Origin of the sequence: Christiangramia fulva (assembly GCF_003024155.1) — a bacterium.
GTDB lineage: Bacteria > Bacteroidota > Bacteroidia > Flavobacteriales > Flavobacteriaceae > Christiangramia > Christiangramia fulva.
Genome location: NZ_CP028136.1, coordinates 1,555,781 through 1,613,451, shown reverse-complemented (window position 1 = coordinate 1,613,451; position 57,671 = coordinate 1,555,781). Strand labels below are relative to the sequence as shown.

Sequence of the window (57,671 nt, the reverse complement as noted above, 5' to 3'; positions counted from 1 at the left end):
GTTTTGAAAAAAATCATATCGTAGAATTCAAAATTCCGAGAACCGTGGACTACCGGGCCGATTCTAAAGAGATTGCCATTCACCTGTCGAGACTTATGAACAATGAAAATTTGAGAAATGAAATGGGAAAAAACGGTAGAGAACACGTGATAGCTAATTTTGATTACCGCGTAGTTGCGCAAAAGTTTATTCGAATAGTTCAGGATAAGCTTGGAATTACATAAAAAGAAACATGAAATTAGAGAATAAGGAATTAATTGAAGGTGCGAAAAAAGCAGCCCTGGAAGTACTTCTGCATAATGCAGAAGGTCCGTTTAATAATCTTCCAAGAACTGCAGGCTGGGGTTATCCCGAACCTTATACCCGCGATCTTTTAATTTCGGTTTTGGGAATTGCAGCAACAAAAAATCCTGTCTTGATAAACAGTATGCGCAAAGTCCTGGAAACTCTTTCTCTTAACCAATCTAAAAAAGGACATATTCCCTCACTTGTTCACGACAAAGATGATCGGGGAGCCAGCGATACTACCCCATTGTTCTTAATTGCTGTCGCAATTTTCAGAGAAATTATAAATGAACCATATTTTCTTAAAGATGCTGTGAATAAAGCTCTTTTATGGATGGATTATCAGAGCCCGTCAGACCGATACCTGGTGGCTCAACAACCTACGAGTGATTGGCGGGATGAGCAGTGGGTGCCAGGCTATGGCCTTTTTGTAAATACACTTGTTTACACTTATCTTAAATTATTGGGAGTACATGATAAAGCTGAAAACCTCCGTAATAAAATGGAAAGTTTCACTATTACCGCTGCCGAAGCTCATCATCATGTACATGAAGGCCTTGCGGTAAAAAATAAGCCATATTATGCTTTTTGGTCTTATAAGATGTATAGCAGTGAACGATTTGACCTTTTAGGAAACAGTTTAGCGATATTGTCGGGAATCGCCCCCCGTTCCAGAGCAATAGCAATGACTTCATGGATTGAAAAAGAATGTCAGTTCATGGTAAAAAAGGGCGAACTTGCTCCAGGGCTCACTCCTAATTTTTTTCCATATATAAAACCCGGAGAAATAGACTGGCATCCCAGATACGAGAATTTTAATCAACCGGGTGAATATCATAATGGTGGCGTATGGCCTTTTATTTCGGGATTTTATATTGCTGCTTTGGTAGCAGTGGGGAAATTTGCGCTGGCAGAAAGAAAATTACTGGACCTTACAAAAACAATCAAACTTTCCCGTAAGCCTGAGCTTGAGTATGGCTTCAATGAATGGTATAAAGCTCAAAATGGTAAACCCATGGGCCAGGACTGGCAAACCTGGAGCGCCTCCAATTATTTATATGCCGCAAAATGCGTCGAAGATAAAAGCACTCCGTTTTTTGACAAGATCAGGCAATGACTTTCAAACCTATTTTACTGAAAACATGTGAAATATGTAAATTTAGACCGCTTATTTACAGTTTTTTATCAGCATTTTTTGGTAGCTTAACTGATTGCTGTTTAGCAAGTTAATTTAAAATCAAAAAAAATGTCTAAGGGAAAAAAAGTGCACTCTAAGTCTGATAAAACAAAGCCATCATTGAACCTAAAGGAAAAAAGGGCGGCAAAAGAAGCTAAACGCAAAGATAAAGGCGGCAGCCACGGCCTTTTTAATACCCCATAAAAATTCAGAAAATGAAGCTTGCTTACATAGGAACGTATCCTCCCAGAGAATGCGGAATAGGAACTTTTACACAACACCTAACCAAATCTATGTTAGGGTCAATTATAACCGGCCACACTGAGAATGAGATCTTAGTAGTAGCCATGGATGATAATGACCAAAAATATCAGTACCCTCCCGAAGTAAAATTCAGTATTTGCCAGGAACAGCAAACAGATTATGTGGAAGCCGCAAACTTTATTAACCTCAGCGGTTCAGACATTTGTATTCTTCAACATGAGTTCGGCATTTATGGAGGATTAAGCGGGGTTTATATCCTTCCTCTTTTACACAGGCTGGAAATCCCTTTTATCGTGACCCTTCATACTATTTTAAATTCGCCTTCATACAGTGAAAAAGTGATCCTGAAGGAGATTTGCAAGATGGCCGATAAAATAGTGGTCATGAGCCAAAAAGCTATTTTTTTTCTCACTTCAATTTATGAAGTCCCCGCTGAAAAGATCGTTTTGATTGAGCATGGTGTGCCCGACATTCATTTTGATAAACAGCAATCGAAAAAAGAATTCAAACTTGAAAATAAAAAACTCCTTTTAACCTTTGGTTTCATTGGCAGGAATAAAGGTATTGAAACGGTTATAAAAGCGCTGCCCGATGTCATTGAAGAACATCCCGAAGTACTCTATATAGTATTGGGGAAAACCCATCCAAATGTGTTAAGACACGCAGGTGAAGAATACCGCAATTTTCTCCTGCTTTTAATAAAAGACCTGAACCTCCAGGCACATGTATTATTGCTCAATGATTTCATTGGGGAAAAAGATCTTTTTAAATACCTCAGCGCCAGTGATATTTACATTACACCATATCTACATGAAGCACAGATCACCAGCGGAACACTTTCTTACGCCATGGGAGCAGGTTGTGCAGTGGTTTCAACACCCTATTGGCATGCTGCTGAATTACTTACGGAAGAAAGGGGAAGACTTTTCCCATTTAACAATCCGAATGAGCTTGCCGTAGTCCTGAAAGATCTATTGACTCATCCCAAAACTCTCAAAAAAATACAAAAAGCCGCTTACCAATATGGTGAAAAGATAACCTGGCCAAAAACAGGTAAAAAATATCTGCATCTTTGCAATAGTTTACTCGCTTTCCCCAAAGCAAAACCTGAGAAAAAAGAAACTCCCATAGATCTTCTTCTCTTACCACCATTTTCCCTTACTCATATCAAGAGGCTAACCGATGATACCGGGATCATTCAACATGCCAAATTCGGAATTCCAAACCTCAAAGAAGGTTATTGCTTGGATGATAATTCTCGGGCTCTGTTAATGGTCTTAATGGCTTACAAACAGAAAAAAGATATCGTGGCTTTAAAGTTCATGCCTATATATCTGAGCTATATCCATTACATGCAAAATAAAGACGGAACATTTCGGAATTTTTTGAGCTTCAACAGGCAGTTTCTGGATGAGCTAGGTTCTGAAGATTCCTTTGGAAGAACGATATGGGCAATTGGTTATTTGATAGGAAATGCTCCTAACGATGCCTATTATCAAATGGGAAAACTTGTATTTTTTGATGCCGTTCCCAATTTTGAAAAGCTTACTTCCATTCGCGGTATAGCCAATACAATTATAGGGATTTGCTATTACCTTAAAACAAATCCAAATGACGAATCCATCAAGGAGATCTTAAACAATCTTAGCTATAAACTTATAGAGCATTACAATGCCAATTGTTCTATGAACTGGAAATGGTTTGAATCCCTTCTCGCTTACGATAATGGTATTTTACCGCTGGCACTTTTGCATTCGGCACAGGTAAACGCTAATTCGGAGATCACTACGGTAGCTATGGAAACCATGAATTTTTTAACAGAACATACCCTGAAAGACGGAGCCCTCTCAATAATCGGAAATAAAAAATGGTATGTAAAAGAGGGTGAACGCTCTTTCTTTGCCCAGCAACCCGTAGATGCCATGGCGATGGTATTGATGTTTCACCAGGCCTTTCTGTTAACCGGTGAGAAAGAATATCTTCATAAACTCTTTACTTCCTTTATGTGGTTTCTCGGTGAAAATGATCTGAGAATGAGCCTGTATGATTTCGAGACCAAAGGTTGTTGTGACGGGTTTGAAAATTATGGGGTCAACCGTAATCAGGGGGCCGAAAGTTCTTTGGCTTATCTTATTGCATATTTAACTGTTCTGCAGGCTCATGAAGAATTTTATCAAATCAATGAGCCAAAAATACAGGAAAAGGAAACGGTCACCCTGGATGATATCACTAATCAATGAGAATTGCCATTTTAGCACCAATAGCGTGGAGGACTCCACCAGAAGGTTATGGTCCCTGGGAACAGGTGGCTTCAACCATAACCGAGGCTTTAGTTAAAAAAGGATATGAAGTAAGCCTTTTTGCCAGTGGAAATTCAATTACCTCAGCCCGTTTAGAGGCTATTTGCGAGCTACCTTACGAAACCGATAAAAATTCTGATCCCAAGGTTCTGGAATGTCTGCATATCAGTAACTTAATGGAGCAGGCTGAAGATTTTGATATTATTCACAATCATTTCGATTTTCTTCCCCTAACCTATACCCGGCTTATCGAAACGCCCATGATCACCACCATTCATGGCTTTTCCTCTCCTAAAATACTACCGGTTTACAAAAAATATGACTCTTCAGTCGCCTATATTTCCATTTCAAATGCTAACAGGCATAAGGATCTGAACTATTTAGATACCATCTATCATGGTGTGGATCCGGCCCATTTTACCTTCCGAAGAAAAAAAGAAGATTATTTGCTGTATTTTGGAAGGATACATCCGGAGAAAGGTCTGCACGCAGCCATCGAAATTGCAGAAAAGTCGGGTTATGATCTAAAAATAGCCGGTCTCATTCAGGATGAAAATTATTTCAGAAATGAAATTGAACCCAGCATCAATGGCAGAAATATTGAATATCTCGGAAATTTAGGAAAAGACGAGCGCGATAAAATTCTTGGAGGAGCAAAGGCTTTACTTCATCCTATATTTTTTGAAGAACCTTTTGGATTAAGCGTACTTGAGGCCATGATGTGCGGGACACCTGTAATCGCATTTTCCAGGGGCAGCATGCCGGAACTTATTAAAAATGGGGTCACCGGATTTTTAGTTCATACCATCAAAGAAGCGGTAACTGCTGTGAGGAAACTCGGGGAGATCGAACCTGCCAGTTGCAGACTTCACGCAGAAACGAATTTTAGTTTGGAGAAAATGATCACTTCTTATATAAAAGCCTATAAAACGGTAATTAAGCATTATTAAAGGCCATTATTCACCAAGAGCTGTGAAAAGTTCTTCCAGATCTACTACTGCATAGGTTGAAGAATAATCGGAAACTGCATAGGGCAAAATAAGGCTTTTATTATGAATTAAAGATCCGCAGGAGTACACCACATTGGGAACATAGCCATTTCTTTCTTCTTCTAAAGGCATTAGTATTGGTTCCTCCAGCCGGCCAATTTCTTTGGAAGGATCATTGAGATCCATAAGGGACGCTCCAATACTGTAACGCCGCATGGGACCTACCCCGTGAGTAATGATAAGCCATCCCTTTTCAGTCCATAAAGGGGAACCGCAATTACCTATTTGTGTGAATTCCCAGGGATATTTTGGTTCCTGGATCATAATTGGATTATTCCAAAGAGTGGTTCTTTCCGAATACATCAGGTAATTATTTACTCCATCAATTCTGGAAAGCATGGCGTATTTTCCTTTTATTTTTGCAGGAAATAAGGCGAGATTTTTATTGCGCGCTCCATTGCCGTGTAAAGGCATAATTCTAAAGCTGTAAAAATCTTCAGTTAAAACTAATTTTGGCAAAATAGTATGACCATTGTAAGCGGTATAAGTAGCATATACCTTTACCTGTTCATCTTCGGTAAACCGAACGAATCTGGCATCTTCAATCCCGCGGCTCTCAGATTCAGAAATGGGAAAAATCACTCTTTCTGTGAGATCAGAATCCTTATGAAACTGTATATCATAAAAAGAATCTACCAGCCAGGTCATTTCTTCAAGGGCAATTCTTCTGGATGAAGAAATGTCTTTATTATTTAACAACATTCCCACAGAATTTTTAAAAGAATAATATTCAAATTTTTCGGGAAGATTATCCATAATGCTGCTGGTATACTTTTCCGGAATTCGCATTTCTTTTAACTTCTTTACGAACCTGCTTTTATCATATAGGGTTTTATGGGATATTTCGGCCATGTCTACATAGTCGCCCACTTTGGAAAGATGAAGGTCATTATTTGCATCGAGGATGCCTCTTCTAAAAACGATCGATGAAATATGGCCTTCACCGGTTGCCCGGAAGGAAAGGATCACTCTTTTTTCACCTTTTTCAAGATAAGACTGGTCAAAATCTTCAATTATTGACGGATTGAAAAATGCAGCAGATTCCAGAGAATACTCCATCGTACAATAAGAGCCGATGAGCATTTTCCGTTCATCGGAAAGAGCTTCAAAATCGACCTGCATCTTTTCAATAATCCCGCGTATGTTATTGCAATGCTTAAAAAAGATCTTTGAGATATTTCTGTGCCGGCTGGAAAACTCCCTGAGTGTTTGCTCCAGGGCCTGGTTCACCTGCACTTCGGTCATCGGGAGTATTCGCTTTAATAAATTTTGCGTTCGCAGGTCCCCATTCATAAAATAGCGGGCAACAACTCTACTTGAATCAGGAAAAAAATTTACACTTTTACGCTTTACTGCGACCCTCATAGGCTATGGATAAAAAAAGAAGGTACGCATTTTCAATTAATAAGCTGTAGATAAAACAGGGAATAAACGAAGCCAATAATTATTAAATTTTAGGGTAGCCCACCAGGTTGCTTCCAGAATTTTTTTCGTTCATTAAATGGATTTTTTTGAAATAAAATACCTTTCGATTTTCTCCTGTTCCTGATGTCTCAATCGCTGTTGACGATGAAATTTTGATTTGGAAAAATGTAAAAAATGTAGCCGATCTAAAGAATTTCTCCCACTTTTTTAGGAACAGCAATTTTTTAAATCCTGCCGGATTTCTTCCAGATAAGTGATTTTCATAGGTTTTGACAGAAATCCTATAACCATACTGAATTTTTTCGCCTGGGAAGAATAATCTTCAATTGAAGAGGTCAGCATATAAATCCGGTACTGATTTTTAATATTTTCATCGAACTTATCAAATTCCCTCAAGAATTCGAATCCCGACATTGTAGGCATATTAACGTCTAAAAACAACACGGTGAGACCGGCATCAAGTTTTTGATGCCTTATATGATCCAAAGCTTCTTCAGGACTGGTAAAAAGGCTCCTCTCTGCTTCCTTATCAAACCTCTGGATCGTAAAATCGCATATTAAATTACTGGTAGAATCGTCATCAATTACCAGATATCGATAGAGCTGTCTCATTTTCTTCTTCTAATTGAATTAAGCTTTCTTTTAAAATGATTGTAAATGTAGTACCCTCGTTCACCCGGCTGTCTACTGTTATTCTTCCACCCAGCATTTGGACCTGGGTCTTCACCATGAACAATCCCATTCCCTTACCTTCAATATGGTGATGGAATCTTTTGTAAAGAGTAAATAGTTGTTCCTGTTTATTGGCAAGGTCAATACCAAGGCCATTGTCTTTAAAAGCGATGATTATAAAATCCGCTTTTCTCCTGGCACTAATCTCTATCACAGGTGCAACATCGGGTTTTCTGTATTTTATACTATTTATTATCAGATTGTAAAAGATACTGTACAGATAGGATTTTACAGAAACTATTTCATGAATGTCGCCAAAGCTGCATTTGATTTCTGCTTTTTCTTCTTTTATAACATTCTTTATACTGGATTTAATCTCATTTATCAGCAACTTCAGATCAATGCGTTCCTTTTGGGTTTTTACATCAACTTTTGCCTGGAGAATTCCGTTAAGGTCGGTGATTACAGAATCCAGCCTTTCTACATTCGAAAATATTTCCCCGAAAAGTTTTTCTTTTACCCCTTGTGGATATTCAGAATTTTGTAAAAGATCAGCGAGCCCGAGTATGTTAGCTACGGGAGAACGAAGGTTATGAGAAACAATATACGAGAATTGCTCCAGACCCTTATTTGCCGTTACCAGTTCGCGGGTATGGGCCTTAAGGGATTTATTTAGTTCCCGTAGTTTTACATCTGCCGTTTTTCGCCTTGTAATGTCTTTAAAGAAAACCGAAAGACCTTCACTGGAGGGATAGACATTCACCTCATACCAGGCAGCCGTCCCTTCAAAATAAGCTTCGAAATGTCTCCTCTGCCGGTCCTTCAGGGTAGCCTCATAATTTTTTTGAAAGGCAGTTCCCACGGCATCGGGAAAAATTTCCCATAAATTTCGTTTTAAAATAGTTTCTCTTGGACAATCCAGTAGCCTGGCAGCCTGATTGTTCCAATAAGTAACTGTCCAGTCTTCGGCTAAAGCAAAGAAGGCATCGCCAATACTTTCCAGTAAAGTTTCTTTCTCGCGTGCCGCATTCAGCACTTCCAATTCGGCACGTTTTATCTTGTCTATATCCTGAAAACTTCCACTAATTCTAATACATTTCCCGTACTCGGTTACAGGTTCTCCAATTACCCTTACCCATAATTCCCGACCTTTTGCAGTAACTATTTGAAGTTCTTCATCAAAAGCTTCATTTTCATTAATAGCCCTGCTCACTGCGTTTTTAATCCTGTCCCTATTTTTTCCTTCCTTATAAAAATCGATCCCGCTATCAATATGAGGCTTATAATCCTCCCCTACCTCATGAATTTCCCTGGTCATAGCCGACCAGTATAGCTCATTACTCACAAGATCGAAATCGAAGCTTCCAATACGCGAGAGATTGTTGGCCTTTTCAAGAAGATCTTCTAATTTCTTCTTTTCGGTAATATCCTGTATAGATCCCACAGCCCGGTAGGCTTTTCCTTTTTGATCCCTAAGAATAATTCCTTTATCTAAAACATAGGCATAATCACCATTTTTCTTCTTAAAACGGTAGTTGGCTTCCCATTTTCTTTCAGTCCCTTCTATGGCTGCATCAAGGCTTCCTGTTACCCTTGCCCGATCATCGGGATGTAAAAGCTGTTCCCAGGAAGCCAGGGTTTGATGTTCGCCGGGATCATAACCAAAAATTGACTTATAGCTGTTTCCCCAGAACAAGCTCGCGGATTCAATATTCCAGTCCCAGATAGCATCTGAAGTAGCTTCGGTGATAAGTTTATACCTTAATCTACTCTCTTTCAGGTCTTTTTCAGCCTTTACTCGTGCCGAAATATCAACTCCCGCACACTGTATTTCTGACGGATTGCCTTTGGCGTCTAACAAACACACAAAATCCCAAAGCGTAGTACGAATTCCACCCTTTTTCTTTGGCTTATCAATCTCTATCTGGAAAGCAGTTCCCGGAGCTAAAATACAACGCTCTACCAGTTCAATCACCGCCTGGTGATGGTATTCCATTATAGAAGATAAAGAAGGTTTACCAATAATCTCTTCATCGGAATAGAGCCAACCGAAATCTTTAAAGAATTTTTCATTACAATAGGTATAGTTCCCCTCCATATCTGTACGAATAATGTAATTCGTCTGAGACTTTACTATTCCTTTATATCGGGATTCACTGGTAGACAGTTTTTCGATAAAATTCTTTTCATCTGTAATATCGCGGGCTGTTTTTTCGACCTTTTCAGGTTGATTCCCCTGCCAGCTAACTATCCTTCCCTTTTCCTGTATCCATTTAATTTCACCAGATGGAGAAAGCACTCTGTATTCCAGGCTATTTTCTTTGCCTTCGTGTATGAGATCATCCTGCGCGTTCTGGAATGAATTTCTATCTTCAGGATGAATAACATTGATTATTGACTCCCAGGAAGGATTAAATGTTGATTTCTCCACACCCCATAGCTGATACATCATTTCTGAAAGAAAAAAAGTATCGGTAGATTTATCCCATTCCCAATAACCAATTTTAGCGATTTCCTGGGCAGCGGTCAATCTCGCTTCCTTCTCCTTTAATCTGGTAAGAAAATTTTCCTTTTCGGTAACGTCTAAACAAGCAACGAGTCTGCAATTATGGTTTTCATAATCAACTTTATATCCCACAATCTCTACTTTTAACGGAGTTCCATCTTTCTTTTTATGGTTAAATTTTCCGGGGCCTACAATTCCTGTTGACCTGGAAATCATTTCAAGATCCTTTTGTAAATCTGGAATATCTTCTTTTTCACGTAGATCCATTATAGTAAGATCAAGGAATTCGGCACGTGAATAACCATATGCTTTAAGAGCTACATCATTTACATCTACAATTTGAAGACTATCTCTGTCATATATCCAATACGGAATAGGACTTTTATAAAAAAGATTCCTATAGGTCTCGTGAGAAATATTCAACTGTTCCTCTATCTTCTTCCTTTCCGTAATATCGCGGATGATAGCTGTGGTTTTAGAATTTCCCTCTCTGTCTTTATAAACCGAGGAAGTTAATTCTACCGGGAATTTTACCCCACTTTTTTTGACAAATGTCAGTTCCGTATGCGCTTTACCCAGTTTTTCCCTTTGGGAAACAGCATACGCAAGGCGATGATCTTCAGGATCAACTATACCTGACCTGCCGGCCCTGCAAATTTCTTCCTCTGTCATTTCCAGCATACGGCAGGCGGCAGGATTGGCGGCCAGGATAGTCCCGTTAGGTTCAGTCACTAAAATTCCGTCAAGACTGGTTTGGTAAATAGACCGATAGCGTTCCTCAAGCTCACAGCATGGTTTTTTTTCCAATTTAGAAGTTTCCCGGGAATTTAACTGGATTGAAAGAGATTCCAGAAGAGGCAAAACTTCCTTTAAATTACCATTGCGCACGGGAAGAATGGAAAGGATATTTTCTTCGGAAATTTTTAGAGTTGGCAGGACTTCCTGAGGCGAGACCCTGGCATTATTATCCCAAAGCACCACATGTGGAGAAAATGCTTTAAGAGCGTTTTTTATTTCCTGAGGAAAGAAGATCTTACGGATATTGTATTCTTTTTCAAGGATACAGTTCTCCTCATTTTCTTCGGCAGATGAATCCTCTAAATAAAGGATTCGCAGTAGGGTTTTCAAAATTCATATAAATTAGGGCCCTATAAAGATAATAATTCCCTGTTAACTAAGAATATAATTATTAATTATATTCATGTAGGACATTTACCAAAAATACAGGATGTTTTTTGGCCGGAAAATGATTTTTATCATTTATGGCTGATATTATACTGCAGATCAACATATTATAAAACAAAAAAGCCTCTTCCCGAATAAACGGAAAAAAGCTTCTCATTGGCTGGCACTTCTCAGTGCCAACTACACATCACGCCAAAAGCGTGACAAACAACACAACTGCTCTTCAATACCAAAAAATCTATTTTACAGAGATTTTTAAGGTATTTTGCGTACTGATTAAAACTGCAATCAGCCTGCAAATATCTTTTGGGAGTAAGACGCTACTTACTGCAAATTTCAAAATTTAAACCTCCCTCTCCTGCTCAACCGCTAATCTTTCCAGCTGTTTAAATTGTTATAAACAGAAAAAGGGCTTGCAAATATAACCTATCTTTTACTTTTTAAAAAATATAAACATTCAGCTTTTTTATTCCTGGCAACCTTTTCCGAAGATGGATATTGTTTTTTTTGGTCCCGGCGGTAAATCCGTCATTGTATAGAAGAAAATCATTGGGACAAAGCCTGATGTCGATGGTAACCGGTAAAAAGAGATGAGGCGCAGGGTCGCTATTAATAAAAAAACTCCTCATTCCAGGGGGCTTGAGGAGCTTTAATATAAAAATGGAATTCTAGTTATCGTCTCCGATCTCTTCGATCTTATTATCAATCTCCTTATTCACTTCCGCGTCTACTTTTTTGGCTGAACGTTCCAGAATACCTTCCTTGTTTTCTGTTTTGGTTTCCTTTACTACAGTAGTCTCTTTTACTGTGTCTGTACAAGAGGTTAAAACGAAAATTCCAAAAGAAAACACTGCAACTAATATTTTAAATTTCATGATCCTGATTTTAAGGGGTTAAGGGACGAAGGTATAGCTAATAATCTCTCCCTCACTTCTTTTGGCAGGAAATTGTGAGTGTTGCAATAAAGAAAATCCGAAGCCATTGTTCTTTACAGCTGCTTCCACTTTTTATTTCCGGCATTTCAGCGAATACTGAATGAAAATGGTATTCTTAGGGTATAACCTTTTTATGTCAGCAACATTCCTCCATCCACCACATTGGTAGTTCCTGTAATATAAGCGCTATCATCTGAAGCCAGATATAAAACCTGACGGGCGATATCTTCGTTTTCGGCATAACGGTGAAATGGGATTTGTCCTTCAAAACCTTTTTGAACAGCATCTGGATTCTCTGGAGAGATCTTTTCCTCAAGAGATCTCATCATTCGGTTATTTACCGGTCCGGGATGAACACTATTCACCCTGATCTTCCTCTCGGCGCTTTCAAGTGCCACGACTCTCATGATCCCTATGACCGCGTGTTTGGAAAGTACATAAGGCCCAAGTCCTGCAAAACCTTTTAAACCCGCTACAGATGAGGTGATAATTACACTAGCCTTTTCGGACATTTTCGGAATAACATATTTACAACCATACCATACGCCTTTCACATTCACATCCAGAATCTTATCAAACATATCATCGGGATAATCATAAAAGGGACTTGCCACCCCTTCTATTCCCGCATTATTGAAAAAAATATCTATCCCGCCAAAGGCTTTTAGGGCAGCTTCTGCATATTTTTTTACTTCTTCCTTTTTTGAAACATCTGCCACAAAAAACTCAACATCTTCAGAATGAAAATCTGAAGCAATTTTTTTAAGCTCTTCTGCTTTAACATCTACCAGCATAAGTTTAGCGCCTTCTTTTAGAAAAAGTGCAGCTGTGGCTTTTCCAATTCCTCCGGCAGCGCCTGTTATCACAGCTCGTTTGCCCTGTAATTTACCATTCATCTTAAAATGTTTTTAGAATTTATTAAAGTTAGCCCCTCTCTGGGTGATTTATGATGACCGATATCAACAAAATCAAAAGAAATCGGGTTTCCCGGTTGATGAATATCATTCTTTTAGGCCTTCCAAAATCGTAAGTTTAATCAGGATTTATCTTTTTGAATTATGGAAACTCTTATTAGAAAATACAGTGAAATTGGGATGAGCGATTTACCTACTGTTGGCGGTAAAAATGCATCGCTGGGCGAAATGCACAGGGCACTTGCGCCTGAGGGCGTAAATATACCCGAAGGATTTGTTGTCACTGCCACGGCATTTAAAAAATACCTGGAAGAAAATAATTTGATTCAACCCATACAGGATATTTTAAAAAGTCTGGACAGGATCAATTATAAAAATCTGCCGGAAGTGGGAATGAAGATTAGAAATCTTATAAAAGCTGGTGAATTTTCTGCCGCCCTTATCGATCAGATTTCCCGGTTTTATAAAGAGCTGGGCAAAAATAAGGATATACCGGTTGCCGTTAGAAGCAGTGCTACCGCAGAAGACCTTCCCGATGCGAGTTTTGCTGGACAGCACGAGTCATATCTCAATATTACAGGTATCGATTCCCTTTTACAGGCCGTAAAAAATTGTTTCGCGTCGCTTTATACCAACAGGGCCATAAAATACAGGGAAGACAAGGGTTTTGACCATAACCAGGTTTTTATTTCGGTAGGAATTCAGCAAATGATAAGAGCTGATATGGCCTGTTCCGGAATCGCTTTTACCCTGGAACCTGAATCGGGACATCGCAATGTTATTCATATTTCAGGGGTTTGGGGTTTGGGAGAATCTATCGTGCAGGGGAATATAGATCCCGATGAATTCATCCTATTAAAACCTGGCCTGGAAAAAGGAAAATATGCTATTCTTCAAAAAAAGCTGGGCGATAAGAATTTTAAGATGGTGTTTACCAAAGACCAAAAAGAAACAGGAATTGTAGCCGTAGATACCGAACCACAAAAAAGAAATGAGTTTGTACTCACCGATGAGCAACTGCTGGAACTGGGCAGGTGGTGTTTGAAAATTGAAAAACATTACAAAAAGCCCATGGATATTGAGTGGGCCATAGATGGCATTTCTGGAAAAATATATATCATCCAGGCCCGGCCCGAAACCGTACATTCAGCAAAAAAAGACAGGACATTTACTGAATATCATATTCAGAAAAAAACCGAAGAGATTGTTTCAGGAAATGCAGTGGGCAGGCAAATCGCCATTGGAAAGGCAAGAATTCTGAAGTCGCCTTCAGAAATTGAAAAAATTAAACCAGGAGAGATTCTGGTAACCGAAAATACAAGCCCGGACTGGGACCCTGTACTTAAAAAAACAGCTGCTATCATCACCAACCGGGGCGGCCGTACCAGTCACGCTGCCATTGTCGCACGTGAGCTGGGAGTTCCTGCAATTACGGGAACTCATGAGGCAACCAAAAAGATCAAAGACGGTGACCTTGTTAGCGTTTCGTGTGCGGAAGGCAGTATTGGCCACGTTTATAAAGGAGCCATTGAATTTTCGGAAAAAAACATTGATTTTGGCAAACTTAAACTACCTTCTACTGAGGTAAAATTCATCCTTTCTGATCCTGAGCGAGCTTTTAGCCTTTCCCTTTATCCTAATAACGGAGTTGGTTTATTGCGCATGGAGTTCATTATAACCCATATGGTCAGGATCCATCCTATGGCGCTGGTGAATTTTAATAAGATCCAGGATAAAAAAACCACGGCTGAAATTGAGGAAATCACCAGGAATTATACCGATAAAAAAGAATTCTTCGTTGACAAACTGGCTGAAGGCCTCGCCTTAATTGCCGGTGCTTTTTATCCAAAAGAGGTGATCCTACGCCTGAGTGATTTCAAGAGCAACGAATATGCGAATTTGATAGGGGGGAGCGAATTTGAACCCAAAGAAGAAAACCCTATGCTGGGATTAAGGGGTGCAGCTCGATATTACCATCCGCTTTACCGCGAAGGTTTCAAACTGGAATGCGAGGCCATCAAGAAACTTCGAGATGTAATGGGCCTTGATAATGTGAAAATTATGGTGCCTTTCTGCAGAACTGTAAAAGAAGGAAAACGCGTTTTAGAATTGCTTCATGAAAACGGGCTGGCAAGACACCATAATGGCCTGGAGGTATATATGATGGTCGAAATTCCGTCTAACGTGATCAGGGCTTCAGAATTCGTGAAACTTTTCGACGGATTTTCTATCGGATCTAATGATCTTACTCAGTTAATTTTAGGAGTCGACCGCGATTCAGAAATGCTGGCAGGAGAATTTAGCGAAAGCGACCCGGCAGTTCTTGAAATGATCGCGAGCGTTATTAAAACCGCCACAAATGCCCGAAAAAAAATTGGACTTTGCGGCCAGGCTCCGAGCGACTCACCCGATTTTGCCAATTTTCTCGTACAATGCGGCATCAATAGTATTTCATTTAATCCCGATGTTTTGCTAAGCGGAATTAAAAATCTTTTGAAGGGGGAAGAGGAAAAAGAAAGAATGAAAATGTTTGTCAAATCCTGATTATTTGAGACTGCCTGAAAAGGTCTATTTTCAAAAGGAAGCTTTTCTACGGGTTCTCCCTTAGTAAAAAATTTAAGAAGCTAGAATTGTTTTGGTTATGGAGGTGACCAAAACTTTAGTGAAGGAATGAATACCTCTGGAAACCTGAAGTTCTCTTAAAAATTTATTCCTTCAAAAAAAGTACAGCCGGCAAAAACCGGCTGTACTTAGTAGTGACAAGGTGAGAAAATCTTCCCCGCAAACCCAATTTTAAGAAACTTTCACTTTTTTAGATTTACTTACTGAAGAATTCTTTTTCATCAGATCAATTTTCAAAACTCCGTTTTCATAATGTGCTTTGATCTCTTTGCTATCATCAACATTATCAGGAATGGAAATTGACCTTGAAAAAGTTTGGTAATTATATTCCCGGGTGATATAATCTTCCTCTTTTTCTTCTCTATTTTCTTCTTTATTCGCAGAAATAGTTAGAAGATCGTTGTTAAATTCAATTTCAAAATGGTCTTTTGTCAATCCGGGTGCGGCCATTTCGATCTCATAATGATTTCCCTTGTCTTTAATATTTAAAGGTGGTAAATCAATTTCAGAACTTAAACCATTGAAGAGTCGGTCAAAGTTCATTAACCTGCGGTTGGTATCCCAGAAATTGAAAAAAGGATCATGGGATAAAAGTCCTCCACCATTTGAAGGACGTTTTGAAGGTGATTTTACTAGTGACATAATTTTAGAATAAGGTTAATAAAAAATGTTGTTTAAAAGTAAACTGCAACCTTATCCTTATCAATGATATATATCAATGCTCCATAATTTTTAGTAATTATTTTCTGAGCTCCGAAGGAATTTTTCCGGTATAGTTAACCAGTTTATCCTGGTGGTTTTTTTGATAATTTTCAAGTATGTTTTTTAAGGATTCCAGGTAAGAATTCAGGTCTTTTTCACTAACTGGATTGGTAACTACAAAACCCGGCAGGAAATTGTCTTCCTCAAGATTTCTGAAGATTTCAGGATAGTTCAAAGAAAGTTCAGAAATAACACCACTTAATTTGTCAAGAATAACCGAAGACTTCATAACTAAAGGATTTTAATTTCTATTAATTTACCACAGAATTTAGATGATCTCTATGATATTTATCAGTTCTAAAGAAGTTGCGAAAAGAAAATGGCGGACTGCTTATTTTATTCTTTTTAAGCCTTCCATATCTATTATTTCAATGTTCTTCCCGTTAATTTTTATCAGCCCATCCTGTTTCAGCACGGAAAGCGACCTGATAAAACTTTCCTTCGAAATTCCGGCGACATGGGCCAGATCACCTCTTGATATCCTTGAAAATTCATTTTTATCGAGGTCAAATTTTTCTGAAAGTTCAAGAATAGTATTCACTGTTTTCTTATGAACAGAAGCATAAGCTGTTTGCAAAAGGTGCTCCTTGAGTTCAATCATATCCCGGGAGATATATTCAGCCCATTCCATAGTAAGCTGTGGATTGTCCTTAAAAATTGCCTGTACCTGGCTTACAGGTAGCCTGAGTAATTTTGCCGGTTCAATAACTTTCGCCTGTTCCGGATAATGTATGTTCCGGTTAAAGGAATAAAATCCTAAAAAATTATTCTTATGATAAATATTGGTAATGATCTCCTTACCGTATTCATCGGTGCTCCTGGTTTTGATGATCCCACTCCTAAGCAGAAAAACATAATTCGCAGGTTGATTTTCATTAAAAAGAAGCTTATTCTTGCCCAACTTCAATTTTTCGCCATTTTCAAGAAAATAATTTCTAAAAGCTTCTACACTTTCGATTTTTATTCTGCCTTCGAAATCGTAGGTGCGGTCGGGACCCTTTAGAATCCTGAATTTCTTCAAACGGGTTTTGATGGTTTCCAGGAGTTGCTTTTCTTCAAAGGGTTTTACGATATAATCGTCTGCTCCCAGGTTCATCCCTTTACGAATATCGTCTATACCAGATTTGGCTGTAAGAAATATAAAAGGAATTCGTTTGGTTTGAGAATTCGCAGAAAGCTTTTTAAGTATTTGATAACCATCAGTCGAAGGCAAAATAATATCACACAAGACGAGTTCTGGAGGATCTTCAAAAGCCAGGCGAAGCCCCTTTTCACCATCAGCCGCGGCACGTACTTTATGACCTGCAAATTCCAGAATTTCCTGGATATTTTGCTGAAGGCATATATCATCTTCAATCAATAAGATCTTAGCCATGGCATTTAGAAATACATAAAAAAATCGCTACCTAAAGTTACTCAAATTTAAAGTTCTTTAGTTGCATTTTAAGTAAGATATTTGGATTGAAAAAATAAGGACTTTCTTTTAAATTACCTTCTTCTTAATAATGGGGAAGAAGGGGTTAAATTATTACGTCACAGGATCTACCTAAATTTTCGCTCCAAAAGATATTAAAAATGATGTTCCATCTGAAGGTAAAATTCCCGGGCCCGGGTAGCCTGTCGCTCTACGTGTGAAATATTTCTCATCTGTAAGATTATTGAGAGAGAATTTCACATTATATTTTCGGTTGAACTCATACGAAAAATTGAAATCCAGGAGAAAATAAGACGGAATAATACCATTTACGCCGTTAATTGAAGAGGCTGTGTTTAAAGCATCGGAATATGCTTTTGAGACAAAGCTGCCCTGCAAACCTGCAGATATATTTTTATAAGAATAGTTAATCCCATTTCTGGAAATCCAGTGTGGAACATTTTCTATCCTATTTCCGCTGATATTGACATTTTCTCCATTGGAGCTTACACTTCCACTGGTGTAGCGAGCCGAATTATATGCGGTAGATGTAAAAACACTAATATCTGGTCGTGAAGCAGTTCCCATGAGTGCAAAAGGATGGAATTCTATATAAGCTTCCATACCCTGGTTTAACATATCGCCGATATTGGTTTTGTAAAAGTAGGTTTCTCCATTTTCATCTTTTATTAAGGTTCCGATACGATCATTGTAACGAAGTTGAAAATAGTTCACATCCCATTGAAGAATGTTTTTTAGGCTGCCCCTTAAACCAATTTCCGAATTATTTCCCCTGGCATCTTTCAAATCGGGATCTGTTCGGTCTAAAGGAGAAGCTGGTAAAATATCGGAATGCAGAACCGGCCTGTAAGCCTGGGTAAAATTGGCATATGCGTTTATGTGAGGTGTTAAATCGTACTGGGCTCCTATTCCAAAAAGCGGAAACTGCCTTTGAAGTGCAAATGGAACTGATGGAGTATCGAAAGCCGTGATTTCTCCGGTCAAATCGGTACTAATATAGTCAAAACGAAAACCCGGTGTTACCGAAAACCTACTGGTGAAATTAAAAACATTTTCCGCAAAGAATGCATAATTAAGGGTTTTGAAGGTTAGATCAACTTTATAGTCGGAGGTTAAAGACAGATCAAAATCGGTTCCAGTAGTTCCTTCGCCTTTCTGCCTGCGAAAGGTTTTGCTGTTTCCATAGCGCACACCAGTCAGCAAATGGTTTTGATTCCCGAATAGCCTGTAATCCTGTCTTAATCTTACTTCCGCAGAATAGCTATGATAATAATCCCGATCTACCTGCCGCGGATTATACTGATTGGTGGCAGTATTTATGGTGTCATTAAAAGTGGGAAGAGTGATAAACTGAACACTGTTTCTCTGGCCGAATATTGCAGAGGTCGAAGCTGTGATGAGCGTATTTTTCGCCGCCTGGATTTCCAGGTGAATAGCCGGCACATAAATAGTTGGGTTAAAATAATTTCTAGGACGATTTGATTGTCTTGGGTTCTCCCGAAACATCGCATCAGTAAGTCCTGCCGCAAAATGATTCACATATTCCATATGCGAAAGTGAAGCGCTAAGGTTTACCCTTTTGTTAAAAGCATAACTTAAGCCTGCATGCCAGGCTGTAAAATTATAATCGCTGTTTTCCCTCCATCCTTCTGAACGTCTGAAATTGTAATAACCATAGTAAGTAAGTTTTTTCTCCTTTCCCCCTATGGCATTAAAAGAGCTGAAAAGTCCAAAGGATCCAGCAGATTGCTGGGTTTCGAAACCAATTTTTTTTGTAGTATCTGCCTCTTTTAAAACATAATTTAACATGCCGCCAAATTGCGGACCGTATTGCAAGGCCCCCGAGCCGCGGATCAATTCAATTTTTTGTACCGCTTCAGATGGTGGATTATAATGGCTTTCAGGATATCCAAAGAGATCGGAATTGATCACATTTCCATTTTGCCGAACATTCATTTCCCAGGAGCGATGTGGATTTAAACCGCGAGTAGCGATACTTACCTGATTGCCGGTACCATCCATTTCCCAGACCGATACACCGGGAATTTTTGCAAATATCTGACGAGGGTTATTCTCAGCGAGATCTATATTCTCATTCTGAAGGTATATCACCTCATTTTTTTTACCGGCATAGATATTCGTTCCTTTTACCTGAGGTAGAAAAGAAACCGATCTTTCAGAATTTCGTGCCGAAATATTAATATCCTGAAGGGTTTCAGTTGTATCTTTTAAGGTAATTACCCTGTTTACAATACCTGCTTTTTTATGAGAAAACTTCTCGGCGAAGCTTGCATACGAAACATGAGAAATCTTTAAGGTATAGGTTCCGGCAGGTATTCGCTGAATTTCAAAATTCCCGTCCCCGTCAGTAGTTGTACCTTTTTGTCCCGGGTTAAGCAACACATTTGCATCTGCAATTCCTTTTCCATTCTTATTAATAATTTTTCCTTTAAGCGTAAAGTAGCTCTCCTGAGCAAAAGAATGATTATAAATTGAAAACATGAAAAACAGGAGAATTGAAAGGCATTTTTGAGAGTAGGGTAATTGCTTTAACATACTTTTTCCGGGTTTGGCGGCATAAAAGTAAAAGATTAATATCAGCTTAAGATTAATCAAAAGATAAAAAGGTTTAACAAAAAGATAAGGATAGGGAGGAGTTTTTTAAAGGCTATGATATCTTGCTTTTTGAAATCCAAAGTTACCAGAGGCAGGCCATAGAACTTTTTAAAATTTTACTATACCTTTTCCTATAGAACTTCAAACATCTTCCGCTTTATTAACAAGCATTGTTTTACTATATTTCTTTAATGATCTATAAGAGAAAATTAATTATAGAGAAATTAGCGATAAAATAAGATCAAAATGAATAAAGACAAATATGACCTGATAGTTCTTGGAGCCGGTTCAGGTGGTCTTGGCGCTGCCCTGGGAATAAATAAACTCGGATTGAATGTTCTACTTATAGATCGCAACGCAGAAAAACTTGGGGGAGAATGCCTGAATACGGGCTGCGTTCCCAGTAAAGCTCTTATTCATTTAGCGAAGCAAATTCAAAGCGCAAGAAATGCGCGAAAATTAGGCTTAGAACTTTCGGGAGAAGTTAGTATAGCAAAGATCAAAGATTATGTTCAGGAAAAACAGAAAGCCATTAAAGCCCATGAAAATTTGGAATATCTACAGGGAGAAGGTATAGATGTGGAGTTGGGCGAGGCTTCTTTTCATTCCAAAAATTCCATTCAGGTCAATGGAAATATTTTTCAGGCCCGGAATATAATAATTGCGACCGGCTCTTACCCCACCACCATCAGCATTGAGGGAGCAGAAAACATTCCCGTTTTTACCAATGAATCCATTTTTGATATCGATTTTATTCCTGAAAATTTTCTTTTCCTTGGCGGCGGTCCTGTAAGCCTGGAACTAGGCCAGGTTTTCTCGAGGTTCGGTTCCAGGGTGAGCCTTGTAGAACGAGGAAAAAGGATCTTGAAAAAAGAAGATCCCTCTATTTCGAGACTTCTTCAGTCACTTCTAGAAAAAGAGGGAATGGAATTTTATCTCAATTCAGAAGTGAACAGGGTAATAAATAATGAGGCTGTCGTAGTTCAAAAATCCGGAAAGGAAAATAGAATTCCTATTGATGCAATTTTTATGGGTTTAGGGCGCAATCTTGATTTCAGTTCTTTAAAACTAGAAAATGCAGGAATTGAGACAAAAGATGGGAAAATTATCCTCAATGAAAAATTACAAACCACTAATAAACGGATATTCGTTAGCGGCGACGCCGCAGATAATCTCAAATTTTCACATGCCGCCGAAATGCACAATATGCTTCTCATCAACAATTTCATTTCTCCTTTTCCCAAGAAACTCAAATTCAAACATTTTTCCTGGGTAACTTTTACCGATCCTGAGGTTGCGCATTTTGGGCTGAATGAAGATCAACTTCAGAAGAAAAAAATAAAATATACCCGCTTAGAAAGCAATTTCAGTAGTAATGACAGGGCGGTTATTGATGATTACGAATTCGGGAAATTGATTATTTACGTAGAGAAGAAATCATTTTATTTTACGAACGCCAGGGTTCTTGGAGGCTGTATGCTCGCTCCTAATGCCGGGGAAATTATACAGGAACTTATTCTTGCCAATTCCGCGGGTATTAAATTAAATGCTTTTATGAACAAAATTTATCCATATCCCACGGCGGCTAACATTCATAAGATCTTAATCAGGGAATATATGATTGATCAATTAAAACCGTGGATGAAAGGGATCATTAAAATATTGTACAGGTTAAACTAATGAAAGTAAGCATCATTATTCCTTGTCTTAACGAAGCTCCATTTTTGCCAAATACGATTGAAAACTGCCTGGGTCTGGAAGGAGATTTCGAAATTATTGTAATCGATGGCGGAAGCCGGGATCAAACCGAAACGGTGGCACGAAGCTATGATAATGTGAAATTTTTCAGATCTCCCAAAGGAAGGTCCCTACAAATGAACTATGGCGCAAAAAAAGCTCAGGGATCGGTGTTACTTTTTCTCCATGCCGATACTTTATTGCCTGCAGACGCTTACTTGCTTATAAAAAAACGGCTTCAGAAAAAAGGGCATATTGGCGGAAGTTTCAGGTTAAAACTGGATACTCCACATCCTTTTTTAAAACTTTATACCTGGTGTAGCCGATTTAGCCTTGAATTTTTCACTTATGGAGATCATGGCATATTTATCAAGAAAGAAGTTTTTGAAGAAATTGGAGGTTTCCGGGAAATTCCTTTGATGGAAGATATCGAAATCCAAAAACGACTTCGGAAAAAAGGGAAATTCAAAAAATTGAGTAAATATGTGATAACTTCCGGCCGCAGATTTGAAAAAAATGGTACGGTTAAACAGCTGATAATTGATGTTCTGCTCGTTGCTTTATACAATATAAAAGTGCCTCCGGCTAAATTAAAAAGATTCTATAGCGACCACTGCTGAAAATTAAATAATTACAAGATTTCCGCCTCCGGTAAAAAGAAAGACCAGGTTAGCGGCCAATAAAATAGAGTCATAATGCCAGCCAAAACCTTTTTCGGCGTAAAAACCTGTATCCCAGACAAAGATCTTCTTTGAAATAGCTCCTATCATAACCCCTATTAAAAGCAGGGCAGCTATTTGAACATAAATTCCCAGGATGAGGCCAACAGAAGCAATTACTTCAATAAGTCCAAGAATAAAAGTGAGGGATTTGCTCATTCCAATACTTTCGCTTCGCTTCTCAGGTTGCGTAAAATGACTCCATCCGCTTGTTATAAAAACAATTCCGACAATAATTCGCAACAGGAGGAGTGGCCAGCTGCTGTAATCATTCAGTTCAGGAAAAATCATAACTCAGATTTTCTTCGAAATTTAATTACTGATCATTTTTAATGGCAGTAGCAGGTTTATTAAAAATTCCGATAAAAGACCAGGCTACTACTACTCCAAAAATTATATGAATTACTATTTGAACCCAGTTCCTGGCCTTCGCGAACCATGGAAAAATAGCGGTAAATCCATAAAAATTAATAAAGTATAAAAGGAGTCCGAGAACAATTCCTATAACTATCGCGATAGATTGGGTTCTATTTTTGACGATAAATGCCGCTATGATACCGTAAAGTACCGAAAGTGGGAAATGTATCGCCATCGCAGACATAAAAAGACCAAAATCAAAATGAGGTTTGCCGGCAAGAATTTCCTTTCCATACCAGATAGCTCCCATCATCGTTGGCGGCAACCAGCCACTTTTATTTAAAAAAATGGGATTCATAATCATTTCTAACATGATCATCACTACGGCACCAATGATTCCGGACCATATTGCTGCTTTCCAAAAATTTGATTTCATGATAATATCTTTTTGATCTACCTGAAATTACAAAAAGGAGCCTTATTCAATTGTCATAATTATGACATTACGTCCTTTTGAAAGAAAAGTGCGTTTATTTTTAACATTGCTTTTAGGGATTAATGCTCATTCTTTTCTGCTTTTAACTTTTAATTTGCTTTTCATACATCTCGGGTATTATTTTATTGATCTTCGATTAGTCAATGCGTGGAATTATGCTTAAATTAAGGTAAAGACAATTGAAAATGAAAAATACGATAAGAGAAGGCGCTGATTTCCCAGATTATGAACTCCCGGATCATCAGGGGAAAATGCAAAAGCTCAGTAAACTTCAGGGCAAAGATCCAATGGCAATTATGCTTTCACGAGGTGGTTATTGCCCAAAAGAAGATCTTCAGCATCAATGGCTGGTAAAAATGGAGGAAGAAATTAAAGTTGGTTATTGTAAACTTGTCACCATCAGTACCGATTCTCAATTACAGTCTTTGGAATGGCGTACGCGGCTTGGAGCACACTGGCCTTTCTTAAGCGATGAAGAAAGGATTCTTCAAAAAGATCTTGAGATCAAGGAATATACCGATCCCAAACACGACCCTATGATTCCGCATACCATTCTATTGGAGCCGGGTCTAAAGATTTACAAAATCTATAATGGCTACTGGTACTGGGGCAGGCCCACGCCGGAAGAATTAAGACAGGATTTTCGGGCTATCTCCAGGAAAATCAGGCCAGATTGGGATCTTTCAACCCCCTTTATAAAAGAGAAATGGAAACAAAATGAAAAACAGTATTTTTATCCTTATGGAGAAAAAAGCTGAAGCTAATTTTTACCATTCCTTTAAGAAAATGAAAGTTTTCTTCAATTAACTTTAAATAACCTAACAACCTCCCAATAAAAATTCAACAAAATGAAGGAGCATTCTAAAATCTGGTACCTGGAAAATTTTAATTTTTTTTCAGAATTAACCGATAAGCAAAGAAGCTTTATTTGTAAGAACACGGTAATGAAAACCATTGGCAAAGATGAAACGGTATACTTCCAGTCAAGTCCTGCAAACAGCGTATATTTTCTTAAAAAGGGAAAAATAAAGATCTCCCATTTTAGCCCTGAGGGAAAGGAATTTTTAATCAGCATTCTGGAACCTGGGGAAATTTTCGGGGAATCTTTCCTAAATCCATCAAATTTCAGAAAAGATGCGGCCATTGCTGAAGAGGAAGCTACTTTTTGTGTAATGAGCAGTAGTAATATGAAAAAACTTCTGCTAATGGTTCCTGAGCTGAATTTAAAATTTGCCCGGTTAATAGAAAGCCGGCTGGAGAAATTACAAAAACGGCTTGAAGATGTTTCTTTGAAAAGCAACAGGGAGCGTATCTTAGAATTTCTCAAAGAATCGGCCCTTCCCATGGCCGAAAGATTCGGTAAGGAACTTATCATTAATAATAACCTTACTCACGACAAAATTGCCCAGCTGACTTCTACCAACAGGCAGGAAGTCTCAAGTGTTTTCAGCTCCTTAAAGAAAGAGGGAATCATAGATTATGACAGGAAAGAAATTCATGTTAAAGACCTTGAAAGGCTATTGCAACTTACCTAATTCTTTATGCTTAGAAAAAGACAGCTGTCGAAAATAAATTTGTTATAATGTTTTATCGTTATCTCATAATCAGCACCCTTCTATTTGTTATCCAGTTCCAGGCATTTTCCCAGGTTTATCAAATCCAAGATGAAGGATCAATTATAAAAGTAGAAGGTAATTCCACCCTCCATCCCTGGACCATGAAAGCTAGCAAAATGTCGGGGAAATTTGTTCCGGTTTTTGAAGACGGAGTTTTAACCGGTATCAAAGAACTAAAACTTGAATTACCGGCAGAAAACCTGAAAAGTGATAAAAGCGGATTGAATTCTGATGCTTATGAAGCCCTGCAAACCGATCAATACCCAAACATAAAGTTTGTTATGTATAGCGTAGAGAAAATTTCTAAAACAGGAACCAACAGCTATCAGGTGAATATACTTGGGAAATTAAGCATTGCCGGAAATGAACAAATAGAGCATATTAATTTCGACTTAAAGAAGGAAAAAGATATGCTACACCTCAGCGGAGATAAGTCTTTAAAAATGACAAGTTTTAATATTGAACCGCCCTCGGCTTTTTTTGGCCTGCTGGAGGCAGATGATCAGGTACAGGTTCAATTCAAGATCACTTATCTACGACGGTAATTTTTGCTTTCTGTAAATCTTCTCACAAATTTCGATAGATGCCTATATTTTCTTTTTCTTCGGAAATACCACTGACCTCCGCATACTTTTCAAAATAAGTTTTCATTCTGATAAGGCGCCAGACCAATAGTTTCAGGCAATTTATGTTAAACAATGCTAAAAAACATTCCAGGTGGAATGTTTTTAAATAGTTTTGTCATATGGAACAGGAATTAAAAACGGAAGCCACTCGTAAATTGATATGCGAAACGGCTTTTAAGAAGTTTTATAAAAACGGTTTTAAAGCGACCAGTGTCAATGATATCATGAAGGCCACCGGTCTTTCTAAAGGCGCCTTCTATCACAATTTCAAAAACAAAGATGAACTTGGGGTATTAGTGGTGAAAGCGGAATTAAACACCAGAATTTACGAAGCCATGGTTACCCCACTCTACGCCGAGGGTGAAGCCAAAGCAATTCTAAAAAAAACCTTTTTAAATAAGTTCGAGGCTTTTACAAGTGATGAAAAATTAATGGGCTGCCCGGTGAACAATCTGGTCAATGAAATTGGTGGTTCAAAAAATTTACTTAACCAGGCTTTAAAAGAGCTTATTGATACCTGGGTGAACGCAGTGGTAGAAATTATTGAAAGGGGCCATAAAGACGGTTCCATAAAACCGGAAACAAATCCTCATGAGACCGCCATTTACCTGGTGAGTTCTTTTGAAGGAATGCGTGGTATTAGAAAGTTGTACACTAATGATATTAGCTGGAATGCCTATCGTGGCGCCCTGGAAAAATATTTAGATCAACTATAGAGCAAATGATTCATTGTAATGAAAAATAAACATCTTCTTAATCAGATTTTAAAACCAAAAAATTATGTTCAAAATCAGCAAAATTAGTACACTTTCTATAATGGCTTTATTCCTTTTTTCAGCCTGTAATTTTGGAAACTCCCAATCTTCAGAAGAAAAAGATAAAACATCAACGCAGAAAGATGAAGTTCAGCAGGTAGCAAAAGAAAATAATAGGAATTTGAAAAAAGCCCCTGAATTTGAAGTTACCACTATAGGTAATCAGAAAATAAGCCTGGAAAAATCAATGGCTGAAAATAAACCAATCATGATTTACTTTACCGCTTCCTGGTGCCCGATGTGCGCCAAAAACTGGCCGGCGATAGAAGAAGTCTACCCCGAATATAAAGACAAAGTAAATTTTGTAGCCATCAGCATAGATCCTACCGATAATGAAGAAGTAATGACCAGGCTGGCCGAGGAAAAAAATCTCCATTTCCCTTTGGTAAAAGGCACACCCCAGGTCATGATAGATTTTGGTGTAGGTAGCCAGGCAACTACCGTAGGCGTTAATGAAGATGGTTATGTAGAATTTCAGAAAGATAAAACTGTACTCACGGCCGACCAATACAGGGACCTTTTCGAACAACTAATAAATTAAATGGATTTTATAGGATTCTCATTTCTTCAGGGAGTACTTGCTTTTTTGGCCCCATGTGCGGTTGCCTTATTACCCGCCTATATTCTGGCTTTTATATCACGAAATCCAGAAAGTGCCGAAAAAACTTCCGCGCGATTAGGCCGTGGCTTTAAACTGGCTTCGCTGAGTATTTTGGGAATTCTCCTTATCTATAGTGCAGCCGGAATCATGATAGTTTTGGCGAGCCAGGTCTTAAAGGATTATATGAAATGGATTACCATTGGCATGGGTGTGATCTTAATCATACTGGGGGTACTTATGCTTCTGGGAAAAAGCGTGTCTTTTTCTTTTAATATCCACAATTCAAATTCAAAAACTGAAGCCGGTGAGGCCTTTATTTTCGGAATTGGATACGCTATTGGTGCATTAGGATGTCTTTTCCCACTATTTCTAATTGTGGCTACACAGGCACTGGCAGCAGAATCAGTTTTAGAAGGGATTTCGTATATCCTGGCCTATTTTGCCGGCATTAGTGGAATGATGAGCCTCACCATCATCCTGGCAATTTTTGCAAAGGATTTTTTGTTGAAAAACCTTGGAAGAATACTCCCGTATATGGAAAAGATTACCGCTATACTAATTTTCATAGCAGGAGTATATGTGATCAATTATCAAATGGCACTGTTCTAATGTATATATAGGCTATGATCAGGAAAGTGCCTTTAAATGAATGTTTAATATTAAATTTTAAATTATGTCAAACCAAACTTACAAAATCGGTTTAAAACCGGTTGAACTGGAAGATGCTAATGAGCAACAAAAGGAGATCCTGGAAAAAGCTAAAAAAGCTAATGGGATGATCCCTAATATGTATAAGAATATGGTGAATTTACCGGCCTTACAAAATACTTACGATACCGGTTACCATCAGTTTAGAAAAGACAGCGGATTTACACCTGCCGAGCAGGAAGTGGTATTATTAACCATCAGTATTGCCAACTCCTGCGGTTACTGTACCGCTGCCCATAGTTATTTAGCTGAGAATGTTTCAAAAACTCCTAAAGAAGTGATTGAAGCTATCAGGCAGGGCCATAAAATTGAAGATGATAAACTGCGCGCCCTGCATGAATTCACAAAGGTGATGAATGAGAGCAGAGGTAATCCTACTCCGGAAGAAGCCAAAAAATTCCTGGACGCCGGTTATTCTGAAAAACAGATCCTGGCTATCATTCTTGCCCAGGCTGTTAAAACCATAAGTAACTATTCCAATCATATTTTCCATACCAAAGTTGACGAGGCTTTCGCGGGAAGTAAATTGGAAAAAGCTTAAAATATAAATGAGGAAAAGTCAATTTTCCGGCTTTTCCTCATTTTATTACTTAATTTGAAAGTAAACTTTTGCCTGCTTAAAGGTGTTTCTTCAAACTTAATACTTAATTTTCCTGGAAATCAACTTACATAAATTATTATGAGAGCCCTGGTTATTTCTGGTGGCGGCAGTAAAGGCGCATTTGCCGGGGGTATTGCGGAATTTCTTATTAAAGACTGTCAAATATCTTACGACATTTTTGTGGGAACTTCAACAGGAAGCCTTCTTATCCCACTCCTGGCCATTGGAGAAATTGACAGGTTAAAAGCAATTTACACCTCTGTTTCTCAACAGGATATCTTTAGCAGCAATCCTTTTATTATCTCAAAAAAGAATGGAGAAGTTGTGCTGCGTATCAATCATTTTAATATTTTAAAAATGTTCCTAAAGGGTGCAAAATCCTTTGGCGAAAGCAAGAACCTGAGAAAATTGATATGCAAGATCGTCACTGAGGAAGATTATTTAAAAATTAAGCAGAACTCTTCCGAAGTAATTGTTACCGTGGCCAACCTGAGCTATAACCGGGTAGAATATAAGCGGCTAAAAGATTATGATTACCATGACTTTTGCGACTGGATCTGGGCTTCGGCAAATATGGTTCCTTTTATGAGCCTTCTTACCAAAGATGGTTGCGAATTTGCAGATGGGGGAATGGGTAATATCGTTCCTATTGGTGAAGCCATAAATCGTGGAGCCTGTGAAATTGATGTTATTGTTTTAAAAACAGAACAACCAATTACAAAAAAGAAACCTGTTAGAAATGCTTTGGAACTAACTACGCGAACTTTTGATTTTATGATCAATCAAATTATTGTTGATGATATTACCATAGGAAATTTACAAAGTAAGCATTCACGGGTGAACTTAAACTTTTACCATCCGCCGGAACTTCTTACCAAAAATTCTCTCATTTTTAACCCTGAAACCATGAAAATGTGGTGGGAAAAAGGATATAATTTTGCCAGGAGTAACAATCCTCAATGCCATTGCATAGAACCTAAATCAATTTCATTATGAAATCGATTATAATACTTCTTTTTGCACTCGCGACTATCCAATCAACCAGTGCGCAACAAAAAAAAGGTTTCGATCTTTCTAACTCAAGTATTCCTGTAACAGAAATAAAAGATGGCGGACCTCCAAAAGATGGAATTCCGGCCATAGATCATCCTAAATTTCTCCAAGCTTCACAGGTAAGTTTAGGCGAAAATGCACGTATTTTAGGAGTTTATGAAAATGGTATAGCCAAAGCCTACCCTATCAGCATTTTAAATTATCACGAAATCGTTAATGATCATTTTGGGGAAAAGCCGGTGGTAATAACCTATTGCCCTCTTTGCGGAAGCGGCATCGCATTTAAAGCTGAAGTCAATGGTGAAAAATTAAGTTTTGGGGTTTCCGGATTATTATATAACAGCGATGTTTTACTTTATGACAGACAAACCGAATCCTTATGGTCTCAGTTAAAAAACGAAGCTATTTCAGGTAAATTAAAAGGAGAAAAACTGAAAATTCTAAATACGGCTAATACAACCTGGGAAAATTGGAAAGAAAAATATCCGAATACTTTAGTCTTATCTGAAGATACCGGTTTCAATCGGGATTATTCCCGGAACCCATATCCCGATTATGAGAATTCGTCTCGTTTATATTTCCCCGTAAACGAGAAAAATGAATTATTTCCGCCCAAAGAAATGGTGATAGGTCTTAAGCTAAACGGAAAAACTAAAGCTTATCCCTTTTCTGAATTGAAAAAATTGAAAGGAAAGGTCCTCAAAGACTCCTTTGCCGGACAAAAATTAGAAATCAGGTATCATCCCAAAGCAGGAAGTGCTGAAGTCATCAATGAAAATGGCGAACTACTTCCCGCAATTACCAATTTCTGGTTTGCATGGTATGCTTTTAACCCGAATACCGAGGTGTACCAATATGAAGGTCACTAATTTATAAAAAGCGGGATTTTTTCATCTTTTTCATGGCGCTCCCGGGAATTAAAGCCCGAAGATCCAGGTCATTTTAAAAATCCGAAAACCTTTTTAAATTTTCCCTGCCGTTTGAGTAGACTTCTTACACAGCAAATTGAAAATCAGGTTTGTTAAAAAAACCCATAATGTCAGTTTACTGACAAATTTCCAGCTATATAATTTTTAAATTTAAATAGGAGTCTTCTCCTAATTGAAAAGCAATTCATTGAGGAGTCAAGATCTATTTTTCCACCCACTCCCCCGGAATAGATAAAAAACAATTTAGTATTAATCAATAAAATTTTATTCCATGAAGTTTTCAAATTTAACCATTGTCTTTATTACATCTCTGTTATTGTATGGTTGTTCAAAAAACGATCTGGAAACAATTAAAGAAGAAAACCTTCAGCAAACAGAGGTATCGACCTTTAACCAAACACAAAAATCCAGGATTTTTCCTGAAAATGCTTCTTCTGCAAGTTATCCCGAACTGGTGAGTTTCAACAGGAGTCAGAGTTCAGAGGCAGGCCTGGTTTACGAAGTCTTACCGGGACCGGCAGCAATAAACCCTGCCATGTCTCCTACCCCTTTTTCAAATAATATAAATATGACTTCTGGTTCCTATTTTTATGAGGTCTCCAATATGACTCCAGAAGATTCAGAAGATTCCAAAGATGCCGTAAAATCTGTTAACATTGAATTTACAGGAAATGATGGTACAACTTTCTTAATAGATGAGATCAGGGTAATTCACAAACCACTTGGTACCGGAGACCATACTTTCTTTGGGGGCGTTGGTCAAAACAAGGTGATGCACGGGAACACGGGAATAGGTACTCCTTTTATGCCAAAATTGTTATCCTATATCACACTCTGGGGGAAAACCGATCTAAAAAATGCGGCAACTGGAGAGGTTGTGGCACCTGATAGAATGATTCATATTATGACCACCACCAACGTACGCGATAAGGATTTAAACCTGACCACTGCTGTTGAAGAGGACGAATCAGACTACAATTTTAGAAATGTACAAACACATGTCATTTTGCCGCCTCAAGATATGCAGGGGAATTTTTCTCCAATACCAGGCACAGATCACGGTTTTTTACATATGATGTTTGAAGGAGTAAAACTAAATGAAGGGCAAAGAGATCACAGGTTGGCTTATGAAATACTTCCAGGTCCATCTGCGATTAATCCTGAAATCTCTCCAACTCCATTTTCAAATAATTTTGCTATTGGTGCCGGCTATTATAATCTGCATGTTCGCGACATCACCAAAGGAGATTCTGAAGATTCAAAAGATGCAGTTTTACAATTTGATTTACTTTACCAGAGACAGAATGGTGAAACCTTTACCATTGAAAATATAAATGTCATTCATAAGGCTGAAGGTAGTGGCGACCATACTTTTTTTGGAGGAGTTGGCCAATATAAAATAATGCATGGTAACACTGGAATCGGAACGGATTTAATGCCGAAACTCACGTCCTACATTACTTTGTGGGGAACGGCCGATCTCAAAGATGGAAATGGCAATGTGCTGGCCAGAAACAGAATGATCCATATTATGGTGACGGGACGAGTACGAGACGAAAACCTCAATTTATTGACCTCCTTAGACCAAGATCTGTCTGACCTAAGTCCAGACATGATAGAAACGCATATTATTCTTCCTCCGCAGGATATGCAAGGTAATATGGATCCTGTACCGGGTACAAAATATGGTTTTCTTCACCTAATGTTTGAAAGTGTAGAATTGAAAAGATAAGAGCTATTTTATTCTGAAATTGAATGCAATCTTACTTTGGTTCTCCTTATTTAGGATTATTGAAGGATAGGAACTGGCCATTCTCTGTTATTCAATCCTTCCTCAAGATCGTATAGCAGGGAAGGGCCAGTATTTTATAGTCAGAAGGGAGTTCCACAAAAGGAGAAGCGATAAGGTTTATAATCGCAATTAAATCGGTTTGGAATTCAATTATGCATCAAATAAAATAAATTGCGAGAATACCACTCCCAATAAATACAACCATCAATACCAGGGTAATAACAATTTCATCCTGGGTACAACTTTGCGCAAAATCATCACATTTTCCAATAAGCATTTGATAAAAATTCCTGATTAAAGTTCTCATAAATACTGAATTTAAAGAAATTAATTAGTCGCAAAAACCTAAAACGAAGTTTTTCTGAAGAAAGAATTAATACTAAAGAGTTTTATTCATCCCGCTTGAATGGGTTTGGGATTCTCCAGCATCGTAGGGATCAATTCACTTACTGTGGGGTGTATATGTACTGCATCCCGTATTACGGTAAATTCCTGACCGGCATACATTTGATCTATCACGGTATGAATATACTCATCGGCACCTGTACCCAGAAAAGTCGCTCCAAGGATCTTTTTGGTTTCCTCTTCCACATAAATTTTCAACATTCCCTGGGTTTCGCCCATTTCTTTAGCCCTGGCGATCTTTTTCATTGGCCTTGAGGCTACCAGGGCTTTTATGCCGGCTCGTTCGATATCAGAAGCGTTCATACCAACGCGGGCAAGGGGTGGATCTATAAAGGCGGCATAGCAGGTAAACCTATCAGAAAGTTTTCTCTTTTTCTCTTCAAATAACTGGGAATTGACTATTTGAAAATCATTGTAGGCGGTATGGGTAAAAGCCCCTTCCCCGTTACAATCACCCAGTGCCCAAATATTACCCGCACTGGTCTGTAATCTATCATTTACCAGAATGTATCCTCTTTCATTTAATTTTACTTCTGTATTCTCGAGTCCTAAATCGGCGGTATTAGGAACACGACCCGAAGCCAATAGCAAATGTGAACCCCGGATTTTTATTTCTGATTCCTCACAATTTACCGAAACCTCCACTTTTCCATCTTTATTTGCCCCAGTTATACATTCAGAATTTAATCGAACCTCAATTCCTTCATTTTCAAAAATCTCCTGAATGGCTTTTCCAAATTCGGGATCTTCCTTTTTCAATAACTGATTTCCTCTGTCCAGTATGGTCACTTTACTCCCAAATCTGCGGAACATTTGTCCAAACTCCAGTCCTATGTAACCGCCACCAACAATTATAAGATGTTCCGGAATTTCTTCTAATTCAAGGATGCTCTCATTGGTTAAGTATTCAACATCTTTAAAACCATCGGGTATTCGCGGTTTACCTCCAACATTGATATAAATCTTATTTGCTGTGTAGGTCTTTCCTTCTACAGATATGGTATTGTTATCTATAAAAACAGCTTTCCCCCGAATAAGGTGAATATTTTCATTGTCCTCCAGCATTTTACCCAAACCATTGCGGGAATCTTCAATGATTTTATCTTTCCGATTTTTAATGGTTTTTAGGTTTACGCGGATATTCCCCTGAACCTCAATACCCAGTTTATCACTACTCTTAGCTATAAAGGCCCGTCTTGCACTTGCAACATAAGCTTTGGTTGGCGTACAGCCCACATTGACACAGGTACCGCCCAAATTCCCCTTTTCAACAATTGCAACTTTCCACCCGTGTTTGGCCATACTTGCTGCCAGGGAAGGCCCTGCCTGTCCTGTTCCAATAATTATTGCATCGAATTTCATAGCATTTTTTTTAATAGTTATAATTTTCTCCGTGATCCCCCTCCAGTTCCACGCCTAAACTTAGAACCATGCGGTTAACAAAATTGAAGTAAGAGACTACCAGTGCAGCATCAAGAATAGCTTCATCGCTAAAACCTACATCCCGTAATCCATCAGTCAGGCTGCCATAGTTTACAATATCCCGATTTTTTGTGAGTGTTTCAGCAAAAACGCATAAAGCCCGATCTTTTGAGACCAGATCTAATTTTAAGAAGTTTTCCTGAAGATCTTTTATCTGTTTATCATCCTTCCAGTATTTATTCAGCGCACTTGCATGATGGGCCACACAATAACTGCAATTATTGGTTTTAGAGACCACAACGGCCATCATCTCTCTCTGAGCCCGGGAAAGTTCAGATTTAGAATACATGATTTCCATATATAAATCCATATGTTTAACGATACTTTCTGGACGTAAACTCTGGATTTTATGCACCCCCGCTAATTGGCCACGTTGTTTTTTAAGTTGCAAATAGATCTCTTTAAGGCGCCCTTCGGCCTCATCGGGTTGAATCACTTTTATTCTACTCATAAATTTTTAAAAATTTCAATAAATTCTTGTTGAATGGTCCTGGCCTTATCTCGTGCGTACCAGGTATGCAGCTCGGTTTCAAAAGCCTCCCAATTGCGCCCGGCCGGTTCCCTTTTCCATTCTTCCAATAGCGCTTGTGCAGGAACAGGACGAGGTCCCCAGGCAAACAATTCCTTTCCACTTTTATTGAATACAATAAGTTTGGGGATGGATTTACTTCCATTGGTTAAATACTTCTCCATTAACTCCGGATTTTTATTTCGTAGGATAATCTTTAATTCAATAGTATCTGAAAAATCGGCCATTTTTGCGATCAAGGGCAAATTTTGCGCGCTATCGCCGCACCAGGCTTCAGTAATTACAATCCATTCCTGTACCTCAGAGATAGTATCGAGAGCTTTTTTTAATTCGTCGTTTAAGATCAAGGTTTTATTTAACCTGGACATTCTACGGCAGTTCAATGCCGTAAAATCGGCAAGAACCTGGGTTTGATCATCTCCAGATGTCTTTCCGGCTTTTGCAAGACTTTGCATCCATTCAAAAAATTCTTTGTAGGTAAAAATGGGGTTATTTATTTCCATATTTTAAAACTTATTGGTTTCAATCATTTGTTCTTTGTTTTATGTTTCCTTTTAAGGGCTGCTTTTTCCGAAGAACTCAGGGCATACCAAAACGGCAAAGCAACTAAAAACACACCTCCCAGGATATTTCCCAGAGCTGCCGGAATGAGGTTCCAAAAAATAGCATTCTCCCAACCCGGGCCATTACCGGTGGGCATAATAAGAGAAAAATACCCCATATTGGCAGGACTATGCTGAAAATTAGCTGCAACAAATAAACTAACGGCGAGAAAGACAGGAATATATTTCCCGATTATTGTTTTTCCCATGGTCGCAAAAACAGCAGCAATTCCCACTAGCCAGTTTCCAAACATCCCACTTATCACTGCCTGAAACCAAAAATTAAGGTCATGCCCCCTATAATAATACATTTTCTTATGTACTATATGTTCAAGGGTAACTGAAAAATCTGCGGGATAATCATGGGCATAATTAATCCATAAGCCCACGAAATAAGCGCCAATCACATTTCCCAGGATCGTAATACCCCAGAATCGTAAAGATCCCAGAGCCAGTTCTTTGGTACTACAATCTAATAGCGAAGCTGGTAACACCACATTAGTTTCAGAGAATAGTAGTGCCCCTGAAAGGATCACCATAAAAAATCCAACTGAGAACCCGAATCCCTGTAATAAAAGTACCACACCTGTAGTTTCTATTCCGGCAGAAATAAGAATTGAAAATAAGGCGCCAAATGTAATAAAAGCTCCGCCCATTATGGATAGCACTAGTGCTTTTAAAAAACTATAGCCTTTTAAGTTTCGCCAAGTTTCAAGGCTCATTTCGTGGACTACCTTATGCACATCGAGAAATCTATTATCCATTTTTATTGCATTTAATTAAAATAAGATTCCAATTCTTTTTTAAGGTTTTCCCACTGTGATTTGTCACCGCTAACTATTTGCACAGCCTCTTTTATTTTGGAAGTACCAAAGCCAAAGACTTCTTTGAAACCAATATGTGGTGGCAGGGATAAGGCGCCACTGGATACCACTGCATCAATTATAAATGGCTTCTTACTGTTTTTCGCCTGAATGATTGCTTTTTCTATATCGCCAGCGTGTTCTACCCTGATGCCATCTCCCCCGCATAATTTGGCGTAATCTGCAAAATTCATATTTACTTCTTCAAGGGCTTTAAGGCTTGGAGAAAGACCAGCCTTTTCCATTTCAAGCTTCACAAAACCAAGTTCCGAATTATTGAATATCAGTACTTTAATGGGTAGTTTATACTTCACGGCAGTAATAAAATCCTGCATTGCCATGTTAAAAGCACCGTCGCCGCTTAAGCACCAAACTTCTTTCCCGGGATTTGAAAACTGTGCCCCGATGGCTGCAGGAAATCCAACCGCCATAGAACCATGATTAAAAGAACCTATTACGCGTCTTTGGCTGTGAAAAGAAATATGATGTGCTGCCCATATAGCAGAAGTCCCTGTTTCTACAGTAAAAATAGCATCATTGGCTGCGTACCTATTTATCTGATCGGCAAAAATTTGAGGATGTAAAGGTTCGTTATCGCGGGAAGCTGAAGCCTGCTGGGCCATATTGGCTTTCCATTTTTGAAAATTATCTCTTAATTTATTCAGAAAATCAGCATCCTTTTTGGTTTCGATTTTAGGAAGTAGAATTTTTAAGAATGAGGAGATATCACTCCATATTCCAAGATCCACAGCGGTTCTGTTTCCAATATTCTCCTGCCGAATATCTACCTGAATGGTTTTTGTTTTATGCGGAAGAAATTCTATGTATGGAAAGTCTGTTCCCAACATTAACAACACATCACATTGCATAACAGCATTATATCCTGAAGGATTTCCAATTAGACCCGTAAGTCCAACAACATTTTCGGTATCGTGATCAAAAATATCGCTTGCTCTTAAGGTGTGTGTAATTGGTGCTTTTAATTTCTTTGAAAGCCCTAAAACAGCGGTCCTGGACTCCCGACAACCGTCACCGGCCAGAATACCAATCTTTTTTGATTTATTTAAAATTGAAGCTGCTTCAGCTACTACCTCTTCGCTGGGAACCAAGCTTGAAGTGTACTTTTTTATAGGATGTATGAATTCCTGGTTTTCTGCAGTCATTTCGGCAACATTAGCCGGAAGTTCTATCCTGCAAACCGCATTATTGGCTAAAGCAATTTTAATTGCCCGCTGTATTACCATTGGAGCCTGTTCAGGGGTTTTTATAATCGCCTGATAATCACAAATATCATCAAAGACCTTTTTTAAATCTACTTCCTGAAAAAAATTAGTGCCCTCCTGGCGTTGTGGTACCTGGCCGGTAATGGCTATTACAGGAGTGCGTTCCTTTTTAGCATTGTACAGTCCATTTATTAAATGAAGTGCCCCGGGTCCCACCGTACCGGCACAAACTCCTAATTTCCCAGAGGTTTGACTGTCTCCAAAAGCAGCAAAAGAAGCATTCCCCTCGTGCTTCATCCCAATCCATTCTATATCTTCACTATTTTCAATTGCTTTTACAAAAAAATTCAAAGCATCCCCGGTAACACCATAAACCTGTTTTACACCAAGATGAATTAAAATATCCAGCAGTTGTTCCGATACATTTTTAGCCATATTTTTTATTTTTTTAAGAAAAACAATGTTAACCCGGCAGTTGTAAAATCACCTGGGATTCTGGTAAAATAAGCAGGTCAGAGTAACATTCAATAAACGACCAAGGTGGCCTTTGGTGCTTCGGTCTGGAATTACATTACCAATGTTTTTTAAATCAAGAATTACCGATATTCCGGATTTTCAAAATTCCAGCGGGTACCATCGTCCCAGTCTTTCCTGGAATTCCCATATTCAGGATAGCCTCCGTTATTTTTCAGCATTTTTGCCAGGTGCAATAGATTATAGGTCATAAAGGTGGTATTCCTGTTTGTAAAATCGGAATTAAAACCTACCGGCGGATCTTTCTTTTCTCCATTCCACTCGGTATCCCCATAACTGGGACCAGGGCCAACCTCTCCAATCCAGCCAGCATCGGCCTGTGGAGGAATACTGTAGCCTAAATGCTGAAGGGCATATAGAATGCCCATAGAACAGTGCTTGACACCATCTTCATTTCCGGTTATTAAACATCCCCCTACTTTTCCATAATAGATATATTGCCCTTTTTCATTCTGGAATCCGCTCATTCCATAAAGCCGCTCAATCAATTTCGAAGCGATTGAGGATCTTTCTCCAAGCCAAATTGGAGTCCCAATTACCAGTATATTAGCCGACATTATTTTTTCATATAATTTTGGCCAGTCGTCTTTACTTTCACCTTCTTTGGTCATATCAGGTTGAACTCCTACCGGTATGTGATAATCGGCTAAACGAATGATCTCTACCCTTACACCTTCAGATTTCATAATATTTGCTGAAAGATCAATTAAAGATCTTGTGTGGCTTTTATTTGGAGATTTTTTAAGAGTGCAGTTTATATAGACTGCTTTAAGTTCATTGAATTTTTTATCCATTTTAATATTTTAAATTATCTCTATTGGCTTCCCTGGTTTTTTGAGGATTTACTGTAAAAATTTGGATCAATCATTCTTAGATATCTCCAAATCTTTATAGTAGTAAGGAAGCATTTTAATATCATAATGTGAGGCTAGTTGTTCAAAATCTGAAATTCTATGATCAAGTTTAAAATGACGAATTCCCGGAGAGCTCAGCAACAAATATTCTTTTTTTGGGATATCATTTTTGAGCAATCTGTGAACGCGATTTACATCTTTGCCATAAGGCTTTATGATCTCCCTAACTTTAATGAAATCGAGTCTGCCAAAGTGGATTATAAATTTTAACTTCAGGTTTATAGCGTCTGAACAGGCCTTACAATTGCAAATGCGTTTCTGATCGTAATTTATTAGGTGCTGGCGAAAAGCCATTAACATTTTAGAAACCTGATCTTCCAATTGTTTAAAATCAAAGGTTTTTTCAGAAAACATAAAAAGAGCATCACCCTCAATTTCAACCAGGTTCATCTCCAGGACATTATTGTCAAGAAGAGTTTCAAGCAATTCAGAAATAATCTGGATGCTATGCTTAATGGCGGTATTTTCCACAAAACCGGAAAAGCCGCTGATATCGGCCATAAAATAAACCGCTTTTTTTACTGGCTCATCCATTTTTCTGTTTATCGCCGAAATTTTTTCTATGCTGGCGGGCGATTCCATTTCTGATTAAATTTTCTTTCTATTTCAGTTTTTCTAATCCTGTTTTATCCGCACAAAATTTTTCAACTTTAGACAATAGGTATCAACTTTTTAATAGCCCGGGGAAACCTGGCGTTCCCTTATTCATTTTCTTCACCAGAAAACCTAAAACCGCACCAAAAGCCAAATGAGCCAGAACAACGGTCATTATAAACTGATAGCCATCTTTAAACTGAAGTCCGAAAATTCCAATTCCTAATGATTTAACTACCGGGCTAACCATAAATCCCACGCCAATTAAAAAGCCGAAGACCATCCCCATCCATATTTTTCCACGTCCTGTTAAAAGGCTGTATATAATACCAAAGGCGGCTCCATTCCAGAAATGATATGCCCATCCGGCGAGATTTGAAGTTAGATTGGGACCCGTGGCAAATTGATCTAAAAGTAATACGCCCATAAGCTGGGGAAGATTTCCAGGCATCCAACCTATTTTATAACCTATTATTCTTACAATCTCCAATCCTATAGTCCCGGCGAATCCTGCGAGAATTCCGGTAATTATTTGTCTTTTGAGAAGTGAAAACTTTAGATTGTGAATAAATAATAGAACAATAAAAATTAATATTATTGAAGGGACTAAATATTTCAACGCCATTACAGATAACTTACCATAACCAGCTTGCGCCAAAGGAAATAGAATAGGGCCAACTGCGCTCAGTAATAATAGCAACAGCAAAAATCCAATCTTTAGTTTTTTAGATTTCATTTCTTTGTTTTTTTAAAAAAAGGCCGATAATTTATCACATATCGGCCTTTAGAAGATCTCTATTTTGAAATCATTTTCATCATCATTTGCAGCTTATCATCCAATTTTGCACCTATCATTTTGACTTTTTTATCATCAAAGGAGGCAAAAAGATCAGAAGGCTTGAAATAATTAATGAAGGTCTTTCCATTTTCTTCATAAACATTTATTCTCACTGGAATAACAACACCTACTGAAGGATCGGCTGAAAAGGCTTCTTTTCCTACGTTGGGATTTCCAACAAAAAAGGAATGTCCTTTAACTTGAAGTCCGGTCATTGAAAGAATTTTTCCCTGATTAAGTTCTGCAAGTACCATCATTCCACCTCCTGAGACCGATTTTTTAACGGCTTCAATAGTGCCATCAAAATCCATCTTTGATTCGACGGTAACAGGTTTTACCGTTTGAGAATGTGCGGTTTGAGCATTTACGGAAGGCGTTGGTCCAAAAAGGGCCAGCATCAAAAGAATTGCAAAAAGAGTTTGAAGGTTAAATTTCTTCGTTTTCATAATAAAACATTTTAGTTATCAATTATTTTATTGAATCTCGTGATCCAATTTCACTGGATGAGACTGGCGATCTTTAAATCCTGACAGCTAAAAATGTTTTTTAACTCAATTTTTAGATTTACAATAGAATTTGAATTACCTGCAGCTCCATGTAAAAGCGAGAAACCAAATTATTTTGCGGGTAATGACTTTTTTATTTTTTTCTTTAAATCTGCGAGATCCCGTTTTTCAGGAGATTCTATTTTGTGATTTAAAGATTTTTCTATGAAGTTACTTTGCACTTCATATTGTTTACAAGCTTTACATACACTGGTATGCAAAATAAGTTCTACAGTCTCGATCGCATTTAACTTACGAGCAATCTTTTTTTCAGTAAGGATCCCTGCTTTCTTGCAGGAAATCATCAGTTTGCGCATTATTTTAAACATATTTTTATTTTTGGAACCATAATTTTTCAAGGCATTCCCGCAAAAAAAGTTTTGACCGATGTATAATCTGCCAGTAATTCGCCGAAGTGATATCCAGCTCCTGAACAATATCAGTTCCACCCCTTCCCTCCAGGTATTTTAATTTTACTGCAGATGACCATAAAGGGGGAAGTTTTATAAGGCAATGCTGCAATAGACCATTGAATTCTGTATTGTCCAGTAAATTTGTTTCCTGTTCGTCAAGATTCCAATCCACTGGCTTTTTATCTTCTTTCCAATATCCTTTACTATCGTAGGTCTGCTCCAGGATTGAGTATTCTTTATTATTATGGATACTATTTTCCAATCTTACCGAATCGCGGGATTTCTTTCTGTAATAGTCAATAATTTTATTGTTCAAAATTGCAAACAACCAGGTTTTTGGTTTACTCTTATATTGAAAACTCTCATAATTCTTGCAGGCCGCAAGAAAAGTTTCCTGAACAAGGTCTTCTGCAGTCTGTACATCCGAAGTCTTATAAAATGCCCAGGAATAGAGGGTATCAGTATATTTTTCTACCCAATGGCTTAAGATCTCATTTGAAGACTCTGTATTTTCCTGCGTGATTTTTACTTTCATAGGATTTATGGAATGATTTTATTGTTTTTTTCTCCTCCAGACTGAATTGGCGAAGTATTTTCTGGAATCGGTAAAATTGGCAAGAATTTCATAGCCCGATTGCTCAGCCAGCCGCTGTATCTCTATAAAATTGTACTTCCTGGAAACCTCTGTATCAATTTTTTCTCCCTTCTCCAGCCGGATAGTCAAATTAATCCCGGGTATTTCTACCCCTTGTGCACGTAAACTCACAAGAGCGCTTCTGGCCTCACCTTTTTCTTCGTGATAGGAAGGATAATGCTCAAAGTAATCCAAATCAAAATTTGCTCCCAACTCCCGGTTGATCCTTTTCAATAAATTTAAATTGAAACGCGCGGTAACCCCTTTGTTATCGTTATAGGCAGCAAGTATGGTATTTGGATCTTTTTTTAAATCAAAACCTATGAGTAAAAGGTCATCTACATTCAGGGTTGAAAATATGTCTTTTAGGAAGTCCAGTGTTTCATTCCTCGTAAAATTACCAATACTCGAACCTAAAAAGAGTACAAGCTTTTTTTGTTCCTGAGAAAGACTTCTTAATGCAGATAAATATTCCTGACTTAAGCCTACAACCTGGAGGTTTCCATATTGCCTCTGCAAACTTGAGGTCAACTGGTTTACCGCATTGGCCGAAATATCTACAGGTATATAAGTGAAATTTGATTTCTGTTGAATAAGGTAATCGAGTAAAACCCGGGTCTTTTTAGCATCACCCGCTCCAAGATCTATTAACTGAAAAGGAGCATCCGGTTTCAGATAACTGAAAATTTGTGCCTTCATATTGTTTAAGATCTCGTGTTCACTACTGGTAAGATAATACTCCGGAAGTTCCATTATCTCCTGAAATATCAAATCTCCTGCACGATCGTAAAAGTACTTTGATTTTAAATATTTAGGGTAGGATCTTAATCCTATAAAAACATCCTTTTCAAATTCAGATTCAAATTTGGGCAAATCCATAAGGAGTGTTTTTTTGCTTCCACTGGCTTTTTTCATTTACTATAAAATTTATTTTTCCGGTTGTTCCATTTCATTTTAACAATGATACCTGGTCTAATCGTCGACAATTAGCATTTTCCTGACAGATTTTGATTTATTGATTTTAAAATTTGGTCTAAAATGCAGGTTTATCCTCCTTTCAGGGTTAAAATGGAACTGATAACAATTTAGAAGTTAATCATCCTTTAAAATGTCGGTATTATGACATTCCGCAGGGATTTAACAGATACTTAACAAATTGGTCTACGGAAAGAATTTTGGAGAAATTGAAGGGAAAATTTATGCAGAAATCATAGCAGGCATCCTTACTTTCAAGGTAATTTCAGAAACTGAATAAACCAAAAAGGAAGAAGCCCGGTTTCCTCTTTTTAATGAAAAATCTATGGCTTTAACCGGAAGGGATTGTCTTTTTGAGCCGGACGTTCTGGCGTTGTACCGTTCGGTAATTTCCAATATTCCTTTTGCTTTCGAAACGGAAGTGAAAGTAAGCCTTTGACCGTGTGATCGTAGCCATCTGAACTATAACCGGGAATCCCCACCACAATATCATCCTGCGGGATATTAAGACGAAGGGTACGATGCAGCCGATCCCAGATAGTGAGAAAACTGGAATAATTTGAATCTGTTTCCCTCTGTACCATTGAATGATGGATTCCATGCATACGCGGAGTAACAATTATATAATTTATGATCTTCTCGAGTTTAAAAGGCAGTTTTAAATTGCTGTGATGAAAAGCCACCGAAGACTGGAAAAGCACTTCATATATGAGCACAATTACCGGGCCTGCTCCAATCAATATTATACCTGCAATTCTAAAAAAACTACTCAAAAAAATTTCTCCAAAGTGAAACCTTAGAGCGGTAGTAACACCTAAATCAAGATCGGTGTGATGAACATTATGAAAACGCCATAGAAAGGGAATTTTGTGATTTAACCAATGCCAGATGTAGAGCAGATAATCTAACAACAGGAAAGCGAGAATGTACCGCATCCAGTTTGGCAGCGGGAATAAATATAAAATCCCGAATTCATTCTGAGTAACCCAAAAACTGGCGGCCACTTCGGCCGGTATGAGGAATAACCTCAAAATTGCCAGGGCGGGGATAGCTACCCCAAAATTTCTAATTATGTGACTTTTCAAGTTCACCACCCAAATTCGCAGGGGCCGTTTATATTCAAAATAAAGCAAGAGAGAAAATAACACAATCAAAACCGGGCCTCCCAATTCATCCAGAATGGGATAAAAAATTTTATAGTCCACCATACAATTTGATTTTAAAACAGTAGTGTCGGGTAAAATATTTAAAAGAGGGATTTCCCCCTTTAACGTAATTTGGTATTACCACAAATTTTATCACTATGAATAAAAGTACACACTTTAGCGAACATCCCCATAATTAAGCAACTGCTTAATTCAACCCCAACCCTAACCGTTGGCCGGTCGCTCAAAATTTGTGATAGTGATCGCTATTGTAAGTTCTAGGAGAATTTGGTTTCAATACTCTATTTCTCTCTCAGCAGTGTGAGCTTTCCAGGTGAACCCCTCCTTTTTCACCAATACTTAGCTTGCTGTTTTTAGAGAGTTTTCTATTAAAATCACTTTTCCTGTCATTGGTCTGCTAAGGGTGATTTTAAATCAGAACGATTTTTTTCTTATTAAAAATATAGTAAAATAAACGTCATTTTCGAACTTAACTTGCTTCTCTAATTTTAATTGGATGGTCATGTCCAGGTTGAAGAAAAAATCAATTATTCCATTCATTTTAAAAACTGTATTTAAAACCTATCAAATATTCATCATTTGTGCTGCTAAAAGTCAATTGCATATGTTCTTCCTGATATGGGGTAGTAAATAAAAGTGTACTGCCAATTCCTACCACGGCTCCGGCAAGTATATCATAGCCATCGTGTTTTTGGGCGTTTATTCGGCTAAAGGCAGTAAAACCGGCCAAAGCATAGGCGGGAATACTATATTTGAAACCATACCTTTGATGGATAAAAGAAGCGCTTTGAAAGGTGGTGGAAGTATGGCCAGAGGGAAATGCGTTGTCTCCATTATTAAAAGGGCGTGGTTTATTCAATGCTACTTTTAAGCCGAAGGTGACCGCTTCATTAAAGAAAAAGCTTTTAGTAAACTGCCAGGCTCCTTTTCTATCTTTTAAAACCATAGTGGTAGCAAATGCCGTTGCAGGTAAAGTAAACAACAGTAAATCTCCGGCAACCTTTACGGTAGGATTCTTTGGCTCAATGATTTGCGAAAACCCCTGTAAGGAAAAACATAACAGAAGCAGAAGTAATACTAAAAACTTTTTCAACAATGATGTATTTTAAAAATGGAAAAGAAGTTTCTCAAAAACTTCTTTTCCATTTAACAACTAACTAAACAATGATTTAATCATCATCCTCCTTTTCATATTCTTCATCTTCTTCAGCCGATTTTTGGTTTTCTACCTTATTCCCTGAAGAATCATATAAAGCCTCCTGTGTTTTACCATTCAATTTAAATTCATATTCGTAGAAAACACCATCTTTACGTTCAACTTTAAAAACTTCTTTTATACGCGCATCCGGATAATCTTTCGTCATGTTCTGTGAAACCTGAGCGGGAACTTCTGCAGATTCGATTTCTGATTCGGTTTCCAGCCATTCTCCATTAACGCTATAGTTTGCGGAATACTCCAAACCATTTCTTGTAAATTCCGCTTCCCACTCATGGCTGTTTTCTTGATCCCAGGAAACCTTCTTAGCATCTGGAAATTTTTGGTTGAAAGCCTTTTTTACACTTTGGGATACATCTCCTTTTTGGGCGCAGGAGATTACAGTAAAAGCCATGAAGATAAGACTGATGTTGAATAATTTTCTCATAATTAATAATTTGATTTTCTAAAGCTAATGTATTATCCAAATCTAAAGTTCACCTTAAGAGCTCTCCTAAAAGGTCTTCTCAAACTGTTTTGTGAAAGGCCTAATTCCATTTTTAGGGATGGCAATTAAAAATTTACCGTAAAGTGGTGTCTTTGATTGGTAAATTTATAGGTCAAATCATAATCGAATAATTCACAGATCTTTTTGACAATGGCTAATCCTAAACCAATTCCTTTGCCTTTGCTGATTTCAGATTTGAAAAACCTTTTGAAAATTTGATCTTTTTGTTCAATTTCTTTTATACCTGGATTGCTCACACTTAAAGAATATTGTTTTAAAAGCAGCCGTATTTCGCCTTCGCCATTGGTATATTTAATAGCATTGCTTATTAAATTTTGTATAAGAACTCTAATCAGTTCAGGATCTGTATTAAGAATAACTTTCTCCTCTTCGACAAATTCCAGTTTCGCTGAAGTCAATTCCTTAAAATCTTCTATCAAACCTTTCACCACCTTATTAACTGAAACATTTTCTGTCCCGTCGACCGCCAAATTTTCCAGGGAAGTAAGGAAAACCAATTTTTTGTTCAATTTTGCCAGCCGCTGAATATCGCTTTGCAATGAGGATAACTGTAGAAACTGAGAATTGGTAATTTCAGCCTCGTTCAGGAAATTTTCCAGTTTTGCCTGCATGATAGCAAGAGAAGTCTGCAATTCATGAGAAACATTTTCGGTGAATTGTTTCAAATTTTCATAATCAGATAATACCTTTTCGGTAAGGTTATAAATTTCATCCCTAAGCTCACTGAATTCTTTTATATTGCTTTCCTGGAGTGAAACAGGAGACTTGTTTTTCACAGAAAAGGCCTTCATTTCTGATAGATTGTGAAAGAAGCTTTTCCATAAAATGCGGTTCCAGGCGCGACTAAAATAAAACTGGGCCAGAAAAACGATTAGTAAACTAATAAGAAAATAGGCTAGAATAACCAGAATTATATCCTGGGTTTCCACCACCATACTTCGAACAATGATCTTGTAATTTTTGCCATTGATCTTTTTAAAGGTGCTCAGCTCGTGAAAAAGCTCCATTTCATCCTGGGAGGGGTCATAAATAAGAGTGTCTTTAATTATCTCCTGCCTTAATTCCGGAATTTCCACAACCTGGAACACAGGCGGTAACTCCAGTAATTCATTGTTCTTTTTGACATAATGTTCCAGTCTAAAACTTCGGGAATAGAGCTCTTCTTCTACTTCAGTTTCCATGAGTTTACTTACATAGAAATATAAAGCGGGAATGCTGATGATATATAGAAGAAAACTGATGAGAATAAAAGCCCTGGAGGTTTTCTGAAGCAGTGATATTTTAGTTTTCTTGCTCAAATTTTAATCTTCTGCTTTAAATATGTAACCTGTCCCGTAAGCGGTTTGCACAAATTTTGCTCCACTGCCCAATTTTCTCCGCAGGTTGTTTATATGCACATAGATAAAATCAAAATTATCGAGCATATCGCTATGATCCCCCCAAAGGTGTTCCACGATCATTTCTTTTGAAATTAGCCTGCCTTCATTAGTGATAAAAAACAGAAGCAGATCATATTCCTTTCGGGTAAGGTCTAGTTTGTGCCCGTCTACTACAGCAGTTTTTGATCGTGTATTTACGCTAATATTATTAAAAACGATAGAAGAATCGTCCCCGCCAAATTTCCCTCTTCTCAACACCGCCTTTATTCTTGAATTAAGTTCAGCCAGGTGAAAAGGTTTGGTGAGGTAATCGTCTGCACCCAGATCGAGACCATCTAGTTTATTTTCTAAAGAATTATTGGCCGAAATGATGATAACAGCTGTATTTTTCTTTTCTTTTTTCAATTTTTTCAGAATATCTAGTCCGTTGCCGTTAATGAGGTTAAGATCCAGCAGGATAATATCATAATCGTAAATTGAGATCTTATAATCTGTTTCCTGAAAATCAGACGCAGTTTCACAAACATTGCAGTCTTTTTCCAGATAGGTCTTTATGGAATTCTGCAAGGATAATTCGTCTTCGGCAATGAGTATCTTCATAACTAATGCAACAGGTTGGATTTTAGATATAAGTACTTCTATTCTTTTATCAGTTTCAATATAGTTGGTAGGACGATTAAAAGCAAAGGGAGGGCGAAAACCATTCCGCCAATAACAGCGATGGCCAGAGGCTGATGTAGTTGTGCTCCGGAACCAATCCCCAAAGCCAGTGGAATAAGGGCCATAATAGCAGCAAAAGCAGTCATTAATTTCGGTCTTAACCGTGCTGCAATGGAGTATTCTATTTTTTTCTCATGGCTTAAAGACTGGTCTACCTCGTTATATTGCCTGTACGTAAAAATCGAATTTTCACCAATTATACCAACGATCATTATAATTCCCATATAACTTCCCACATTAAGCGGAGTTCCAGTAATTAGTAAGCTCAGCAGGCAACCGGCTACTCCCAAAACGGCAATTATAACAATTGATATCGCAATTTTGATCTTTCTGAATAAAAATAAAATGACCAGAAAAACGAGTAAAATGGCGGAAATGAGAATAAGCAATAATTCGTGAAATGCTTTTTGCTGCTGCTTATAGGAACCTCCATATTCAATATGAAAACTGGTGGGTAGGCTGATATTTTTTGAGATCTGCTTTTTGATTTCACTAAGCGTAGAGCCCAGGTCACGATTGTTAAGGCGAGCCGTGACATATCCTACCGATTTTTCATTTTCACGATTCACTTCAGCAACTCCTTTATTCGTTGTAATTTTTGCCAGCCTGGTAATGGGAACTAAAGAACCGTTTGGGAGAACTATATTTAAATTTCGAACATTTTCAACTGATGTTTGGTAGGTATCGGGATACATCATTCGGATATTGATCACCTGTACATTAGCGATCATGGTGCTTACCACCTTACCTTGAATATGTGTTTGTATTTGCGATTGCAAATCACTCGCGGTTAGTCCGGCTTTTGCCAGCATTTTGTTTTTAGGCTCCAGCATGATCTCCGGCCCGGCGATTACGATACCGTCAAAGACATCAGCGGTGCCTTTTACCTGTTCTACCTGATGCGCTATGCTTTTTGAAATATTCTCGAGCTTATATTTATTGTCGCCAAAAACCTTAATTTGAATAGGCTGTACCGAACTCATAAGGTCTCCCAGCATATCGCCGATTACCTGTCCAAAGTCTACGGTAAGCTGGGGAATTTGACCCTCTATTTTTTGCCTGATCTCATCGGCCACCGTCATGGTAGATTTATTTCTGCTATCTTTTAATTTTATCAAATAATCGCCACGATTGGGTTCGGTAATAAAAAATCCCATTTGGGTTCCCAGCCTTGCCGAAAAGGCCTCCACTTCAGGCTGCTTTCTTAAAATCTCATTTACCTTATCCAGCATTTTACTTGTCTCCTCCAGGGTGGTGCCCGGTGGACTGTTATAATCCATCACAATACTTCCCTCATCCATTTCAGGGAGAAATCCGGATGGTAATTTAGACGGAACCATTGCGATAATAGCGATACAGATCGCAGCGAAAATGATTCCTATAATAGGTCTTTCGAGAATGATGTGGATCCATTTTGTTTTGGGTTCATGCTTATGTCCAACTTGTTTGTTTCTTGCAAAAAATATGGAAAGTACCGGCACCATGAACCAGGTAGTGAAAAAAGAACACGCCAGCGCGATAATCATCGTAAAGGCCATCACTTTAAAATAGGCTCCGGCTACACCAGACATCATCACAAACGGAATAAAAATAACCAGGGTACTTAGTGATGAACCTATCATGGCTGGTAGAAGCTTCGAAATTGCTTCCTTCGCACACCACGCAACTGATTCTTTTTCGCTCTCTTCCCTAATTTTATGAATCTGCTCAATGATGATCACCACATCGTCAATCATAAGACCTATGGCAGCGGCAATTGCCCCAAGTGTCATAATATTAAAAGTATATCCAATGCCGTATAAAACGATCAGGGTTAAGGCCACCGTGATTGGAATGGTGAATACCACCACCATACTTGCTGAAAATGATCTCAAAAAGGCGATCACTACCAGAATCGCGAGTACAAGCCCGATCCAAAGTACATCTTTGATGCTTTTGATGCTGGAGTTCACAAAATTGGCCTGGTTATAAAAAGGAACCAATTTTACATTTTTTGGAAGGGTTTTTTCAAGTTCAGATACCTTTTTCTGAATTTGACTATTCACTTCCAGTAAGTTTGCCTTTGGTTGTTTCACAACCCCAATCAACGGTACATTTTTACCATTAGCCACGACTTTTACATAGGTTTTTGCAGAGCTTACCTTGATATCGGCCACATCTTTAAGCTGAATGACCCTATTTGAATTGCTCTTAATAACAATTTCTTCAAGGTCCTTAAGGTTTTCGACCGCATTATCGGTAAGTGTAAGGTACATCCTATTGTAATCTGTGAGATAACCGGTGGACTTCAGGATATTTGAATTTTTAACAGCGGTTTCGATATCTCCAATACCAATTTTCAGGTTATTTAAGGCATATGGTTTTAGTACGATCTCATATTCTTTGTCTTTTCCGCCTATAACAACAATATCGGCAACTCCTTTAGCTGCCGCCAGATAAGGCCGAATCTGGTATTTCGCAATTTTTTTAAGTTCTACCTGGGAAATACTTCCATCCCCTTCCAGTGAATAGCCCATTACCGGAAGAATGGATGGATTCATTTTCTCAATACTAAAACTGGTATTGGGAAGGATGTTTTCTTTAGCTTGTTGGATGTAGGATTCGATCTGGGATTTAGCGGTGTTAATATCCATATCCCAATCCAGAAATACCGATATTTCAACACTCCCACGAGAGGTCGTGCTTTTTATATAACTAAGTCCTTCAGTTCTTCGAATAGCATTTTCCAGCGGAATTGTTACGGCAGTCATCATCTTACCAACTGGCTGCTGGCCGGCATCGGCAATCACCTTTATCTTTGGGAAGGTGATATTGGGAAAAAGACCAGTTTGAAGATTCTTATAAGTAAAGGCTCCGGCAGCCAACAATAAGACTCCAATGGCAATTATCGGATATTTATAGTTGAAGAAATAATTTTTCATTGCTTGTTCACGCTTACACGGGTAGAATCTTTCATTTGATAAGCACCATCGGTTATTACCCTGTCATTTGGCTGAATATCATCAGCCCTGATCTGGACTATAGAATCGTTTTGTAATAATGGCTCTACCCCTTTCTTTATCGCCAGGGTGTCATTAACCAGTTTCATTACCCAGAAGTTGGTGATAAGTTCGTTGGTTTGAAGCGCCTCTTGAGGAATGGTAAGTGCATTTTTTGCTTCCGCAGAAACAATTTTAACCTGTACGTTCAGGTTTTCAGGAATATTTTGATTTTGAAGCTTAACTAAATAATGTTGTGATTGTCCCAAAGAATCGATGCTGGTTAGCACACTCGAGATTTCAGCATCTATTTTCTCATGGCCGTTTATAATAATTTCACAGGGTGTCCCCACTTTCACCAAATTGGTATATTCAAAGGGGACATTTACCTGCACGACCAGGGTGTTAGGTTGCGAAATAGTGGCTAATCGATCTCCTTCCGCCACATAATCGTTGGTGACCACATTCAATTTAGAAATTACGCCACTCGCATTATTACGCACAGTCATTGGTTTGGTGAATTTTGAAAGGCTGCTGTCTATTTTAACCGCCTCACTAAGCGCATCCTGCTCTTTGGTACGAATTGATGCAAATGCCTGCCCCTTTTTGACCAAATCGCCTATTTCATAAGGCATCCATGAAATATAACCGGTAACGTTGGCTCGTACATCTTCCTTTTTTTGATATCTAGTGACGCCATCAAAAACCAAGTATTCCTTAATGTCCTGTTTTTTCACCATTGCCGTTTGGACTCTTATGGGAACATCTACATCTAATGGCCCATTGGAATCATTCTTACAAGAGAAGAACCCACTCATTAGCAATACTGCAAGTGTATTAAGCAGATAACTATTTTTCATTTTTTACCAGTTTGTAGCATTATATTCGTTCTCTAAAAGCCAAAGGTTGATCTTCATCTGGAGTTTGGTTTCCAGGTCCAGCTTATAATTCTGAACCACTTTGAGGTAATCGATAATAGATACCTGCCCCTGTACCATTTTTCCCTTATAGACCTCGAGAATATGTTCTTGTTTTTTGAGCTGATTGTTGATAAGCTGAAGTCCGGTTTTCATTGATGCCATTTGTTTCTCAAGGCTTTGCAGTGTATTCTGTTTTTTTATCTGATCGTTTTTTTTCTGATATTCTAGATTTTCCAGCTTCAGCTCATTCTGAAGCCGCTTAATTTTCTTTTGTCCACCATCATAAATGGGAACAATCAATTTTAAACCTGCACTAAAACCCACATTATGTGGAATGCGAGGGGCTTCAACCGCATTTATCCCGGTATTTCCATAAGCCCGAAATTGGGGCCGGTATTTATTTTCAAAAACGTTCTGCTCGGCAACCAGCTGCAAACTGTCATTCTTGAACTTGCGCTGGTAAAAATAGCTGGTATCAGTCGGAGCTATAAAATCGGGAAATTCAGTTTTTATATAATCAAGGCTGTCCTTTTGATAACCAGCCACTTCGCCAGGAATCGGAATTTTTCCCAAATACGTCTTTGCTTCGGGAGTTAAAGTAATTTCTGGTGCAGCCAGTTGTTTAATTTCAGTGATTTTAATCCCCACTGCATTATACAAAGACAGTAAACTGGAATTCAGATTATTCTGCAACTGCTGAAGTTCGAGTTTTTTATTTTCGATCTCCAGTTGGAGCAGTAGATAATCACTTTGCATTAAAACAGCCTTTTTTACAAGGATTTCAACCACTTTTAGCCGATTTTCAAGATCTGAAATAAGGTCTTTCGTAATTTCCTCCTTTAGCTGGAGATGATAGACCTGGATATAGGCGTTAGTTATATTTTTATGTAATTGATGTTTTATTTCTTCTGCGGAAAGAAATAATGCGCCATTTTTTAATTTATTCTGGAAAAGCAAGTTCTGGACACTGGCCCTGTTGAAGATGTCTTTGGTAATATTCAGTTGAGCAGAATAAAGGGCTCCATTGGTAATCGGCTCAGCATACCCATAAGCATCGGGAGAAGGTTTGGTGGTAATGTCAATAAAGTTTCCATAATTATTGAAATAGGGTGCCACCATTACTTCTGATGTAACATCGATATTTACTGAATTATTCTGAGCATTAATAAACTGGTTATCATACTGCCCAATTTCCAGAAGATTCTTGTTTTGTAAAAGGGCAGGATTGTTCTTTTCGGCAGCTTTGAGGAAATACTCAAGAGAATTTTCCTGGGCAAAAATGACCTGCCCTGAGGAAAAAAGCATTATAAAGCAAATGATTTTCTTCAAGAATTTGTTTTAAATGTAAAACTATAACAGTATTCTAAAGATATTCTAAAGTTAAAGTTTTTCCTTAAATAGGTGTTTCCTTAGTCTCTAAGTATTATTTCATCTTATTTTACTTTTTTACCCGAAATACTCAAATGAAGTTTCGGCTATTTATTGCCAAAAGAAGCCCTTTTCATCACTTTGAATAGTGCTTTGAATTTGTTCCATAGCCTTCGCCGGTTCTTTCACCGGTAATTTACAGGTTCGATTTCTGCATACATAAATATACGTATCGCCTTTAACCAGTTTTGATTCTAACAGGGGCAGGTTTTCTTCATCTCCTCCCATAAATAAGGAAACCGGGATATAATTCTTTTGCAATTCCAGATTAAGCTTCACTGCCTGGTCGCCCATTATGGCAATTTCAAAAGGAGAATAGACCATCATTCCCATAAGCCTGGCCCAGTTTGCATAATATGGACCTCCCTGAAGTACGTTGTCTTTAACCTGAGACAACATTCTTTTTGATTGCTCCAAATAGGCCTCATCCTGAAAATAATTTCCAAGTTTGTAGAGCACCATGGCCATTTCTGAATTTGATGCGGGAATAACGTTGTCGCTTAATTCCATTTTTCGGGCTATCAATTCTTCATTATCAGCTGTGGTATAGTAAAACATACCCGACTTGTTATTGAGGAAATTTCTCAAGACATAATCTGTAATATCTTTAGATTTTACCAGCCATTTTTTTTCAAACGTAAGCTCGTACATCTTTATGTACGCGCTCGCAAGAAATGCATAATCATCTAAAAAAGCATTGATACTGGCTTTGCCATCTTTGTAATTCCTGTAAAGTCCTTCCTCGTGCCGCTGCATATTTTTTTCTAAAAATGAGAGACCTTCCCTTGCTCTTGCCATATAAGATTCATCGCCAAATGCCGTATAGGCATCGAGATAAGCCTTGATCATTAGGGCATTCCAGGCGGTAAGCACTTTGTCGTCTGTAGAAGGTCTTACGCGCTGGTTACGAACCTTCAGCATCTTCTGTTCGGCACTTTCCAGAACCTTCAAAAATTCATTTTTATCATATCCTTTTTCCCTGGCAAAAGCTTCTTTTGTGTATTCTCTTGAAAGTATATTTTCCTGGCCTTCCCAGTTCCCTCTTTCCTTCACATTATAAAACTTCTCAAAAATCTCTGCCTCTTCAGGCTTCAGATATTTTTCTATTTCCTCTTTTTTCCAGACGTAGTATTTACCCTCTTCACCTTCAGAGTCGGCGTTAATTGAAGAATAAAAACCTCCTTTTCCATTGGAAAGTTCTCTATTTACAAACTCCAAAGTCTCCTTTACCACTTCGGCGTACTCGAGATCTTTGGTGATTTTATAAGCTTTAGAATAAAGACTTACCAGCTGGGCATTGTCATACAACATTTTCTCGAAGTGGGGAACAAACCAGTTTTCATCTACCGAATATCTTGAAAATCCACCTCCCAATTGATCATAAATCCCACCTCTTGCTATTTGAGTAAGGGTAGTTGTTACCGCTTCCATTGCTTTTTCATTGCCTGTTAATGCGGAATATTGCAGCAGAAATTCCCAGCCTACCGGTAAAGGAAATTTTGGAGCCCTTTTAAAACCTCCCTTTTTTGTATCCACTATAGATTTCCAATTTTCCCACAGGTTTGTGTAATCATCCTTTGTGAAAGAAGTTTCTTTTTCCAGAGGAGTGTTTATAATATCCTGTTGTTTAATACCTTCAGTAAGAGAATTTGCCGCAGAAATAATTTTTTCCGGATTTTTTTTATAGGTTTTGGAGATCTGCCCAAGGATATCCTTCCATTGGGCAGTGGTGTAATAAGTGCCGGCATAAAAAGGTTTGCCGTTAGGCAAGGCGAAGGCATTCAGCGGCCATCCACCGCTTCCGTTAATAAGTTGAGCGGCATTCATATAGACCTGATCGATATCTGGCCTTTCTTCACGATCTATTTTAATGGCCACAAAATTCTCATTCATTATTTTTGCCACACTGGAATCCATATAAGTTTCCCTCTCCATCACATGGCACCAGTGACAGGCAGCATACCCAATGCTAATTATAAGGGGCTTATTTTCTTTTTTCGCTTTTTCGAGGGCCTCTGGGCCCCATTCATACCAGTCTACAGGATTATCGGCATGTTCCTGCAAATAAGGGCTACTGGCATTTGCCAGGCGATTTAATTTTACATGCTTCACGTTCTTGTCCTGCGCAGCTTCACTCTTGTTTTTATCCTGAGCGCAACTCTGAAGGCTAACAGCCAGAAGCAGGATATACCAAATTCTTAAATTTTTCATTTTTTCTAGTTTAATAATTTTATTGTCGCTTCAACTTAAGCCTGGACGATATTTCCTCTTACTTATATTGTAGCGATAGTTTGTAAATACCAATCTCAGAAAGAGCCGGGGTCAATGCGGTGGTTCTTATGTAAGCATTCTTTCGGCTTTAGCAATGTCCCCTCTTGACCCTCGCTACTCTTTAAATACTCACATCCATACAGATTTTTTTTCCGGATCTTTTACAAATTGTTTCCCAGGGCAACATACAGTTGATACTGTGCTTTATTATAATTACTCACTACATTTAAATAATCTAACCGGCTTCTCAGGTAATATTCCTGTGCCTGAAAAACTTCAAAAGGTGCGGCTGTTCCTAATTTTTGTCTTTCAATGCTCTGAGACAGGGCTTCAGCTGCCAAGTCCTGAGCTTCCTCAGCGATATTCAACTGCTTTCTGGTATTTTCCACTTCGGCCCTGGCAGATTTTACTTCACGTGTCACTTTATTTTTAAACTGTTCCAACTTATTTTCTTCTAGGTCGATCAAGGCTTCATGATGTTTTAGTTCTCCTTTATAAAAAATCCTTCCCAAAGGAAGCTTCCAAATCATGGAGACAGTTACAGCAGAAGTAGGATAAAATGTCTTGGGATCAGGTTCTTCAGAAGGTCTTACAGGCTCTACTTCTTCCAGTAAACCTCCAAAATAGGAACCATAAGCCAGCACAGATAGCTCAGGAAGTAAAAGTCCTGTTGTGGTTTGTTTTTTCAATTCCTGCAATGCCTCGACTTCTTTTTCCAAAGCTTTTATCCCAGGACGTTTACCATCAACCACTTCAACTAAATCATCACTTTTTTTATTCAGATTAAGAGGAAGTAAAAGCTCATCAGCAGGAATTATTTTAACAGCATTATCCACATCCAGTAATTCGCGGAGCTTCTCCTTCTGTTTTTCAAAGCGGGTTTGGGCATTGATAAGTTGAATTTCCAAATGCCTGGCATTAGTAGCTGAAGTAAGGGCTTCTGATCTATACCGAAAGCCACCCTCCACCTGAACTTCTACCTGGCGGGTTACCGTATCTGCTATTTTCAGCATTTCCTCATAGGCTTTACGATCTAATTGCGCTTTTTTCAGGTCATAATAAGTGTTGATAAGCTTTAGGAGCATCTGATTTTTTTCCTCTTTAGTTCTATAAGAAGCGGCTTCCAGTCGCAAACTTTCGGCCTTAACTTTATACGGAGCCTTTCCAAAATCCCAGGCCAATTCCGCCTCGGCTCCCAACCACATATTCGCGCGATCAACATCAAGAAAAAATCCTCCGTCAGAATTCATGGCCGCACCCCAAAGCTGATTTGTTCTGGTGCCCAGGCTTAAGGTTGGTAACCACCAGGATTTAGCTTTAAGATACTGCGCCCTGGCCAAATCCTGTTCTTTTTTATATCTCTCTATGATTAAATTGTCTGCCCCACCGGCTTTTAAAAGTGTCGGCAGATCGACTTCTAAAACCTGTTCCTGTGCAAAACCCGTTTGACCGCAAGAGACAAATACAAAAAAAACCAGGATAAGTTTTGAAATTTTCGATAATGGAATAGCTCTATTCATTTTTACCAGATTTTATGGGTTCTACTTTCATACCGGCATTTACCTGGTTGCGGCCACGAATAATAACTTTTGCAGATTCCTCCAGATCGGGATTGAGAACTTCAAAATAATTTTTTCCCTGTATCCCCACATTGATCTCTTCCAGTTCCACTAAATTTTCCGGATTTACCTTATAGATCATTTTTTTACCTTCTTTTATGGCAAGGGCTGTATTTGGAAGTGAAAGAGCTTCTTCCCTGCTTTTTATATTAAAAGTAACTTCAGCATACATCCCCGGACTAATACTCAGGTCCTTATTATCAATATCGATTTCGAGATTAGCGGCTTTTGAACCAGAATCCATAGCTCCCGAGATACGACTGACTTCTGCATTATATTTTTTCCCGGGTAATTCTGGAAATTCCACCGTAACCGGAGTTCCGGGTTTCACAAATCTATAATCAGATTCAGGAAGAGGAACCGTTACTCTAATGGTCTCCACATCCATAATCTCAAAAAGTATGGTGCTATTTGGGTTGGAAATTCCGCTTTGTACGGTTGCGCCTTTATCTACATTCCTTTTGGTAACCACTCCATCAAAAGGACTTTTAATGATCAGGAAACCTAATTGTTTTTTACTGGCATTATACTGCGCCAAAGTACTTTTATAATCTGCCCTGGCAGCTTCAACCTGAGATAGCGAGGTTAGTGCAGGTGTTTTTTCATATATTTCATTAAGACGTTCAAAATTCGATTTAGTTGCCTCCAACTCGGCTTCCAGCACGTGATAATTTCGGGAAATAGCAGGATTTTCCAACTTCGCGAGCACTTCACCTTC

Annotated in this window: 54 protein-coding genes (2 of these 54 running past the window's edge); 18 read left to right on the top strand and 36 right to left on the bottom strand. The window is 38.2% G+C overall.

The window, feature by feature from the left end; genetic code table 11:
* The 5 genes from C7S20_RS07435 to C7S20_RS07420 all read left to right on the top strand — a co-directional run.
* Nucleotides 1-224, top strand: the 3' end of a protein-coding gene (locus tag C7S20_RS07435; RefSeq protein WP_107011894.1) for a glycosyltransferase family 4 protein. The gene continues 919 nt to the left of window position 1, outside the view; only the last 224 of its 1,143 coding nucleotides appear in the window; its start codon lies off the left edge, out of view; it ends in the stop codon at nt 222-224.
* Between the two features lie 8 nt (nt 225-232).
* Nucleotides 233-1,402 carry a glycoside hydrolase 100 family protein gene (locus tag C7S20_RS07430; protein ID WP_107011893.1) on the top strand — a complete coding sequence of 390 codons (1,170 nt, stop codon included), beginning with the start codon at nt 233-235 and terminating at the stop codon, nt 1,400-1,402.
* A 129-nt stretch (nt 1,403-1,531) separates the two neighbouring features.
* Nucleotides 1,532-1,666: a hypothetical protein gene (locus C7S20_RS19880; protein ID WP_257791350.1), complete on the top strand. Its 135-nt coding sequence runs from the start codon at nt 1,532-1,534 to the stop codon at nt 1,664-1,666.
* An 11-nt stretch (nt 1,667-1,677) separates the two neighbouring features.
* Entirely contained in the window at nt 1,678-3,966 is a 2,289-nt protein-coding gene (locus C7S20_RS07425) for a glycosyltransferase family 4 protein (RefSeq protein WP_107011892.1), read from the top strand.
* Nucleotides 3,963-4,976 carry a glycosyltransferase family 4 protein gene (locus C7S20_RS07420; RefSeq protein WP_107011891.1) on the top strand — a complete coding sequence of 338 codons (1,014 nt, stop codon included), beginning with the start codon at nt 3,963-3,965 and terminating at the stop codon, nt 4,974-4,976. The genes C7S20_RS07425 and C7S20_RS07420 overlap by 4 nt, the downstream gene beginning before the upstream one ends.
* A 6-nt stretch (nt 4,977-4,982) precedes the next feature.
* On the opposite strand, the gene C7S20_RS07415 is transcribed toward C7S20_RS07420, so the two are convergent.
* The 6 genes from C7S20_RS07415 to C7S20_RS07385 form a co-directional block, all read right to left on the bottom strand.
* Nucleotides 4,983-6,320 (bottom strand): glycoside hydrolase family 130 protein, encoded by a 1,338-nt coding sequence (locus C7S20_RS07415; protein WP_227009120.1) that lies wholly within the window; start codon nt 6,318-6,320, stop codon nt 4,983-4,985.
* A gap of 387 nt (nt 6,321-6,707) precedes the next feature.
* The gene (locus C7S20_RS07405) at nt 6,708-7,112 is read right to left on the bottom strand and encodes a response regulator (RefSeq protein WP_107011888.1); all 405 of its coding nucleotides are present in this window, start codon (nt 7,110-7,112) and stop codon (nt 6,708-6,710) included.
* Nucleotides 7,081-10,806: a PAS domain S-box protein gene (locus C7S20_RS07400; RefSeq protein WP_107011887.1), complete on the bottom strand. Its 3,726-nt coding sequence runs from the start codon at nt 10,804-10,806 to the stop codon at nt 7,081-7,083. The genes C7S20_RS07405 and C7S20_RS07400 overlap by 32 nt, the downstream gene beginning before the upstream one ends.
* Nucleotides 10,807-11,303: 497 nt before the next feature.
* Complete coding sequence (locus C7S20_RS07395; protein WP_107011886.1) at nt 11,304-11,492, bottom strand: hypothetical protein; 189 nt, start codon at nt 11,490-11,492, stop codon at nt 11,304-11,306.
* Between the two features lie 39 nt (nt 11,493-11,531).
* Complete coding sequence (locus C7S20_RS07390) at nt 11,532-11,738, bottom strand: hypothetical protein (RefSeq protein ID WP_107011885.1); 207 nt, start codon at nt 11,736-11,738, stop codon at nt 11,532-11,534.
* 191 nt (nt 11,739-11,929) lie between these two features.
* Nucleotides 11,930-12,694, bottom strand: a complete 765-nt coding sequence (locus tag C7S20_RS07385; RefSeq protein WP_107011884.1) for an SDR family NAD(P)-dependent oxidoreductase — start codon at nt 12,692-12,694, stop codon at nt 11,930-11,932.
* A 162-nt stretch (nt 12,695-12,856) separates the two neighbouring features.
* On the opposite strand from C7S20_RS07385, the gene ppsA reads away from it, so the two are divergent.
* Nucleotides 12,857-15,256, top strand: a complete 2,400-nt coding sequence (gene ppsA / locus C7S20_RS07380) for a phosphoenolpyruvate synthase (RefSeq protein WP_107011883.1) — start codon at nt 12,857-12,859, stop codon at nt 15,254-15,256.
* 249 nt (nt 15,257-15,505) lie between these two features.
* On the opposite strand, the gene C7S20_RS07375 is transcribed toward ppsA, so the two are convergent.
* From C7S20_RS07375 to C7S20_RS07360, 4 genes are all read right to left on the bottom strand, one after another.
* Nucleotides 15,506-15,976 carry an Hsp20/alpha crystallin family protein gene (locus C7S20_RS07375; RefSeq protein WP_107011882.1) on the bottom strand — a complete coding sequence of 157 codons (471 nt, stop codon included), beginning with the start codon at nt 15,974-15,976 and terminating at the stop codon, nt 15,506-15,508.
* A 97-nt stretch (nt 15,977-16,073) separates the two neighbouring features.
* Nucleotides 16,074-16,325 (bottom strand): hypothetical protein, encoded by a 252-nt coding sequence (locus C7S20_RS07370; protein ID WP_107011881.1) that lies wholly within the window; start codon nt 16,323-16,325, stop codon nt 16,074-16,076.
* Between the two features lie 102 nt (nt 16,326-16,427).
* Entirely contained in the window at nt 16,428-17,471 is a 1,044-nt protein-coding gene (locus C7S20_RS07365) for a response regulator (RefSeq protein ID WP_107011880.1), read from the bottom strand.
* A gap of 171 nt (nt 17,472-17,642) precedes the next feature.
* Nucleotides 17,643-20,033, bottom strand: a complete 2,391-nt coding sequence (locus C7S20_RS07360; protein WP_159039894.1) for a TonB-dependent receptor — start codon at nt 20,031-20,033, stop codon at nt 17,643-17,645.
* Between the two features lie 360 nt (nt 20,034-20,393).
* On the opposite strand from C7S20_RS07360, the gene C7S20_RS07355 reads away from it, so the two are divergent.
* Nucleotides 20,394-21,827 (top strand): dihydrolipoyl dehydrogenase family protein, encoded by a 1,434-nt coding sequence (locus C7S20_RS07355; RefSeq protein WP_107011878.1) that lies wholly within the window; start codon nt 20,394-20,396, stop codon nt 21,825-21,827.
* On the top strand, nt 21,827-22,504 hold the full coding sequence (locus C7S20_RS07350) for a TIGR04283 family arsenosugar biosynthesis glycosyltransferase (RefSeq protein ID WP_107011877.1): 678 nt from the start codon (nt 21,827-21,829) through the stop codon (nt 22,502-22,504). The genes C7S20_RS07355 and C7S20_RS07350 overlap by 1 nt, the downstream gene beginning before the upstream one ends.
* Nucleotides 22,505-22,507: 3 nt before the next feature.
* Here C7S20_RS07350 and C7S20_RS07345 read toward each other — a convergent pair whose 3' ends face one another.
* On the bottom strand, nt 22,508-22,894 hold the full coding sequence (locus C7S20_RS07345; RefSeq protein WP_107011876.1) for a DoxX family protein: 387 nt from the start codon (nt 22,892-22,894) through the stop codon (nt 22,508-22,510).
* A 25-nt stretch (nt 22,895-22,919) separates the two neighbouring features.
* Complete coding sequence (locus tag C7S20_RS07340) at nt 22,920-23,396, bottom strand: hypothetical protein (RefSeq protein ID WP_107011875.1); 477 nt, start codon at nt 23,394-23,396, stop codon at nt 22,920-22,922.
* Between the two features lie 245 nt (nt 23,397-23,641).
* Between C7S20_RS07340 and C7S20_RS07335 the strand changes: the two genes are divergently transcribed.
* The 10 genes from C7S20_RS07335 (at nt 23,642) to C7S20_RS07290 (ending at nt 32,137) form a co-directional block, all read left to right on the top strand.
* On the top strand, nt 23,642-24,214 hold the full coding sequence (locus C7S20_RS07335; protein ID WP_193510799.1) for a redoxin domain-containing protein: 573 nt from the start codon (nt 23,642-23,644) through the stop codon (nt 24,212-24,214).
* 90 nt (nt 24,215-24,304) lie between these two features.
* A complete protein-coding gene (locus C7S20_RS07330; protein WP_107011874.1) occupies nt 24,305-24,991 on the top strand; it encodes a Crp/Fnr family transcriptional regulator in 687 nt (228 codons plus the stop codon).
* Between the two features lie 47 nt (nt 24,992-25,038).
* Nucleotides 25,039-25,617, top strand: coding sequence for a YceI family protein (locus C7S20_RS07325; RefSeq protein ID WP_107011873.1), 579 nt, complete (start codon nt 25,039-25,041; stop codon nt 25,615-25,617).
* Nucleotides 25,618-25,817: 200 nt separating this feature from the next.
* Nucleotides 25,818-26,414 (top strand): TetR/AcrR family transcriptional regulator, encoded by a 597-nt coding sequence (locus tag C7S20_RS07320; protein ID WP_107011872.1) that lies wholly within the window; start codon nt 25,818-25,820, stop codon nt 26,412-26,414.
* A gap of 64 nt (nt 26,415-26,478) precedes the next feature.
* Nucleotides 26,479-27,054 carry a peroxiredoxin family protein gene (locus C7S20_RS07315; RefSeq protein WP_107011871.1) on the top strand — a complete coding sequence of 192 codons (576 nt, stop codon included), beginning with the start codon at nt 26,479-26,481 and terminating at the stop codon, nt 27,052-27,054.
* Complete coding sequence (locus C7S20_RS07310; RefSeq protein WP_107011870.1) at nt 27,055-27,723, top strand: cytochrome c biogenesis CcdA family protein; 669 nt, start codon at nt 27,055-27,057, stop codon at nt 27,721-27,723.
* A gap of 64 nt (nt 27,724-27,787) precedes the next feature.
* On the top strand, nt 27,788-28,363 hold the full coding sequence (locus C7S20_RS07305) for a carboxymuconolactone decarboxylase family protein (RefSeq protein ID WP_107011869.1): 576 nt from the start codon (nt 27,788-27,790) through the stop codon (nt 28,361-28,363).
* Nucleotides 28,364-28,501: 138 nt separating this feature from the next.
* The gene (locus C7S20_RS07300) at nt 28,502-29,419 is read left to right on the top strand and encodes a patatin-like phospholipase family protein (RefSeq protein WP_107011868.1); all 918 of its coding nucleotides are present in this window, start codon (nt 28,502-28,504) and stop codon (nt 29,417-29,419) included.
* Nucleotides 29,416-30,345, top strand: a complete 930-nt coding sequence (locus tag C7S20_RS07295) for a DUF3179 domain-containing protein (RefSeq protein ID WP_107011867.1) — start codon at nt 29,416-29,418, stop codon at nt 30,343-30,345. The genes C7S20_RS07300 and C7S20_RS07295 overlap by 4 nt, the downstream gene beginning before the upstream one ends.
* A 331-nt stretch (nt 30,346-30,676) precedes the next feature.
* Nucleotides 30,677-32,137: a hypothetical protein gene (locus tag C7S20_RS07290; RefSeq protein ID WP_107011866.1), complete on the top strand. Its 1,461-nt coding sequence runs from the start codon at nt 30,677-30,679 to the stop codon at nt 32,135-32,137.
* 217 nt (nt 32,138-32,354) lie between these two features.
* On the opposite strand, the gene C7S20_RS19530 is transcribed toward C7S20_RS07290, so the two are convergent.
* From C7S20_RS19530 to C7S20_RS07175, 24 genes are all read right to left on the bottom strand, one after another.
* On the bottom strand, nt 32,355-32,504 hold the full coding sequence (locus tag C7S20_RS19530; RefSeq protein WP_159039893.1) for a hypothetical protein: 150 nt from the start codon (nt 32,502-32,504) through the stop codon (nt 32,355-32,357).
* Nucleotides 32,505-32,590: 86 nt separating this feature from the next.
* Nucleotides 32,591-33,964 carry an FAD-containing oxidoreductase gene (locus C7S20_RS07285; protein WP_107011865.1) on the bottom strand — a complete coding sequence of 458 codons (1,374 nt, stop codon included), beginning with the start codon at nt 33,962-33,964 and terminating at the stop codon, nt 32,591-32,593.
* Between the two features lie 10 nt (nt 33,965-33,974).
* Entirely contained in the window at nt 33,975-34,535 is a 561-nt protein-coding gene (locus C7S20_RS07280; protein WP_107011864.1) for a peroxidase-related enzyme, read from the bottom strand.
* Nucleotides 34,532-35,116 carry a thioredoxin family protein gene (locus C7S20_RS07275; RefSeq protein WP_107011863.1) on the bottom strand — a complete coding sequence of 195 codons (585 nt, stop codon included), beginning with the start codon at nt 35,114-35,116 and terminating at the stop codon, nt 34,532-34,534. Before C7S20_RS07275 ends, C7S20_RS07280 begins: the two co-directional genes overlap by 4 nt.
* 23 nt (nt 35,117-35,139) lie before the next feature.
* Nucleotides 35,140-35,979, bottom strand: coding sequence for a formate/nitrite transporter family protein (locus C7S20_RS07270; protein WP_107011862.1), 840 nt, complete (start codon nt 35,977-35,979; stop codon nt 35,140-35,142).
* 11 nt (nt 35,980-35,990) lie between these two features.
* Nucleotides 35,991-37,736 carry a thiamine pyrophosphate-dependent enzyme gene (locus tag C7S20_RS07265; RefSeq protein WP_107011861.1) on the bottom strand — a complete coding sequence of 582 codons (1,746 nt, stop codon included), beginning with the start codon at nt 37,734-37,736 and terminating at the stop codon, nt 35,991-35,993.
* 161 nt (nt 37,737-37,897) lie between these two features.
* Nucleotides 37,898-38,629, bottom strand: a complete 732-nt coding sequence (locus C7S20_RS07260; protein WP_107011860.1) for a flavodoxin family protein — start codon at nt 38,627-38,629, stop codon at nt 37,898-37,900.
* Between the two features lie 66 nt (nt 38,630-38,695).
* The gene (locus C7S20_RS07255; protein WP_107011859.1) at nt 38,696-39,331 is read right to left on the bottom strand and encodes a DUF2652 domain-containing protein; all 636 of its coding nucleotides are present in this window, start codon (nt 39,329-39,331) and stop codon (nt 38,696-38,698) included.
* A gap of 82 nt (nt 39,332-39,413) precedes the next feature.
* Nucleotides 39,414-40,079 carry a DUF6789 family protein gene (locus C7S20_RS07250; protein WP_107011858.1) on the bottom strand — a complete coding sequence of 222 codons (666 nt, stop codon included), beginning with the start codon at nt 40,077-40,079 and terminating at the stop codon, nt 39,414-39,416.
* A gap of 59 nt (nt 40,080-40,138) precedes the next feature.
* Nucleotides 40,139-40,627 (bottom strand): DUF302 domain-containing protein, encoded by a 489-nt coding sequence (locus C7S20_RS07245; protein WP_107011857.1) that lies wholly within the window; start codon nt 40,625-40,627, stop codon nt 40,139-40,141.
* A gap of 170 nt (nt 40,628-40,797) precedes the next feature.
* Nucleotides 40,798-41,055 carry a hypothetical protein gene (locus C7S20_RS07240; RefSeq protein WP_159039892.1) on the bottom strand — a complete coding sequence of 86 codons (258 nt, stop codon included), beginning with the start codon at nt 41,053-41,055 and terminating at the stop codon, nt 40,798-40,800.
* A 4-nt stretch (nt 41,056-41,059) separates the two neighbouring features.
* Nucleotides 41,060-41,674, bottom strand: coding sequence for a sigma-70 family RNA polymerase sigma factor (locus tag C7S20_RS07235; RefSeq protein WP_107011855.1), 615 nt, complete (start codon nt 41,672-41,674; stop codon nt 41,060-41,062).
* Between the two features lie 18 nt (nt 41,675-41,692).
* Nucleotides 41,693-42,688 (bottom strand): L-histidine N(alpha)-methyltransferase, encoded by a 996-nt coding sequence (gene egtD, locus C7S20_RS07230; RefSeq protein ID WP_227009119.1) that lies wholly within the window; start codon nt 42,686-42,688, stop codon nt 41,693-41,695.
* Nucleotides 42,689-43,071: 383 nt separating this feature from the next.
* Complete coding sequence (locus C7S20_RS07225; RefSeq protein WP_107011854.1) at nt 43,072-43,956, bottom strand: sterol desaturase family protein; 885 nt, start codon at nt 43,954-43,956, stop codon at nt 43,072-43,074.
* Between the two features lie 499 nt (nt 43,957-44,455).
* Nucleotides 44,456-45,007, bottom strand: a complete 552-nt coding sequence (locus tag C7S20_RS07220) for a phosphatase PAP2 family protein (protein WP_227009118.1) — start codon at nt 45,005-45,007, stop codon at nt 44,456-44,458.
* 76 nt (nt 45,008-45,083) lie between these two features.
* Complete coding sequence (locus C7S20_RS07215; RefSeq protein ID WP_107011853.1) at nt 45,084-45,557, bottom strand: PepSY-like domain-containing protein; 474 nt, start codon at nt 45,555-45,557, stop codon at nt 45,084-45,086.
* A gap of 125 nt (nt 45,558-45,682) precedes the next feature.
* Nucleotides 45,683-46,936: a sensor histidine kinase gene (locus tag C7S20_RS07210; protein WP_107011852.1), complete on the bottom strand. Its 1,254-nt coding sequence runs from the start codon at nt 46,934-46,936 to the stop codon at nt 45,683-45,685.
* 3 nt (nt 46,937-46,939) lie between these two features.
* Nucleotides 46,940-47,617: a response regulator transcription factor gene (locus tag C7S20_RS07205; protein ID WP_107011851.1), complete on the bottom strand. Its 678-nt coding sequence runs from the start codon at nt 47,615-47,617 to the stop codon at nt 46,940-46,942.
* A gap of 38 nt (nt 47,618-47,655) precedes the next feature.
* On the bottom strand, nt 47,656-50,658 hold the full coding sequence (locus C7S20_RS07200) for an efflux RND transporter permease subunit (RefSeq protein WP_107011850.1): 3,003 nt from the start codon (nt 50,656-50,658) through the stop codon (nt 47,656-47,658).
* Nucleotides 50,655-51,575: an efflux RND transporter periplasmic adaptor subunit gene (locus C7S20_RS07195; RefSeq protein WP_107011849.1), complete on the bottom strand. Its 921-nt coding sequence runs from the start codon at nt 51,573-51,575 to the stop codon at nt 50,655-50,657. Before C7S20_RS07195 ends, C7S20_RS07200 begins: the two co-directional genes overlap by 4 nt.
* Nucleotides 51,576-51,578: 3 nt before the next feature.
* Complete coding sequence (locus C7S20_RS07190; protein ID WP_159039891.1) at nt 51,579-52,964, bottom strand: TolC family protein; 1,386 nt, start codon at nt 52,962-52,964, stop codon at nt 51,579-51,581.
* 150 nt (nt 52,965-53,114) lie between these two features.
* A complete protein-coding gene (locus tag C7S20_RS07185; protein WP_107011847.1) occupies nt 53,115-55,274 on the bottom strand; it encodes a thioredoxin domain-containing protein in 2,160 nt (719 codons plus the stop codon).
* Nucleotides 55,275-55,495: 221 nt separating this feature from the next.
* Nucleotides 55,496-56,854 (bottom strand): TolC family protein, encoded by a 1,359-nt coding sequence (locus tag C7S20_RS07180; RefSeq protein ID WP_107011846.1) that lies wholly within the window; start codon nt 56,852-56,854, stop codon nt 55,496-55,498.
* Nucleotides 56,847-57,671: the 3' portion of an efflux RND transporter periplasmic adaptor subunit gene (locus C7S20_RS07175; protein WP_107011845.1), read on the bottom strand. It continues 276 nt past the right edge of the window; the window shows 825 of its 1,101 coding nt (coding positions 277-1,101); its start codon lies beyond the right edge, outside the window; the stop codon is at nt 56,847-56,849. The genes C7S20_RS07180 and C7S20_RS07175 overlap by 8 nt, the downstream gene beginning before the upstream one ends.

Bases quoted from the DNA above. Each gene is read 5' to 3' on its own strand.
- C7S20_RS07430 (WP_107011893.1), top strand. From the start codon at position 233: ATGAAATTAGAGAATAAGGAATTAATTGAAGGTGCGAAAAAAGCAGCC.
- C7S20_RS19880 (WP_257791350.1), top strand. From the start codon at position 1,532: ATGTCTAAGGGAAAAAAAGTGCACTCTAAGTCTGATAAAACAAAGCCA.
- C7S20_RS07425 (WP_107011892.1), top strand. From the start codon at position 1,678: ATGAAGCTTGCTTACATAGGAACGTATCCTCCCAGAGAATGCGGAATA.
- C7S20_RS07420 (WP_107011891.1), top strand. From the start codon at position 3,963: ATGAGAATTGCCATTTTAGCACCAATAGCGTGGAGGACTCCACCAGAA.
- C7S20_RS07415 (WP_227009120.1), bottom strand. From the start codon at position 6,320: ATGACCGAAGTGCAGGTGAACCAGGCCCTGGAGCAAACACTCAGGGAG.
- C7S20_RS07405 (WP_107011888.1), bottom strand. From the start codon at position 7,112: ATGAGACAGCTCTATCGATATCTGGTAATTGATGACGATTCTACCAGT.
- C7S20_RS07395 (WP_107011886.1), bottom strand. From the start codon at position 11,492: ATGAGGAGTTTTTTTATTAATAGCGACCCTGCGCCTCATCTCTTTTTA.
- C7S20_RS07390 (WP_107011885.1), bottom strand. From the start codon at position 11,738: ATGAAATTTAAAATATTAGTTGCAGTGTTTTCTTTTGGAATTTTCGTT.
- C7S20_RS07385 (WP_107011884.1), bottom strand. From the start codon at position 12,694: ATGAATGGTAAATTACAGGGCAAACGAGCTGTGATAACAGGCGCTGCC.
- ppsA (WP_107011883.1), top strand. From the start codon at position 12,857: ATGGAAACTCTTATTAGAAAATACAGTGAAATTGGGATGAGCGATTTA.
- C7S20_RS07375 (WP_107011882.1), bottom strand. From the start codon at position 15,976: ATGTCACTAGTAAAATCACCTTCAAAACGTCCTTCAAATGGTGGAGGA.
- C7S20_RS07370 (WP_107011881.1), bottom strand. From the start codon at position 16,325: ATGAAGTCTTCGGTTATTCTTGACAAATTAAGTGGTGTTATTTCTGAA.
- C7S20_RS07365 (WP_107011880.1), bottom strand. From the start codon at position 17,471: ATGGCTAAGATCTTATTGATTGAAGATGATATATGCCTTCAGCAAAAT.
- C7S20_RS07360 (WP_159039894.1), bottom strand. From the start codon at position 20,033: ATGTTTTCAATTTATAATCATTCTTTTGCTCAGGAGAGCTACTTTACG.
- C7S20_RS07355 (WP_107011878.1), top strand. From the start codon at position 20,394: ATGAATAAAGACAAATATGACCTGATAGTTCTTGGAGCCGGTTCAGGT.
- C7S20_RS07350 (WP_107011877.1), top strand. From the start codon at position 21,827: ATGAAAGTAAGCATCATTATTCCTTGTCTTAACGAAGCTCCATTTTTG.
- C7S20_RS07345 (WP_107011876.1), bottom strand. From the start codon at position 22,894: ATGATTTTTCCTGAACTGAATGATTACAGCAGCTGGCCACTCCTCCTG.
- C7S20_RS07340 (WP_107011875.1), bottom strand. From the start codon at position 23,396: ATGAAATCAAATTTTTGGAAAGCAGCAATATGGTCCGGAATCATTGGT.
- C7S20_RS07335 (WP_193510799.1), top strand. From the start codon at position 23,642: ATGAAAAATACGATAAGAGAAGGCGCTGATTTCCCAGATTATGAACTC.
- C7S20_RS07330 (WP_107011874.1), top strand. From the start codon at position 24,305: ATGAAGGAGCATTCTAAAATCTGGTACCTGGAAAATTTTAATTTTTTT.
- C7S20_RS07325 (WP_107011873.1), top strand. From the start codon at position 25,039: ATGTTTTATCGTTATCTCATAATCAGCACCCTTCTATTTGTTATCCAG.
- C7S20_RS07320 (WP_107011872.1), top strand. From the start codon at position 25,818: ATGGAACAGGAATTAAAAACGGAAGCCACTCGTAAATTGATATGCGAA.
- C7S20_RS07315 (WP_107011871.1), top strand. From the start codon at position 26,479: ATGTTCAAAATCAGCAAAATTAGTACACTTTCTATAATGGCTTTATTC.
- C7S20_RS07310 (WP_107011870.1), top strand. From the start codon at position 27,055: ATGGATTTTATAGGATTCTCATTTCTTCAGGGAGTACTTGCTTTTTTG.
- C7S20_RS07305 (WP_107011869.1), top strand. From the start codon at position 27,788: ATGTCAAACCAAACTTACAAAATCGGTTTAAAACCGGTTGAACTGGAA.
- C7S20_RS07300 (WP_107011868.1), top strand. From the start codon at position 28,502: ATGAGAGCCCTGGTTATTTCTGGTGGCGGCAGTAAAGGCGCATTTGCC.
- C7S20_RS07295 (WP_107011867.1), top strand. From the start codon at position 29,416: ATGAAATCGATTATAATACTTCTTTTTGCACTCGCGACTATCCAATCA.
- C7S20_RS07290 (WP_107011866.1), top strand. From the start codon at position 30,677: ATGAAGTTTTCAAATTTAACCATTGTCTTTATTACATCTCTGTTATTG.
- C7S20_RS19530 (WP_159039893.1), bottom strand. From the start codon at position 32,504: ATGAGAACTTTAATCAGGAATTTTTATCAAATGCTTATTGGAAAATGT.
- C7S20_RS07285 (WP_107011865.1), bottom strand. From the start codon at position 33,964: ATGAAATTCGATGCAATAATTATTGGAACAGGACAGGCAGGGCCTTCC.
- C7S20_RS07280 (WP_107011864.1), bottom strand. From the start codon at position 34,535: ATGAGTAGAATAAAAGTGATTCAACCCGATGAGGCCGAAGGGCGCCTT.
- C7S20_RS07275 (WP_107011863.1), bottom strand. From the start codon at position 35,116: ATGGAAATAAATAACCCCATTTTTACCTACAAAGAATTTTTTGAATGG.
- C7S20_RS07270 (WP_107011862.1), bottom strand. From the start codon at position 35,979: ATGGATAATAGATTTCTCGATGTGCATAAGGTAGTCCACGAAATGAGC.
- C7S20_RS07265 (WP_107011861.1), bottom strand. From the start codon at position 37,736: ATGGCTAAAAATGTATCGGAACAACTGCTGGATATTTTAATTCATCTT.
- C7S20_RS07260 (WP_107011860.1), bottom strand. From the start codon at position 38,629: ATGGATAAAAAATTCAATGAACTTAAAGCAGTCTATATAAACTGCACT.
- C7S20_RS07255 (WP_107011859.1), bottom strand. From the start codon at position 39,331: ATGGAATCGCCCGCCAGCATAGAAAAAATTTCGGCGATAAACAGAAAA.
- C7S20_RS07250 (WP_107011858.1), bottom strand. From the start codon at position 40,079: ATGAAATCTAAAAAACTAAAGATTGGATTTTTGCTGTTGCTATTATTA.
- C7S20_RS07245 (WP_107011857.1), bottom strand. From the start codon at position 40,627: ATGAAAACGAAGAAATTTAACCTTCAAACTCTTTTTGCAATTCTTTTG.
- C7S20_RS07240 (WP_159039892.1), bottom strand. From the start codon at position 41,055: ATGTTTAAAATAATGCGCAAACTGATGATTTCCTGCAAGAAAGCAGGG.
- C7S20_RS07235 (WP_107011855.1), bottom strand. From the start codon at position 41,674: ATGAAAGTAAAAATCACGCAGGAAAATACAGAGTCTTCAAATGAGATC.
- egtD (WP_227009119.1), bottom strand. From the start codon at position 42,688: ATGAAAAAAGCCAGTGGAAGCAAAAAAACACTCCTTATGGATTTGCCC.
- C7S20_RS07225 (WP_107011854.1), bottom strand. From the start codon at position 43,956: ATGGTGGACTATAAAATTTTTTATCCCATTCTGGATGAATTGGGAGGC.
- C7S20_RS07215 (WP_107011853.1), bottom strand. From the start codon at position 45,557: ATGAGAAAATTATTCAACATCAGTCTTATCTTCATGGCTTTTACTGTA.
- C7S20_RS07205 (WP_107011851.1), bottom strand. From the start codon at position 47,617: ATGAAGATACTCATTGCCGAAGACGAATTATCCTTGCAGAATTCCATA.
- C7S20_RS07200 (WP_107011850.1), bottom strand. From the start codon at position 50,658: ATGAAAAATTATTTCTTCAACTATAAATATCCGATAATTGCCATTGGA.
- C7S20_RS07195 (WP_107011849.1), bottom strand. From the start codon at position 51,575: ATGAAAAATAGTTATCTGCTTAATACACTTGCAGTATTGCTAATGAGT.
- C7S20_RS07185 (WP_107011847.1), bottom strand. From the start codon at position 55,274: ATGAAAAATTTAAGAATTTGGTATATCCTGCTTCTGGCTGTTAGCCTT.
- C7S20_RS07180 (WP_107011846.1), bottom strand. From the start codon at position 56,854: ATGAATAGAGCTATTCCATTATCGAAAATTTCAAAACTTATCCTGGTT.